Source organism: Pseudomonas frederiksbergensis (assembly GCF_003732665.1).
In the GTDB taxonomy this organism is placed as follows: domain Bacteria; phylum Pseudomonadota; class Gammaproteobacteria; order Pseudomonadales; family Pseudomonadaceae; genus Aquipseudomonas; species Aquipseudomonas frederiksbergensis_G.
Window position 1 is genome coordinate 1 of the sequence record NZ_MOBP01000008.1, and the last position, 56955, is coordinate 56955.

At 60.2% G+C, this 56955-nt stretch carries 55 protein-coding genes (1 of these 55 only partly in view); 30 read left to right on the forward strand and 25 right to left on the reverse strand.

The window, feature by feature from the left end:
* Nucleotides 1-413 precede the first annotated feature (413 nt).
* From BK665_RS14180 to BK665_RS14205, 5 genes are all read left to right on the forward strand, one after another.
* Nucleotides 414-809 (forward strand): Imm50 family immunity protein, encoded by a 396-nt coding sequence (locus BK665_RS14180; protein WP_123406456.1) that lies wholly within the window; start codon nt 414-416, stop codon nt 807-809.
* Between the two features lie 114 nt (nt 810-923).
* Nucleotides 924-1268: a hypothetical protein gene (locus BK665_RS34290; protein ID WP_148053226.1), complete on the forward strand. Its 345-nt coding sequence runs from the start codon at nt 924-926 to the stop codon at nt 1266-1268.
* An 807-nt stretch (nt 1269-2075) separates the two neighbouring features.
* On the forward strand, nt 2076-2501 hold the full coding sequence (locus BK665_RS14195; RefSeq protein ID WP_123406460.1) for a hypothetical protein: 426 nt from the start codon (nt 2076-2078) through the stop codon (nt 2499-2501).
* Between the two features lie 237 nt (nt 2502-2738).
* Nucleotides 2739-3074, forward strand: coding sequence for a hypothetical protein (locus BK665_RS14200; protein WP_123406462.1), 336 nt, complete (start codon nt 2739-2741; stop codon nt 3072-3074).
* Between the two features lie 40 nt (nt 3075-3114).
* Nucleotides 3115-3378 (forward strand): hypothetical protein, encoded by a 264-nt coding sequence (locus tag BK665_RS14205; protein WP_123406464.1) that lies wholly within the window; start codon nt 3115-3117, stop codon nt 3376-3378.
* Nucleotides 3379-3845: 467 nt separating this feature from the next.
* Here the strand turns inward: BK665_RS14205 and BK665_RS14215 are convergent, their stop codons facing one another.
* The 6 genes from BK665_RS14215 to BK665_RS14235 form a co-directional block, all read right to left on the reverse strand.
* The gene (locus BK665_RS14215; protein WP_123406466.1) at nt 3846-4430 is read right to left on the reverse strand and encodes a hypothetical protein; all 585 of its coding nucleotides are present in this window, start codon (nt 4428-4430) and stop codon (nt 3846-3848) included.
* A gap of 86 nt (nt 4431-4516) precedes the next feature.
* On the reverse strand, nt 4517-4684 hold the full coding sequence (locus BK665_RS34445) for a hypothetical protein (RefSeq protein ID WP_185066919.1): 168 nt from the start codon (nt 4682-4684) through the stop codon (nt 4517-4519).
* Nucleotides 4685-4694: 10 nt separating this feature from the next.
* On the reverse strand, nt 4695-4937 hold the full coding sequence (locus BK665_RS14220) for a hypothetical protein (protein WP_123406468.1): 243 nt from the start codon (nt 4935-4937) through the stop codon (nt 4695-4697).
* A gap of 62 nt (nt 4938-4999) precedes the next feature.
* Nucleotides 5000-6052: a lipocalin-like domain-containing protein gene (locus BK665_RS14225; protein WP_123406470.1), complete on the reverse strand. Its 1053-nt coding sequence runs from the start codon at nt 6050-6052 to the stop codon at nt 5000-5002.
* Entirely contained in the window at nt 6042-8513 is a 2472-nt protein-coding gene (locus BK665_RS14230) for an FtsX-like permease family protein (protein ID WP_123406471.1), read from the reverse strand. The genes BK665_RS14225 and BK665_RS14230 overlap by 11 nt, the downstream gene beginning before the upstream one ends.
* Nucleotide 8514: 1 nt before the next feature.
* Complete coding sequence (locus BK665_RS14235; protein ID WP_123406473.1) at nt 8515-9183, reverse strand: ABC transporter ATP-binding protein; 669 nt, start codon at nt 9181-9183, stop codon at nt 8515-8517.
* A gap of 185 nt (nt 9184-9368) precedes the next feature.
* Between BK665_RS14235 and BK665_RS34450 the strand changes: the two genes are divergently transcribed.
* Nucleotides 9369-10319, forward strand: coding sequence for a YncE family protein (locus tag BK665_RS34450; RefSeq protein ID WP_185076515.1), 951 nt, complete (start codon nt 9369-9371; stop codon nt 10317-10319).
* Nucleotides 10320-10424: 105 nt separating this feature from the next.
* Here BK665_RS34450 and BK665_RS14245 read toward each other — a convergent pair whose 3' ends face one another.
* Nucleotides 10425-12122 (reverse strand): sulfatase-like hydrolase/transferase, encoded by a 1698-nt coding sequence (locus BK665_RS14245; RefSeq protein ID WP_123406477.1) that lies wholly within the window; start codon nt 12120-12122, stop codon nt 10425-10427.
* Nucleotides 12123-12195: 73 nt separating this feature from the next.
* Nucleotides 12196-12411: a hypothetical protein gene (locus BK665_RS34295; RefSeq protein ID WP_148053227.1), complete on the reverse strand. Its 216-nt coding sequence runs from the start codon at nt 12409-12411 to the stop codon at nt 12196-12198.
* Between the two features lie 101 nt (nt 12412-12512).
* Here BK665_RS34295 and BK665_RS14250 point away from each other — a divergent pair, with 101 nt between their 5' ends.
* The 19 genes from BK665_RS14250 to BK665_RS14345 all read left to right on the forward strand — a co-directional run bounded on the left by BK665_RS14250 (nt 12513) and on the right by BK665_RS14345 (nt 32288).
* Nucleotides 12513-13865: a UDP-glucose dehydrogenase family protein gene (locus BK665_RS14250; protein WP_123406479.1), complete on the forward strand. Its 1353-nt coding sequence runs from the start codon at nt 12513-12515 to the stop codon at nt 13863-13865.
* The gene (locus BK665_RS14255) at nt 13862-14908 is read left to right on the forward strand and encodes an NAD-dependent epimerase (RefSeq protein ID WP_123406481.1); all 1047 of its coding nucleotides are present in this window, start codon (nt 13862-13864) and stop codon (nt 14906-14908) included. Before BK665_RS14250 ends, BK665_RS14255 begins: the two co-directional genes overlap by 4 nt.
* A 21-nt stretch (nt 14909-14929) precedes the next feature.
* Complete coding sequence (locus BK665_RS14260; protein ID WP_123406483.1) at nt 14930-15676, forward strand: sugar transferase; 747 nt, start codon at nt 14930-14932, stop codon at nt 15674-15676.
* Nucleotides 15677-16324, forward strand: a complete 648-nt coding sequence (locus tag BK665_RS14265) for a CpsD/CapB family tyrosine-protein kinase (RefSeq protein ID WP_123406485.1) — start codon at nt 15677-15679, stop codon at nt 16322-16324.
* Between the two features lie 22 nt (nt 16325-16346).
* A complete protein-coding gene (locus BK665_RS14270; RefSeq protein ID WP_123406488.1) occupies nt 16347-17369 on the forward strand; it encodes a polysaccharide biosynthesis/export family protein in 1023 nt (340 codons plus the stop codon).
* A gap of 17 nt (nt 17370-17386) precedes the next feature.
* Nucleotides 17387-18982, forward strand: a complete 1596-nt coding sequence (locus BK665_RS14275; protein ID WP_123406489.1) for a GumC family protein — start codon at nt 17387-17389, stop codon at nt 18980-18982.
* Nucleotides 18979-20073: a glycosyltransferase family 4 protein gene (locus tag BK665_RS14280; protein ID WP_123406673.1), complete on the forward strand. Its 1095-nt coding sequence runs from the start codon at nt 18979-18981 to the stop codon at nt 20071-20073. Before BK665_RS14275 ends, BK665_RS14280 begins: the two co-directional genes overlap by 4 nt.
* Nucleotides 20070-21437, forward strand: coding sequence for an O-antigen ligase family protein (locus BK665_RS14285; protein WP_123406491.1), 1368 nt, complete (start codon nt 20070-20072; stop codon nt 21435-21437). The genes BK665_RS14280 and BK665_RS14285 overlap by 4 nt, the downstream gene beginning before the upstream one ends.
* Nucleotides 21434-22402 (forward strand): glycosyltransferase family 2 protein, encoded by a 969-nt coding sequence (locus tag BK665_RS14290; protein ID WP_123406493.1) that lies wholly within the window; start codon nt 21434-21436, stop codon nt 22400-22402. Before BK665_RS14285 ends, BK665_RS14290 begins: the two co-directional genes overlap by 4 nt.
* Nucleotides 22395-23531, forward strand: a complete 1137-nt coding sequence (locus tag BK665_RS14295) for a glycosyltransferase (RefSeq protein WP_123406496.1) — start codon at nt 22395-22397, stop codon at nt 23529-23531. The genes BK665_RS14290 and BK665_RS14295 overlap by 8 nt, the downstream gene beginning before the upstream one ends.
* Before the next feature lie 12 nt (nt 23532-23543).
* Complete coding sequence (locus BK665_RS14300; RefSeq protein ID WP_123406498.1) at nt 23544-24545, forward strand: polysaccharide deacetylase family protein; 1002 nt, start codon at nt 23544-23546, stop codon at nt 24543-24545.
* Entirely contained in the window at nt 24542-25846 is a 1305-nt protein-coding gene (locus BK665_RS14305; protein ID WP_123406500.1) for a lipopolysaccharide biosynthesis protein, read from the forward strand. The genes BK665_RS14300 and BK665_RS14305 overlap by 4 nt, the downstream gene beginning before the upstream one ends.
* Nucleotides 25843-27762, forward strand: coding sequence for a hypothetical protein (locus tag BK665_RS14310; protein WP_123406502.1), 1920 nt, complete (start codon nt 25843-25845; stop codon nt 27760-27762). Before BK665_RS14305 ends, BK665_RS14310 begins: the two co-directional genes overlap by 4 nt.
* Nucleotides 27763-27979: 217 nt before the next feature.
* The gene (locus BK665_RS14320) at nt 27980-28669 is read left to right on the forward strand and encodes a GNAT family N-acetyltransferase (RefSeq protein WP_123406504.1); all 690 of its coding nucleotides are present in this window, start codon (nt 27980-27982) and stop codon (nt 28667-28669) included.
* Between the two features lie 4 nt (nt 28670-28673).
* Nucleotides 28674-29876: a GNAT family N-acetyltransferase gene (locus BK665_RS14325; RefSeq protein WP_123406506.1), complete on the forward strand. Its 1203-nt coding sequence runs from the start codon at nt 28674-28676 to the stop codon at nt 29874-29876.
* Nucleotides 29848-30639 (forward strand): ChbG/HpnK family deacetylase, encoded by a 792-nt coding sequence (locus BK665_RS14330; protein WP_123406508.1) that lies wholly within the window; start codon nt 29848-29850, stop codon nt 30637-30639. Before BK665_RS14325 ends, BK665_RS14330 begins: the two co-directional genes overlap by 29 nt.
* 114 nt (nt 30640-30753) lie before the next feature.
* A complete protein-coding gene (locus tag BK665_RS14335) occupies nt 30754-31452 on the forward strand; it encodes a GNAT family N-acetyltransferase (protein WP_123406509.1) in 699 nt (232 codons plus the stop codon).
* A 231-nt stretch (nt 31453-31683) separates the two neighbouring features.
* Nucleotides 31684-31977 carry a type II toxin-antitoxin system RelE/ParE family toxin gene (locus BK665_RS14340; protein WP_123406511.1) on the forward strand — a complete coding sequence of 98 codons (294 nt, stop codon included), beginning with the start codon at nt 31684-31686 and terminating at the stop codon, nt 31975-31977.
* 2 nt (nt 31978-31979) lie between these two features.
* Nucleotides 31980-32288, forward strand: a complete 309-nt coding sequence (locus tag BK665_RS14345) for an addiction module antidote protein (protein WP_123406513.1) — start codon at nt 31980-31982, stop codon at nt 32286-32288.
* Between the two features lie 203 nt (nt 32289-32491).
* Here BK665_RS14345 and BK665_RS14350 read toward each other — a convergent pair whose 3' ends face one another.
* Complete coding sequence (locus BK665_RS14350; protein ID WP_123406515.1) at nt 32492-33298, reverse strand: class I SAM-dependent methyltransferase; 807 nt, start codon at nt 33296-33298, stop codon at nt 32492-32494.
* Nucleotides 33299-33465: 167 nt separating this feature from the next.
* Between BK665_RS14350 and BK665_RS14355 the strand changes: the two genes are divergently transcribed.
* A complete protein-coding gene (locus BK665_RS14355) occupies nt 33466-33819 on the forward strand; it encodes a hypothetical protein (RefSeq protein ID WP_123406675.1) in 354 nt (117 codons plus the stop codon).
* Nucleotides 33820-33822: 3 nt separating this feature from the next.
* On the opposite strand, the gene BK665_RS14360 is transcribed toward BK665_RS14355, so the two are convergent.
* The 7 genes from BK665_RS14360 to BK665_RS14390 form a co-directional block, all read right to left on the reverse strand.
* Nucleotides 33823-34365 carry a hypothetical protein gene (locus tag BK665_RS14360; RefSeq protein WP_123406517.1) on the reverse strand — a complete coding sequence of 181 codons (543 nt, stop codon included), beginning with the start codon at nt 34363-34365 and terminating at the stop codon, nt 33823-33825.
* Between the two features lie 120 nt (nt 34366-34485).
* Nucleotides 34486-35910 (reverse strand): sigma-54-dependent transcriptional regulator, encoded by a 1425-nt coding sequence (locus BK665_RS14365; protein WP_123406519.1) that lies wholly within the window; start codon nt 35908-35910, stop codon nt 34486-34488.
* Nucleotides 35879-37372: a sensor histidine kinase gene (locus tag BK665_RS14370; protein WP_123406521.1), complete on the reverse strand. Its 1494-nt coding sequence runs from the start codon at nt 37370-37372 to the stop codon at nt 35879-35881. Before BK665_RS14370 ends, BK665_RS14365 begins: the two co-directional genes overlap by 32 nt.
* 102 nt (nt 37373-37474) lie before the next feature.
* Entirely contained in the window at nt 37475-38515 is a 1041-nt protein-coding gene (locus BK665_RS14375) for an SCO family protein (RefSeq protein ID WP_123406523.1), read from the reverse strand.
* Nucleotides 38512-41322 (reverse strand): multicopper oxidase domain-containing protein, encoded by a 2811-nt coding sequence (locus BK665_RS14380; protein WP_123406526.1) that lies wholly within the window; start codon nt 41320-41322, stop codon nt 38512-38514. Before BK665_RS14380 ends, BK665_RS14375 begins: the two co-directional genes overlap by 4 nt.
* A gap of 184 nt (nt 41323-41506) precedes the next feature.
* Complete coding sequence (locus BK665_RS14385) at nt 41507-42955, reverse strand: sensor histidine kinase (RefSeq protein WP_123406528.1); 1449 nt, start codon at nt 42953-42955, stop codon at nt 41507-41509.
* Nucleotides 42956-43209: 254 nt separating this feature from the next.
* On the reverse strand, nt 43210-43500 hold the full coding sequence (locus BK665_RS14390) for a DUF6124 family protein (RefSeq protein WP_311198552.1): 291 nt from the start codon (nt 43498-43500) through the stop codon (nt 43210-43212).
* Between the two features lie 734 nt (nt 43501-44234).
* On the opposite strand from BK665_RS14390, the gene BK665_RS14395 reads away from it, so the two are divergent.
* The 4 genes from BK665_RS14395 to BK665_RS14410 are packed head-to-tail and all read left to right on the forward strand — an operon-like array spanning nt 44235 to nt 49847.
* A complete protein-coding gene (locus BK665_RS14395) occupies nt 44235-45581 on the forward strand; it encodes a hypothetical protein (RefSeq protein WP_123406529.1) in 1347 nt (448 codons plus the stop codon).
* Between the two features lie 35 nt (nt 45582-45616).
* A complete protein-coding gene (locus BK665_RS14400) occupies nt 45617-47851 on the forward strand; it encodes an Ig-like domain-containing protein (RefSeq protein ID WP_123406531.1) in 2235 nt (744 codons plus the stop codon).
* A gap of 60 nt (nt 47852-47911) precedes the next feature.
* A complete protein-coding gene (locus tag BK665_RS14405; RefSeq protein WP_123406533.1) occupies nt 47912-48370 on the forward strand; it encodes a curlin in 459 nt (152 codons plus the stop codon).
* Between the two features lie 28 nt (nt 48371-48398).
* The gene (locus tag BK665_RS14410) at nt 48399-49847 is read left to right on the forward strand and encodes a curlin (protein ID WP_123406535.1); all 1449 of its coding nucleotides are present in this window, start codon (nt 48399-48401) and stop codon (nt 49845-49847) included.
* 1079 nt (nt 49848-50926) lie between these two features.
* Here the strand turns inward: BK665_RS14410 and BK665_RS14415 are convergent.
* From BK665_RS14415 to BK665_RS14455, 9 genes are all read right to left on the reverse strand, one after another.
* A complete protein-coding gene (locus tag BK665_RS14415) occupies nt 50927-51787 on the reverse strand; it encodes a CsgG/HfaB family protein (RefSeq protein ID WP_123406537.1) in 861 nt (286 codons plus the stop codon).
* A gap of 31 nt (nt 51788-51818) precedes the next feature.
* Nucleotides 51819-52238 carry a curli assembly protein CsgF gene (locus BK665_RS14420; protein WP_123406539.1) on the reverse strand — a complete coding sequence of 140 codons (420 nt, stop codon included), beginning with the start codon at nt 52236-52238 and terminating at the stop codon, nt 51819-51821.
* Entirely contained in the window at nt 52235-52624 is a 390-nt protein-coding gene (gene csgE / locus BK665_RS14425; RefSeq protein WP_123406541.1) for a curli production assembly/transport protein CsgE, read from the reverse strand. The genes BK665_RS14420 and csgE overlap by 4 nt, the downstream gene beginning before the upstream one ends.
* Complete coding sequence (locus BK665_RS14430; protein ID WP_259699604.1) at nt 52621-53076, reverse strand: type II secretion system protein; 456 nt, start codon at nt 53074-53076, stop codon at nt 52621-52623. Before BK665_RS14430 ends, csgE begins: the two co-directional genes overlap by 4 nt.
* A gap of 244 nt (nt 53077-53320) precedes the next feature.
* Entirely contained in the window at nt 53321-53695 is a 375-nt protein-coding gene (locus tag BK665_RS14435) for a type II secretion system protein (protein WP_123406545.1), read from the reverse strand.
* A gap of 4 nt (nt 53696-53699) precedes the next feature.
* Nucleotides 53700-54173, reverse strand: a complete 474-nt coding sequence (locus BK665_RS14440) for a type II secretion system protein (protein WP_123406547.1) — start codon at nt 54171-54173, stop codon at nt 53700-53702.
* Between the two features lie 2 nt (nt 54174-54175).
* A complete protein-coding gene (locus BK665_RS14445) occupies nt 54176-56008 on the reverse strand; it encodes a secretin GspD/PilQ domain-containing protein (protein ID WP_123406549.1) in 1833 nt (610 codons plus the stop codon).
* The gene (locus tag BK665_RS14450; RefSeq protein ID WP_123406551.1) at nt 56005-56511 is read right to left on the reverse strand and encodes a hypothetical protein; all 507 of its coding nucleotides are present in this window, start codon (nt 56509-56511) and stop codon (nt 56005-56007) included. The genes BK665_RS14445 and BK665_RS14450 overlap by 4 nt, the downstream gene beginning before the upstream one ends.
* A protein-coding gene (locus BK665_RS14455; protein WP_123406553.1) for a GspMb/PilO family protein crosses the window boundary here: on the reverse strand, nt 56511-56955 show its 3' portion. 104 nt of this gene lie beyond the right edge of the window; the window shows 445 of its 549 coding nt (coding positions 105-549); its start codon lies beyond the right edge, outside the window — the gene reads right to left on this strand; the stop codon is at nt 56511-56513. The genes BK665_RS14450 and BK665_RS14455 overlap by 1 nt, the downstream gene beginning before the upstream one ends.

The window sequence follows — 56955 nt, forward strand, 5'->3', positions numbered from 1 at the left end:
TTCGCACCTTGAATTTTGCGCCACCTCTGTGAGGTGGGGAGGCCGGCCAGATGATTCTCAGATTCTGAGAGATCCCCACAAATCTACTCCAGCGTCTGGGGCTTTTTGATGCACCTCGTTTCTTAACGCGTGCTCAAGTCTCTCCAAGGTTCTTCGAGACTTTTAACCGCGTCCGCTACGCCAATACTCCAACCCCGGCCGCCATAGCGATAACACCCGTCGATGTTTAAGGCCACTGCTTTAAAAGCATTGTTCATGACCTGTTTCATGTGCTTGTAACCCGGTCAAACAGATGATGTAGTCAGCCAAAGCAGCAGAAAAGAGAGACAAAAAGAGGCAAAGAAAAGAGGGACAGATTTATTTTTCTGGAAAAATCCCTGGTGCAAAGATCACTTCTACTTTAAGGAGTAACTATGAAATTCTGGAACGACTTTGACGGCAGCACCTTTTTCAACCAGATTTTCACTACTTCCATATCGATTGGCACCATTGAACTTTTCAATATAACTATCGACAACAATAGGCCAACTATAATACTGGAATTTGACATAGAACAACTTCCAGACTCACCCCCTGCCAAATGGAAAAAAACTCAATTCAACACATGTCGCATCGGTTTAAATTGCGGAGACATCAGCAATTTATTGATTAAAAACATACCCACAAAAGGCAAGTTAAATATATCAATTACAAAGAACGAAAATCTTTTCACTATAAACGCATCAAACAAGAATTCACTAATTGAATTCAAAACAAAATTTCCACTACTGTGCGGCCCATCAGTATACCTGAACAGCAAGGACCACTAAGTAGATTAAAAGAAAAAAGAGAGCAAAAATAAATTCGTCCCATCTTTGCAGTAACTCACAGCTTCCCAGCATCTCCGGAACAGGTACAAAAATATATGAGCGAGACCAAATAATATGAGTTCGAATCTAAAATATAAAATTCAGCCGATTCGTGTACCAAGTGGCTGGACAATCACGATAAACAATTTGTTCGAAGTAGAGCTAACTCAAGCAACTACAGCATGGTTCAGTAGTTCCGTACTTCTAGGCGGGGTAAGAAGAAGCACTGGGCATTGCTTTGATTCGAGAGTCGAGACGGAAGGAGATCCCGACGGAGAGTTTATTATTGAGTTTTTAACAATTCAATATGACAACAAGGGTAAAGCTGTAAAAAACTCTGAAGTTTTTTTAGGCGAGTTCAAGACAAAAAATAAAGCCGAATTTATTGAAAAAATCGAATCTTATATGCTTGAAATCTAAAAGAAATGGAACAGATATATTCTTCTTGAAATAGGTTTACACCTATTTCAGGACTGAAAAAAAGGGGACAGATTTATTTTCTACACTCGAAAATAAATCTGTCCCCTTTTTTTTAAAAGGCCTAAATGAGTGGGCTGGACGGCGATTGGAAGGCGGTGCCGACGCTCTACCTTCAGGACTAAAAAATTGAGGAAACAAAAAATGGGCTCGAAAAAAATCGTTTCTATTTGGACGGCAAACACCGATTGGGAACCGTCTACGCTTCGAGATGTGATGAGCCCAGAGTATTCTGACGACGGAGACTTTCTTGGCTCTGAGTTCAGTAAGGCTTTCTCACTTGGTTTTGTTGACGATGACACTGTCGAAGTAGACAAAATCGAGCCACCAATTCTCTAATTAATGCAGTTGACGGATGCTCATATGACCTTGATATCGCGTCTGACATGAAAAATAAAAACACTCCTCTGACCGATTCGCCTATAGATACCATAGTTGCAATCTACGACTACTCCTTCTCGGGCACGCCCCAAAACACTAAAATCAGAAATAATCTATTTACATACCGAGGAAGCTTTGAATACCAAGAATAAACTCTCAGAGAATAGAGAATGAGGGATAGATATATTTCTGCACTCGAAAATAAATCCGCCCCCCTTTTTTTCATACAGAAAAAGAAAGTGGACAAATTTATTTTTCAACGCTCGAAAATAAATCTGTCCCATTTTTTGAGAGCCTTATTGCCCCCTTTTTTTGCTTTTTTCACTTTTTTGCACAATATTGGAAAGACCGAGCAGAAGAGACCATGAAATGATCCCAAATGAGCTGATTCAACTTATTGAAAAGCAACCTGGTGATATTCACCGGACAGATAAACGCTCCGTTACCGAAGCACTAACGGCACTGAATATAAGTTTAGATAGTGAACTGTCAGAGTTTTTTTTAAATTACACGATAACTTTTTTCAGAAGTAACTCATCGGATGAAGAGCTATGTGACATCGCCGCCCCAAGCAATGAGATAGAAGTTTGCACCAACTTTATTCATGAGGTATGGGAGCTTCCAGAAATTTTCATTTGCCTCACAAGTGTTCAAAGTGAAGGGTGCTATCTATATGACAAAAATAGCGGGGAGGTTTTAGATTTTAGCCTTGCTAACCGAGATGATTTTTTAGCTGGAAAACAGCAACTACAATGGAGCGGCTTTTTTGAGTTTCTTACTTGGTACTTATCTTAAAAATAAAACCAGCCGGAACAATTTTATACAGGGCAATAAGTCTGCCCCTTTATTTGTTAGCGTCAAAGTCTGCCTTCCTTTGCAGCGGCCAGACCAGGCAACTATTACGTGGCCGAATGACAACTGAAAGATGGATACTGCTCGGCGCCTTAAACAAACTAAAAACTATAAAATTCGACGAAAAGCATTAGACATAGTAAAAGCACAGTTAATTTTCGTAGGAAATCAGGGTGACTAATGGACAATAACCCAATCAGGGCCTATACAACCCAAGCAGACGGCAATTACATCCGCGTAAAAGTCCTCGATACTTCCTTGCAAAACGCGCTTCTTGACCTTGGCTTTTCCCCTGAAACAAATGCCAGCGAATACACCATCCCAACCCCAAACAACGCCACCAAAGCAACCATCTTCACTCACCTGCAAACCTTAAAAATATGCTTTTCCAGCGGCCGAGAATGGTGCCCTGCCGAAGTATTCCAACACCTTCGAGACCTCGGACTCCTGAGCGGCGGCTTCAGAAAAATCAGTTGGACCCGCCCCAACCACTTCACCGTGACAGACGAAAAATAACCTCCTACCCTACCCGGCATCTAAAAACCCCGGCATCCAAATGAAATTCCAAGACATCGCCATCAACCGCACGGAATATTTCAGCATCGGCCAGGAAACAGACTCCGGAAAATTTTACCTGTCCATCCCGGTCAGTAACCGCCTGGTCGACTACGAGGAATACTATGAAATCGACAAGCTGTCCTTCGATCAATATCTGGAGGATTCATCCAAAGCGCTGAAATTTGTCGAGCAATGTCGCAACCGGCAAATGGACCATTTGCTGATGATTAAGCCGGGGAGCAACCGAGGATCTGCTTGTTGAACGTCGGTACATTCTTGATATGACAACTGCTATTTAATCCACTGCCCGGCACTACGCCGCCAACAGTAATCATCGCCAGTTTCAGGTTGATGTCGTTGTAGTGTTGCAGTGCGACGCGGGAATTACCGAGTTTGCGGATCAGTCTGGAGGGGTGTTGAGGTAACGAAATGGTAGTCGTGTTGTGCCCAGGGACAATGCCTATTGCAGTTAAAGAAGGTGTTCGCCCAGTGTAATGGCCTGGCAATCCATGCACCGGTAAAGAGCCCTGACACTGGGCGAACGAGGGGCATTTTAATATAAGTCGATGAATATGTCCGTATACATAAACATGAAATTTATGCACGCGACTGTAATGGATATTTATCGATATCCAACTTACAAACACTGAACTCACCAACTGGAACATTAAAGCGATTATTCTTATACAAAAACCATACAAGAATAATCACTCTATATAGAGCCAATACTCAGCTTTCGTGTTGACTGGTCACTTTCAGGATGTCGGTGTAGGTCACGACGACACTTTGCCCGACTTTCAAATCCTTCAGTTTTTGCTGAACTTCAGGTTTCAAGACGTCGACGATTTTCGATTGGCCGGCCGGGTTTTCGAAGGTGACCTGGTTTTTCTTCGTATCGATGTGGGTGATTTTCAGCTGCACTTGCACTTGGCGGAAGGCTTCGCCGCCGGGATTCGGGTTGTCTTTGGTGGTGCGAATGTCGCCGGTGCGTTCGGTGGAGCCTGGCAGTCCTTTGTCGATGTCGGTGTCGAGGTAGGCGGCCACGGAGTGGGTAACTTCGACGTTGACCTGATCGCCGACTTTGAGGTTGCCGAGGTCTTTGGCCTTCTCGCTAAGTTGTACATGAACTTGACGGCCCTCGGCACCTTCCAGGACAACCTGGTGTTTGGCGGCGTCGACGGACAGGACTTTTGTGGTGACTTGATCGGCTTCTACGGCAGCAGACAGTGGAATGTCGGCAGCGATAGCGCTGAGGCTGGCGGCGGACAGGAGTGCGGCGAGGGTGATGGCTTGGGCCAGTGTGTTGAGTTTCATAAACAGTACATTCCCTGTGGTTGATGGCAGCGCACGGCTCTGGATCAAGGGTCCGCTCCGTGCGTGCCGATGAGCATAGATGCTGATCAGGGAGTGTTGGCAGTTTCTTGCGCGGTGGATTCGCCGCTGTCGGTGCCCTGGCTGTTTTCCTTGCGTTTGTTCGGGTCGGTGGGGCGCAGGGCGTCGTTGTCGCGCTCGGTTTCGCCGGGTGGCCGGGGTTCGTCGGGGTGTTCGGCTTCGGTGATCGGTTTCATTGGGTTCTCCTCAGGCTTCGGGGTCGTCCACTTCCCGGGCGACGTTGACGGCGGGCGAGTCCTTGTGGGATTGCTCGGCCCTGGCTTTCAGGGTTTGCCACTGTTCGAGGTCGATGGCGCCCTGCCCCAGCAAATCATCGGCGATCCGCAGCAGTTCGCTGTAGTGGGCGTCGGGGGATTGTTGCCAGTAGGCCTTGTCGTCGAACAGGCGTTGCCAGGTGGCGATGTCTGGGGGTTTGAGGTCGTCGCTCATGACGGGCTCCAGTGAACGGGCTTCATAGCGTAGGAGGACGTCGCTGCGCCGAGAGTTCCGACTCAATAACCGGTCATTTCCAGATAGCCCTGCCCGGCGTGGCTGCCGCTCAAGTGCACCGGCCCTTCCCAATACGGGATGCGCAAATCCATCCAGGCGTTGGGGTTCAACGCGGTGGTGGTGAGGTCGAGGTGTTTGCCGGGGATTTTGATCGACCAGCGCACCGGCATGGATCGCCCGGCGACTTTGGCGGTGTCCTCGGGCGTGAGGCTGATGTCGTCGCCGTGCAACAGCTCAGTCCGCCCTTGGGCATCGATCCAGGTGCCGGTGAGATAAGGCGCGCCGTCCTTCTGCCGCATGCGGTACAGCATCACTTGCTCGCCGCTGTCCAGGTGCAGGGAGAACCAGTCCCAGCCGGTTTGATTGGCGGTCAGGGGTTGGCTGCTCCATTCGCGATCCAGCCATGCCGGGCCGCTGACGGTGTAGGTTTTGCCGTCGATTTCCAGCGAGCCGTTGGCCTGGAAAAACGGCTGGCTATAGTAGTACGACGCCTGGCCTTGTTCGGACTTTTGACTGAAGCCGTGATCCCCTTGCAGCACCAATGGACGGGTTGAACGGAGCCTAAGTTGATAGCTGAAGTCCTTGTCCCGGGCGCTGAGTTGCACGTCATTCAAAGGACCGCTGAAGCGCCAATCGTCGATCCACGCATTGAACGGCGCCCCGCTCACCCCGGCCTGGCCCACGCCGCCCCGAGCATAGCGTTCGGCGGCGTGATGCACCGTGGCGGAGGTCACTGCCGCGTGCCCCAGCCAGAGGGTCTGATTGCCCCAGCCCGCCACTTCGGGCGTGGCTTTCAAGGCGCTGCGAAACAGCGTCCATTGCACGCCGAACTCGTTGCCTTGGGCGTCCTTGAGATTGGCGGTGACGTACCACCACTCGATGCGAAAACCATCATGGGGCCCGTGATCCGCCGGGAAGCTGAACACCCGACCCGGCACCACCGGAGTGAATGCGGCCGCCGCGCCGCCCAGCCCGGCGAACCCCTTCTCGACCGGCGCAGAGTCATCGCAGCCGCTCAAAAGCGCCAGAATCAAAAAAATGACCTTAATCCTCATGAGCAAAGGTCCTCAGCAGGTCCGCCGGCCGGGTGCGGTACAAGGTGTACAGCGGCCACGCCGACGCCAGCAATGTGGCGAGCAGCGCCAGCCCCATCAATTGCAGCAGTTGCAGCGGAAACACCCGCAACGGCAGGCGCCAGCCAAAGGCTTGAACGTTGATTACCGTGTCCAGGCACCACGCCAGTGCAATGCCCAGGGGCAGCGCCAGTATCAGGGTCAGCACCGCCAGCAACCAGGTTTGCCCAAGGTTGAGCAGCATCAGTTGCCGTCGCGTCACGCCCAGCGCCCACAGCGGCGCGAGTTGGCCGAGGCGGCTCTGGCTCTGGGTCAGCAGGCTGATGAACAGCGCCACGCCGGCAACGCCCAGGGTCAGGCTGTTGAGGGCGGCGGTGGCGGCGAAGGTGCGTTCGAACACTTGGGTGGACCAGCGCTTGAGCCGGGCCTGATCGACGATACGGCTGTCATCCAGCGCGAAACGGTTTTGCAGGGCGGTGAGCAATGGCGCGATGGCGGCCGGGTCGATGCGCAGGTTGAAACGGTTGGGCGTCAGTTGCGGCCAGCCCCGCAGCAGGTGGTGGACGTTGACCAGCACATGGCCCTTGGGATTGCCGTAGTCGGCGTAGATCCCGACGATACGCGGTGACCACGAGCCGTTGGGCGTCGGGATCGCCAGATGATCGCCCAGTCGCGCTTTCAGGCGCCGCGCCAGTTGTTCGCTGAGCATCACCGTGTCGTCCTTGGCCAGGCGCTCCCACGGGTTGTCGCCCAAGGCTTCGAGCAATGGCCAGTGCTGGCGGTAGTTCGGATGGTCAATCACGCCGTAGACGTCCGCTGGCCAACCTTGCAGCTGGATCGACACCTGCCAATTGGGCAGCACGGCCGTGACCTGGGGTTGTTGTTTGAGCCACACCTGCAACTCGCGAGCCTGGGCCGGGTTTTGCGGGTTGAGGTAGAGCTCGGCGGTCAGGCGTTGTTCGAGCCAGTCACTGAAGGTCTGGCGGAAACCGGCGGTCATGCTGCCGGCACCGATGTTGGCCGCCAGCGCCAACAGCAACGCCATCAGCGCCAGGCTCAGGGCCGGCAGTTGTTGCCGGCAATCGGCGAGAAACCACTGACCGAGCACCGTGCGACTGCGATGCAGCACCAGGTTGAGCACGGTGTTGAGCAGCACCGGCAACGCCAGCGCCGCGCCGAGCAACAGCGCGGCCATCAGCACAAAACCGCTGGCCAGGCTGTCGCCCCAGATCAGCGCCAGCAGCGCGATCAATGCGGCAACGGCGGCGACCCAGCCTTGCCGGCGCAACCACCGCGCATGGGCCTGATGCCAGGCTTGCGGGTTGGCCAGGGCCAGCAACGGCAAACGCGCCGCCCGCAACAGGCTGTTGGCCCCGGCCAGCAGCGCGCCCAGCAGGCTGAGGCCGACGCCGCTGAGCCACCACAGCGGGCTCAAACTCAACTTCCCCGCCACTTCGGCGCCGTACAAGCCGCGCAGACTGGCGGCGACGTCCGGCAACAACACGCTCGCCAGCAGATAACCGCTGACGACACCGGCGATGCCGCCGATCAGGGCCAGGGCGCCCAGTTCCACCGTCAGACAAGTGATCAACATCCGCGCACTGACCCCGCAGGCGCGCAGGGTTCGAAGTAAGCCTCGACGTTGCTCCAGCGCCAGGCCTATCGCTGCGTGCACGATAAACAGGCCGACCACGAACGACAGGAAACCCAAGGCATCGAGGTTCAAGTGGAAGCTTTCGGTGAGGCGCGCGAGGTTGTTTTCTTCGCCGCTGCTCTTGAGTTGCAGTTGGCCTTTGAACGGCTCCGGCAACGTCGCGGAGAAATCCTTGGGCAGCAGCAGCCGCGACAATTGATCCGGCAGACCAAGGATCTGCTGGGCGAAGCCAATGTCCACCAGCAACATCCCCGGCGCCATGTCGGGTTGGGCATGCAGCGGCGGCAAAGTCTGCCCGTTTTCGGCAACCGGTGTGTCGCCTTCACGCAACCCCAGGGCCTGCAAGGTCTGCGGCGCGATCCAGGTACTGCCCGGCGGACTGAAGAATTCGACGATCCGTTCCATCGCCAGCGCCTGCCCCGCCACCGCCGCCCCGGGAGGCAACGACACCGGTTCAATGCCCATCAGTTGCAAGCGCTGATCGTCGTGGCCCTTGAGCGTCACCCGACCTTGCAGCACCGGCGACACCGGCCAGCCTGCCCGGCGCAAATCGATAAACAATTGCTGAGAGAACACGCCACCACCGGGCGCACTCAGGCTGGCCTGGGGTTCACCACCGATCAATTGACTGGCCCGGGCATAGCTTTCCCGCGCCTGACTGTTCAAGGCCTGCACGCCGGTCAGCAGACTGGTGGCCAGCCACAAACCGGTCAGCACACTGAAAAACTGCACCGGGTGCTGGCGCCAATGGCTGAGCAGTGCTCGCAGGGTTTGGCGAAAAACCCGCACCTCAGCGCACCTCCGCGTCGGCCAGACGGCCATGGTGCAATACCACTTTTTCCGCCAGCCGCGCCGCCACCCGGGGGCTGTGGGTGACCATCAACAGCGTCGTGGGTGTGTCGTCGAGCAGCTCCAGCAACAACTGCAACACCTCGTCGCTGGTGGCTTCGTCGAGGCTGCCGGTGGGCTCGTCCGCCAGCAGCAGTTTCGGTTGCGAAGCCAGGGCCCGACCCAGTGCAACCCGCTGCTGTTGGCCACCGGACAACTGCTCCGGGTAACGCCGCAGCAAATCCCCCAGGCCCAGACGCCGTACCAGATGCGCCTGCCAACGGGCATCATGGCGCCCGGCCAAACGAGCCTGGAATGCCAGGTTGTCCTCCACCCGCAAACTGCCGATCAGGTTGAACTGCTGGAACACCAGGCCGATTTCCGTGCGGCGCCAGTTCGCCAGTTGGCCTTCGCTCATCTGTTCCAATTGATGCTCGCCGCTGCGAATGCTGCCGCTGTCGACCTTGTCCAGCCCGGCGATCAGGTGCAGCAAGGTGCTTTTGCCACTGCCCGACTCGCCCATCAGCGCCAGGCTGCTGCCGGGTTTCAAGGTGAGGTCGACGCCTTGCAGCACCGGCAATGGACCCTGCGGGGTGGCGTAGCTTTTGAAGACGCCCTGGACCTGAAGCATGAGAGAACCTGATTGATGAGCGTGAGCCAAGGATAGCGGACGAGGGCGTACCCCATCGACTACCTGTTAGTTCTTACAGTAGCGGTCCAACGGGGGCGGGTATCTAATAACGTCACACAAGGAGTGTTTGATAGCGATGACGGAACCCATTGCCTCGCGGCGTTGCGCAGGATAGGCACGGGATCATGAAAACTACGGTACAGAGTTCTCGAAGCCCCGACGCGGGAACCGTCGGCAAGGGACTGCGCACGCCTGTTGTCATTGCTGTCATTAAAGTCGGCCGTGAACCCACCTGCCTGGCACTGGCCGGCCAGGGATCAGTGGCCTGCGTCTGCAACACCGAGGACAGCACGCTGACGCTGATCGACACCACGGCCTATCGCGTGAGCACCGTGATATCCCTGCCGATCCGCCCGCTGGCCGTGGTCATCGACCCCACAGGCACCCGCGCCTACGTGGCCGGGCTGGGCAAACCGCTGGTGGTAGTGATTGATGTGCCGGCCGGCAAGGTCATCGGCACTATCGCGAGCAGCGAAGCGCATGCCATGGCGGCCAGTGCCGACGGTGAGCGTATCTACATCAACGCCAACAGCCCCACAAACGGCCAGATAGGTGTCATCGATACCCTGTCTGCCAGGTTGCTCGAAACGATCGACGCCGGTCCGTTTACCAGTGCGGCCGTCCTCAGCGAGGATGGCCGTCTGTTTCATTGCGACTACTTGCATCATGAACTGAAGGTGATGAATACGGCCACCGGCGAGGTCTCCACCGTGCTGGCGCTGCCCGAGCCTTTCGAGGAAGTGGCCCTCAGTCCTGAGGGGAATTTCGGGTATGTGCCCTATCGCACCGCGGCGGGGATTGTGGTGAAGATTGATCTGACGAGCTACGACGTGCTGGATTGGCTACCCGTCCCTGCGTTGCCCCACGGCTTCACCCTCAGCCCGGACGGTACGCTGGCGTGCTGTTGCAGTGCGGCTGAGCGCAATATCTCGATAATCGACACCGGGACGTGGCAGGTCGTCAGCCGTTTTCAGGCGGGTGAATATCCGCAGGCGCCGGTGTTCAGTGCCGATGGCAAGCGTTTGTATAGTTGCGATTCTTCAGGGGATGCGGTTTGGGTCGTTGCATTGGACTGATACCGCGTTATCGTTCTTCGCGAGCAAGCCCGCTCCCACAGGGAATCGCATTCCAATGTGGGAGCGGGCTTGCTCGCGAAGAGTCCAGCCCAGTCCATCAAAGGCTCACTGCCCCACCGCCACACTGCTCGCCGCCTGCCCCGGCGTGACGATGGTCTTCAGATCAATATGCTTCCACTGCGGCTTGGCCCCCAGCCGCGCATTGAACCGATAGTTGAAGGTGAACTCATCCGCCGTCGCCACGCTCAGCGGTTTGCCATACACCGCCTCAACCCCCGCCAGGTCGTACCCCATCAACTGCAACAGGGTCGGGAAGATGTTGTAGTGACTCGACCGATCCTTGTTCCCGGCCAGTTGCGCCGACCAATCCAAGGTCTTCAATCCGCTGCCCTGGATCACCACCAACGGCACCAGCCCTTCCTCTTCCACCGGGTCGCCACCGCAGTGGGTATTGAGCCCGGGGTTGCCGCGTTCATGCAGGTCCTGCCCATGGTCCGAGGTGTAGATCAACGTTGCCTTGCTTAAATCCGCCTGGGCAAACACCCGTGAGAAAAACTCCCCGACATTCCACAGCAGCGTGTTCTTGTAGGCGTTGCGGTACAGCACCCAGTCATCCGGCTGACCATCGAAGCCGTCACGTTTGCCGGTGTCCGCCACTTCGACAAACTGCCCACGGGGCAAGGTCGGGCGGTAGGCCATGAAGGCGTCCGGGTATTTGTCGTGCACCGGGAAATGCGCGCCCACCTTGTTGATCACCACCAGGTCCGGCTTGTCGTCATTCAGCAGCTCGATCAGTTTGGTCGCCGCCGCCATGTCGCGGTCGCGCACGCTGGTCTGGTCGAATTGCACGAATTCGTCGATGTCCTTTTTCTCGGCATCGTTCATCAGGTTCTGCAGGTTGCCACCGGTGCGCTGGGCGTCGATGTAGACGGTGCGCAGCCCAGCCTTTTTCGCGTACTGCCAGATCGACGGCAGGGTGGTGTTGATGCGCATGTAGTCGGCGCGGGTGCCGCCGTAGCGCAGGGTGACGTTGGTGTCGGCGCTGCAATTGGCAATGGAGGCGGCGTAGCCATAATTGAAAATGTCGACGCCGGGACGGGGTTCCTTGAGGTTGCTGTGCACACCGAACGGCGTGTTGATGTCCAGGTAGTTGCCGGAAATGCTCTCGTCGATGATCAACACGATGTCGTGGCCCACCGGTTGATCGTTGCGCGCCAGTGTCACCGGTTCCCGTGGGCCGACGGTGTTGTGCAGGGCTTCATAGGTGAACAGGTTCAGGTAGGCCAGCGGCGTGTACATGATCGGCAAGCCCCGGGCGCCTTCGCCGGCCCGCACGAACAGCACCGCACTGAGCAACAACACGCCCAACAGCGGTGCCGCCACCAGCAAAGCCCCCGGCAACGGCATCCGCCGACGGGGCTTGAGCCCGATGCCGAACAGCAGCAGCAAGCCACTGACCAGGCCACTGATCAACGGATCACGGTACTGGTACGCCGCTTCCTGGATGAAACCGCCGGAATACACCAACGACACAAAACTGCTGTAAGTCAGGTAATCGGCGGTCACCTTCGTATAAACGTCAAAGAACACGGCCGATACAAACAGCGTTATAGCGAATAGATGTCTGATGAGTGTCTGACGAATGTACGCGGTCATGAACAACGCCGCCGTCAACACGATAAACATCGCGCCAAACAGCAGCACTGGAAAGCTGAAACCTATGGCCGTCAGGCGTTCCAGGTAATAGTCGTAATTCTTGAATAAATAGAGAACTAACAGCAGTTCTTTGAGGTATCGAATCATAGTATTTAAGCAACTCATCGAAGGCATCTGGCCAATGTTTTGTCGGCTATTTTTTGACACTAGCACCGAGCCATCAAACCGCAAGAAATGCCGGGTTTTTCCGCAAAGCGTCAAAAAATTGTTGACTCAAATCTGACACACTCAAGGCGCTACAGCCCTTGTAATTAAAGGCTATCGACCGTTTATCGTTTTCTTCGACATGTGAAAAACCCGTCAAAACCGCGGCAAATCCAGCAGCAGCAAGCACTTGATGGCCAATCGCCCCCAAAAATGGGGGGTGTTCTAGCATTGCAACATGTCATTTTGCTGACACGGTTTGCCACGGCTGGGCTATACCCCTTTTGACAGTCTAATTCCTGATCTTTCCACCGTCTTACGAGGCACGCCGATATGGACGTGAGCGTATTTGGTACGGGCTACGTTGGCCTTATTCAAGCAGCCGCACTCGCCGATGTCGGACATCGCGTACTGTGCGTTGATATCGATCCGAACAAGATCAAACAGTTGCAACAGGCAGTTCCACCAATCAGTGAACCGGGACTTTCCGGCGCACTGGAAGAGAACATCAAGGCCGGCCGTTTATTGTTCACTACCCAGGCCAGCGATGCGGTCGAACACGCCGAGTTGATCTTCATCGCGGTCGGTACGCCCGCCGACGAAGACGGTTCCGCCGACCTCAGCCATGTGCTGAACGTGGCCCGGCAGATCGCGAGTTTCATGGAGGCCGATCGCACCCTGATCATCAAGTCCACAGTGCCGGTGGGCACCGCGGACAAAGTCGCCGAAGCCGCCAATGATGAACTGCACCGCCGGGGCAAAGACGCGCTGGCAGTTCGGGTGGTGTCCAACCCCGAGTTCCTCAAGGAAGGCAGCGCCCTGGCCGACTGCATGCGCCCGGACCGGATCATCGTCGGCACCAACGATGACGAAGCGCGCAACCAGTTGAGCGAACTCTACGCGCCCTTCTGCCGCAACCACGAAAAAATCATGTTCATGGACAACCGCAGTGCCGAGCTGACCAAGTACGCGGCCAACGCGATGCTCGCCACCCGCATCAGTTTCATGAACGAACTGGCCAACCTCACCGAACTGCTGGGCGCCGACATTGAAGCGGTGCGCAAAGGCATCGGCTCGGACCCGCGCATCGGTTATCACTTCATCTACCCCGGCTGCGGTTTCGGCGGCTCGTGCTTCCCCAAAGACCTGCGTGCCCTGCTGCACACTGCCGAACACAACGGCATGCCATTGCGCTTGCTGCGCAGTGTCACCGAGGTCAACGACACCCAGCGCCACATCCTGTTCAGCAAACTCAAAGCGCAATTTCCCCAGGGCCTGGCCGGCAAATCCATCGCCATCTGGGGCCTGGCCTTCAAGCCCAACACCGATGACATGCGCGAAGCTCCCAGCCGTTATCTGATGGATGCGCTGTGGGCCGAAGGCGCGAGCGTGCAGGCCTACGACCCGGAAGCCATGTCCGAATGCCGGCGCCTCTACGGCTACCGCAACGACCTGCACCTGTGCGCCACCCGTGACGACACCCTGGAAGACGCCGATGCGTTGGTGATCTGCACCGAGTGGAAGAATTTCCGGGTGGTGGATTTCGACCTGCTGGCGAGCAAGTTGCGCTCCAAGGTGATCATCGACGGACGCAACCTCTACAACCCGGAACAGGTCGCTGCCGCCGGTTTGCACTACAGCGGCATTGGCCTTCGGCACATCGTCCCGCAGGTACTGCGCCCATGAATATTCTGGTGACGGGAGCGGCGGGATTCATTGGTGCCCATTGTGTGTTGCGGCTGTTGCGCGACGGGCACCGGGTCTGCGGGCTGGATAACTTCAACGACTATTACGACCCGCAGCTCAAGCACGATCGCGTGCGCTGGGTGCAGGATCAAGTCGGCAGTTTCCCCCTCGCCAGGATTGACCTGGCCGACGCTTCGGCCATCGACGCCTTGTTCGCCCGTGAGCAACCGGACGCGGTGATTCACCTCGCCGCCCAGGCCGGGGTGCGCTACTCGCTGGATAACCCCAAGGCGTACCTGGACAGCAACCTCGGCGGGTTCCTGAACATTCTCGAAAGCTGCCGCCACCATCCGGTGAAGCACCTGATCTACGCCTCGTCGAGTTCGGTGTATGGCGCCAATCAGCAAACGCCCTACTCGACCCACGATGGCGTCAATCACCCGCTGTCGCTGTACGCGGCCACCAAGAAAGCCAATGAGCTGATGGCCCACAGCTACAGCCACCTGTTCGGCATTCCCAGCACCGGGTTGCGCTTCTTCACGGTCTACGGGCCTTGGGGTCGGCCGGACATGTCGCCGATCCGTTTCGCCCAAGCCATCGTCGAAGGCAGTCCGTTGAAGCTGTTCAACTACGGCCAGCACCAGCGGGACTTCACCTACATCGACGACATCGTCGAAAGCATCGCCCGCCTCGTCGAACGGCCACCGAGCACCACGCCGGAGTGGGACCGCGAGCAACCGGACGCCGCCAGCAGCATGGCGCCGTGGCGCATCTACAACATCGGCGGCGAGCACCCGGTGGAACTCAAGCAATACCTGGCCCTGATGGAAAAACACCTGGGCCGCAAAGCCAATGTCGAGCTGCTGCCGCTGCAACCGGGCGACGTGCTCAACACCTGTGCCGATGTCCACGAACTGGAACGGGACACCGGTTTCCACCCGCGCATCGAACTCGACGAGGGCCTTCGCCGGTTCGTCGCCTGGTTCCGCGATTACTATCCACTGCAAGCCCATGCGCCCCTTGCGGCTGAGCGACAGGGCTGAGAACTCCTAGCGGAGGCGTCTATGACTGGACATGAAAAAGGTGTGCCACTCCAAAATATGCGCCGTGACAAGCGCCTGGACCCCGAGCACCGAATGCGCCTCGACACTGCGATCCATATGCAAGGTCGCGGTTGGATTACCGGTCGCGACGGTGGCCGGCCCTGGACCTTGTCGCGCACCAATCGGGTAGTGGCGTGCTTCGGTGCCCTGGTGATCCTGATCCTGATTTCGCCTCTGTTGCTGGGCCTGGCCCTGGCGATCAAGTTCAGCAGCCCGGGCCCGATCATGTTCGTGCAAAAACGCACCGGCTATCGCGGCCGTGTGTTCGGCATGTACAAGTTTCGCACCATGGTGGCCAACGCCGAGGAGCTTAAAGAGTCCCTGCGCCACCTCAACAAACACGGTGCCGACGCCATCGATTTCAAGATCGACAAGGACCCGCGCATCACCCGCATCGGTGGGTTCCTGCGGCGCAGCAGCCTCGACGAGCTGCCCAACCTGATCAACGTCTTTACCGGCGACATGCGCCTGGTGGGCCCGCGGCCAACCTCGTTCAACGCCTACCGCTACAAGGATAACCACCTTGCACGCCTGAGCATCTACCCCGGCATGACTGGCCTGTGGCAGATCTCCGGACGCAGCAATATCGACTTCGACCAGCGCGTTGAGTTGGACCTCAGCTATATCGCCGAGCAGAGCCTGTTGCTTGATCTGAAGATCCTGTTGAAAACCCCCTTCAAAGTATTCAGCGGCCACGGAGCGAGTTAAATGGACGGTTCATCGAATAAAGCCCTAAGCATCGCCAACCCGAGCGAGTCCAACCTGACTTCGACCGTGCTCGATCAAGATCTGCGGATCCTCTTCCTGACCGCCGCCAACCCCGGCGCCGGCACCACCACCAGCGCCTTGGTGCTGGCCAGCCAATTGGCCCAAATGAGCAGTGGCCGCGTGCTGCTGGTCGATGCCAGCCAGTCGGCGACCAACCTCACGGCCCAGCTCAGCTTGCACAAGGAGCGCGGTTTTCGCGACCTGCTGTTCAGCGGCAACACGCCGCCACTGCTGCAGGATTGCGTGGTGCAGGTCTCCAGCCTGCCGTTCGATGTGCTGCCCAACGGCCGGCACGTCCGCGGCACCGAGCACCTGACACCTGAGCGCCTGAGCCCGTTGCTCGACCAGCTCGGCAGTCGTTATCGCTTCGTGGTGATCGACGGCGACGCGGTGTATTCGGCCGCCGACACCCTGGTGATCAGCACCCAGGTGGACGGCGTGATCATGGTCGTGCGCTCCGAGGACACCCGTTGGGAAGTGGCCCAGGCCGCGGTCCAGCGCCTGACCCAGGCCGGGGCGAAACTGGTCGGCAGCGTGTTCAACCGCCGCAAGTACTACATGCCCAAATGGCTGTACAAAAACCTGTAAGCAACCAGAAAAGGATGACGCCATGAACGCCAAAATGCTTGTCCTGCTGTTGCTACCGCTTGCAGGTTGCTCCAGCCAACCGGAAACCAATATTCCGGTGCAGATCCTCACGGCCACGCCGGCCAACGCCCAGGCCACCGACATGCCCAAGGTCGAACAGACCTTGCGGCCCCAGGATGTGCTGGACGTGATCTTCCACATCAGCACCAGCGGCTCGGACGCTTATCGCGTGCAGTCCGGTGACACCATCGGCCTGAACTTCACCGCCGCCAGCCAGCTCAACGGCAATCAACTGGTGCTGCCTGACGGCACCATCGAACTGCCGGGGGCCAACCAGTCGGTGAAAATCGAAGGGCTGACGGCCGAAGAAGCCAAGACCGAAATCCAGCGTGCCTACCAGCGCAAACAACTGTTCCAGCCCAACCGTAATCAGTTGACGGTGCAAATCATCAGCCCCCTGAGCAACGAGTCCAACCTCAAAAGCTCGCTGAACCACCCTGGCACCGGCATGAGCCGGGAGATCACTGTGGGCACCGACGGCTATGCGAGTTTCCCGGAAATCGGTTCCGTGCCGCTGCAAGGCATGACGGTCAACCAACTGGAAACGTTCCTCAACAAACGCTACGCCAGCCTGCCCGGGCGGATGACGGTGGATGTGCTGCTCAAATCCACGGCGGGCAACGAGATCTACGTGCTGGGTGAAGTCGGCCAACCGGGTTCCTACCCGATCCGTCGGCCGGTCTCGGTGCTTGAAGCCCTGACCCTTGCCCGTGGCGCCAACGTCAAGGCACGGCTCGATTCGGTGGTGATCATGCGGCGCAACGGCAACCAGGTTAAGGCCGTGCGGTATGACGTGGAAAAAGCCTTGTCCGGGGATGCGTCGCAGATCGCTTACCTGCAACCGGACGACATGCTTTATGTGCCGAAGACCAAACTGGCCAGCGCCGGTGAGCTCGCACGGCAATTGGCGGACGTTGTGTTGTTCCAGGGTGTGGGCCTGAGTTTCGGCTATCGCCTCGACAACAAAGACGACAACAGCAACTAACTCTCAGGTGATCTGACATGAATCCAAAGGAAAACTACCTGCACGAGTTCTTCAGGATCTTCTTCGCCAATAAGCAACTGGTGAAGCGAGTGTTCCTGGTCTTTGCAGTCATCGCCCTGCTCTTGCCGCTGGTGCTCAAACAGAGCTTCGACATCACCGCGCAAGTCATCGTCCAGTCGAAAAAACTGTCCCAAGGCGACGCTACAACGTCCCTGAATCAGGAAAACGCCAGCTTCATTCCGCCGTCACTGGCGGACATGGAAACCGAGAGCAATATCCTGCGTTCGCCGGCGCTGATCCGTCAGACCATCAGCGAACTGCGGGACAAGGGCCAGTACAACCCCGCCCCCGGCATGCTCAGCAAACTGGTGTCCGAGCCGTTCAAACGCTATGTCACCTCGCCGCTGCGTGAGTACGTGATCAATCCGGCGAAAGCCGCGCTGGGGATGGAGACCGATCCGGTGCGCGACACGGTGCTGGACGGGCTGACCCAAGAGGCCATCGACAAACTCAAGGTCGAAACCCTGCCCGGTTCCAACGTGATCTCCATCGTCTACAGCTTTGGCGATCCGCACCAGGGCACCCAGTTTGTCGCCGCGCTGCTGCAAAACTACCTGGTCAGCCGTCAGGAACTGCAATCCATCGACCTGCCGCAAAGCTTCTATGAAACCAAGAAGCAGCAATACGAGGTGCGTCTCGATGGCCTGGAAGGCAATCGGCTGGCGTTGCTGGAGGCTGTCGGTTCGTCCGATCCCAAGGAAGAAATCACCTTCCGCCTCAATGCCATCAACACCGAGGAGCAAGCGCTCAACCTGTACCAGGATCGCCTGCTGCAAAGCCAACGCTGGCTCGACTACCTGAAAACCGCCCTGGCCGCCGCCAGCAGCAACTCCAGACTCAACGACTACACCTTCCCCTTCACCTTTACGACCACGGTGGACAACGTCGCCTTTGAGGATCGCGAGATCAAGCAGATGGGCGAGGCACTGACCACGCAAGTCAGCCGCTACATGAACGACCTGGCGGTGTTCCAGCCGGGCAGTGAACCGATGCTGCTGACCCGCGAACAAATTTCCCGCACCCGCCAGCAGTTCTTGAAAGTGGTGAGCAACCGGATTCAGGAACGCACCACCGACCTGGCCGTTGTCAGCTCGGTGATCGCCCAGAAAACCGCGCGCATCGCCGACTTCAAGAACCGCATCCACCAGTTGCAGGAAACCCAAAGCAAGCTGCGGCAGATGGACACCGAGATCAACGCCTTGCACGCGGCGTTCGGTACCTACGCCCAACGCTTTGCTGAAAGCAGCTCAGTGCGCTCGCTGGACAACGACCTGTCGAACGCCCGGGTGCTCAGCCCACCGTTCGAGCCGACCGCCCCGGCGTTTCCCAAACCGTTCCTGATCATTCCGTTCGGTTTGTTCACCGGCCTGTTGCTGGCGATTGCCCTGGTCTACGTGCGTGAGTTCTTCGATCACCGCTTCAAGCATCCGGCGCAAATCACCCATGAACTGGGCCTGCCCGTGCTGTTGGTGATCAACGAGCAGGACATCGAACCGGCCAACCCGCACAAGAACTGGACCGTACCGAGATTCGTGCATTGGGTGCGCAATTGAACGCGCCGCTCTCCCCTTCCCGCGAACTGCCGATCATTCATTTGCTCAGCAGCGGTGGCTTCTACGGGGCTGAGCGGATGCTGCTGGACCATTGCCTGGCGACGCCGGGGCAGCACCAGGTGCTGTTTCTCGATGCGCCGCCAGAACTGATCGCACGGTTTCGCGAGGCCGGGGTGGACTGCCAGGGCTGCACGGGACTGGGGGCGCTGCTCGCGCATTTGCGTCAGCGCCGGGCGCAGCAGCCGCTGATCAATACGCACAATTTCAAAGGCCTGTTGTTTGGCTGGGTCGGCGCGACGCTGTTGCGTTTGCCGCTGGTGATTACCCAGCACGGTTTCACGCCGCGCAGTCGCAAGCAGAAGTTCTACACCTGGCTGAGCCTGCAACTGTGCCGCACCGCCTCGGTGAATCGCGTGGTGTGTGTCGCTGAAAGCATCGCCACGTTGTGCCGCCAGGCCAGCGTCCGCTCGGAAAAACTGCAAGTGATTCCCAACGGTCTGCCGGCGGCAAAAAAATCGTTGCCGCACCGGGTGGGCGGTACGCGCTGGCTGGCCGGTTACGTCGGACGGCTGAGCAGTGAAAAAGGCCCGGACCTGTTTCTCGATGCGCTGATTCCGTTGTGTCAGCAACACCCCGAACTGGACGCCGTGATGCTCGGCGACGGCCCGGAACGGGAGTCGCTGCTGGCGCGGATCAGTGAGGCGGGTCTGCAATCGCGCATCACCCTGCCGGGGTATCAGACCGACATGACGGTGTGGTGGCGCCGCCTCAATGCGCTGGTGATCAGCTCGCGCACTGAAGGCACGCCGATGATTTTGCTCGAAGCGATGCAGTCCGGGGTGCCGGTGGTGGCGTTCGGTGTCGGCGGGATTCCCGATGTGCTGCAAGAGCGGCACAACGGCTTGCTCGCTACGCCGACCGACAGCGTCGCCCTCGCCCGGCAGCTTGGCACCTTGCTCAGTCAACCGGCCCTGGCTCGAGAGTTGAGCGACAACGCAAGACGTACACAACAGGATCGCTACGACCTCAAGGCCCTGGCCGAACGCTGGTCGCAGCTTTATATCCGTACTGCACGGGAGGCACGCGCGTGATCTTTCCGCTCTCGATCATCAGTCTGCTCGGCCTGGTCTGCCTCGGTTTGCTGGCCAGCCCTTATCCGTTCCTGGCGCCGGGTGCCGTACTGGGCCTGGTGGGTGTGGCGGTGCTCTATCGCAAACCGGGTTGGGGTTTGCTGGGGATCGTCGCGCTGGTGCCGTTCGAGGGTTTCTTCAAGGACAGCGCGCTGTCGGGGACCAAGTTCGTCGGCGCTTCCCTGGCGCTGATCCTGATGCTGCAACTGGCCCTGCACCAGATTCCGTCTGAACGCCTGCGCAGCAACATCTGGCGCTTCCTGCTCTGGTTCATGGTGTTGTACCTGCTGAGCCTGCTCAATTCCGATGACCTGGGAATCTCCTTGGGGCATCTGCGGGAACTGAGTGTCGGCTTGATTCTGTTTGTGATCACCCTGCTGGTCGGGCGCGAGTTGAACCTGGACCTGTTCGCCAAACTGGTGACCCTCAGCGTTGCGACCACCTGCGCATTGACGATGTTTTCCGCCAAGTATCAGGACCAGGGCCGCGCCGCCGGTCTGCTGGAAGACGCCAACGCCTTTGCCATGCTGATTGCCTTCGCCGTGCCCATGGGCCTGTTGCTGGTGATGCGCAGCCCGAACCTGTTGCACCGCTTGTTTTGGGGCGGTTGCTGCCTGTTGCTGTTGGGCGGCATGACCAAGACCGAATCCCGTTCCGGGCTGGTGGTGTTGTTTCTCAGCCTGGTCATCGGCGCGTGGCACTACCGTGCGCAGTTGCCACGCATTCGCCCACGGCACCTGGGGTTTGCCATGCTCGGCCTGGCGATCGTGATTCCGCTGGGCATCTATGCGATGCCTGCCGGGTACATTGCGCGCATCCAGTCCTTGAGCATTTTGAGCGCCGGGGCCAAGAGCCAGGACGAATCCCTGGGCCGCCGCGCCTCGTACATCGTGGTCGGCAGCCAGATGATCCGCGAGAATCCGCTGCTGGGCAGCGGCCCCGGGACCTTCCCGCTGCACTACGCCACCACGGGGTATGCCAAGGCGTTTTCCGCCAATCGCAAGGCCGGCGACTTGTACCGCCGGGCGCACAACACGTATCTGGAGATCTTCAGCGAACTGGGGATTCCCGCCGGGCTGCTGTTCGTCGGCATGCTCGCCCTGGGCGTGTACAACCTGATCCGCGCCCGCCACGCCTGGCTTTTGCGGCACAACGGGCAACAGGCGGACCTGATGACCCACCTGGCCATCAGCTTTCTGTCGCTCAACCTGTTTTTGATGTTCCTCAGTACGCCGAACCAGAAGTACGTGTGGGTCATGCTTGCCCTGTCCAGCGTACTGCGCCTGAAAGCTGAAGAAGCCCCATTGCAGGAGGCCACGGCATGAGCCGCATCAGCATTGTGATCCCGATGTTCAACGAAGCCCGGCACATCGGCCGGACCTTGCTCGCCGCGCAAAAGGCTGCCGATGCGGCGGACGTCGACTGTGAGTTGATCGTGGTCGACAACGGCTCCGACGATCACGGCCCGCAGATTGCCCGGCAGTTCGGGGCGCAGGTTCTGGTCCTTCCCGGTTTGCTGATCGGAGCCCTGCGTAATCGCGGTGCGGCGGTGGCCACCGGGAAATGGCTGGCCTTCATCGATGCCGACATCGAGATGCCCGAAAACTGGCTGAGCCTGTTGTTCGAACTCGAAACCGGCGCCCAGGCCGATGTGTTCGGCCTGGACCTGCACACCCCGGCCGAAGCCCCGTGGTATGCCGACGCCTGGCAACGCCGGACCCTGCGTCCGACCAGCCACACCCTGCACCCGGTGACATGGTTGCCCACCGCAAACCTGTTACTGCTGCACACCTGGTTCGATCAGGTCGGCGGCTTCGACGAAACCCTGCGCACCGGCGAAGACAAGGATTTCACCCTGCGTCTGCACCAGGCCGGCGCCCGCTTGCTGGCGGTCAATGAAAGCGTCGCCCTGCATTGGGGCTACGAGGGCAGTTGGCGCGAGTGGATGGGCAAGGAAATGTGGCGCCAGGGCAGTCATCTGCAATTGCTGCGCACCCACGGGTTCAGCCTGCGCCTGCTGCGCTTTCCGCTGCTGTCGCTGGTGGTGTGGCTGCTGGACTTCATGGCGATCTCCGCCCTGTTCAATGGCTTCCCGCACCATGCGGCGATCATGGTGCTAATCACGTCGGTGCCGGCGCTGATCCTCAGCCTGCGCCAGAGTTTCAAGCACCGCGACATGCGTCTCACGCTGCAACTCTGGGGCCTGCATTGGGTGCGCCTGCACCTGGCCGGCGCCGCGTTCATCCTCAGCCTGTGTCATTGGAATGCCAGGAGGCCCGCCCGTGGCTGAATTTATTTTCTGGTTGTGCCTGTTGTTGCCGGTCTACGCCTACCTTGGCTATCCGCTGCTGCTGACGCTGCTGGCGCCGATGTTCGCGCCACGGCGCCACGAACCTGCACCGCCGCTGAAGGTGAGTGTCGTGATCGCGGCGCACAACGAGGCGCGCCACATCGAACACAAGCTGCGCACGCTGCTGGCCCAGGATTATCAACCGGCGATGCTGCAAATCATCCTGGTCAGCGACGGCTCCACCGATGACACCGTGGCCTGCGCGCACAAGGTCATCGACCCGCGCATCAGCGTGCTCGACCTGCCCCGCCAGGGCAAGGCCGCGACCCTGAATGCCGGCGTGGCGTTGAGCAGCGGCGACATCCTGGTGTTCACCGATGCCGACAACCAATGGTCCCGGGACACCCTCGGCCACTTGCTGGCGCCGCTGTCCGATCCGCAGGTCGGTGGCTGCGCCGGGCACATGGTGATCCCCGTCACCGGTGGTGGCCTGAGCGTCGGCGACAGCCTCTATCGCCACTACGAAGGCTGGCTGCGCTGGGCGGAGAACCGCACCGGTTGCATGGTCTCCGCCGACGGCGCCTTGCTCGCCCTGCGCCGAGAGTTGTTCGAGAACGTGCCGGCGGAGGTCAACGACGATTTCTTCATCAGCACCTGCGCGCCGGTGGCGTTCAAGCGCATCGTCTACGTGCCCGAGGCCCAGGTGATCGACCACGGCGTCGATGAAGCGGACAAGCAATTTCGTCGCCGCCAACGGGTCACCGTCGGAGGCTTGCAGAGCCTGGCCCATCGCCGGGAACTGCTCAACCCGCTGCGTTACGGTCTGTATTCGATTGCACTGATCAGCCACAAGCTGATCCGGCGTCTGGCACCGGTGCTGTTGTTGCCGTTGCTGCTGAGCAATTTATGGCTGTGGAATGACCACGGGTTCTATCAATTTTGCCTGGTGGCGCAACTGCTCGGTTACGCCGTGGCGATTGCCGGTCTGCTGGACTCGCAACACCGTTTGCCCAAACCCTTTCGCCTCGCCGCGTTCCTCCTGGTGACCCTGGTCGGGATGAGTATCGGTCTGTGGCAGTTCCTGCGTGGCCAGCGTTACAGCCAGTGGAACCCCGAGCAAAATCGATGAAAGGAACATGCCATGGCGATCAAACAATTATTAAAACGCACCAGTGGCTGGCTGTACCTCAACTCCCCGGTGGGGCGCAATCAACTGCATGGCGCCGGGGTGATCCTGATGTTGCATCGGGTGCTGGCCAACGACCACGCCGCCGACCTGCCCCATCGCAATGAACTGTGCGTCGGGCCGAAGGCTTTCGAGCACTTGCTGGTCTGGCTGAAAAAGCACTTCGACTGCGTGCCGCTGATGGACATCCTGCACCCCGGCACCCAGCGCTCGGAACGGCCGAAAGTGACCCTGACCTTCGATGACGGCTGGCGCGACAACGCGGTGAATGCGTACCCGTTGCTGAAGAAGTATCAGGTGCCGGCGAGCATTTTCCTCTCCACGGATTTCATCGGCAGTCGCCAGCGCTTCTGGTGGGAAAGCCTGGGCGAAACCCTGTGGGGCAGCCATGGCGAAAAACCGCGGATGCATTTGATCGAGTGCCTGCAACAAGTCGGCCGGCCCCTGCCGGTGCTGATGGATGATGTGGACGTGGACCGCCGCAGCCTGACCTTGCTGCACTACCTGCAAAGCCTGAAAACCCTGCCCCCGGACGATTTGAGCCGCCTCACCGATGAATGCCCCGAAGAGTCGTTGCCCCAGGCTTTGGACTGGCAGCAAGTGCGCGCCCTGGAAGCCTCCGGTCTGGTGCGCTTCGGCCCCCACGGCGCCAGTCACGCGATCCTCACCGGCCTCGACGATCAACGCCTGAACGAAGAACTGAGCCGCAGCCGCGATGCCTTGTCGAACGGCTGCAACCGGCCATTGCCGGTTTACTGCTACCCCAACGGCGACCACGATGCGCGGGTACGGCAACAGGTGGCCGAGCACGACTTCCCGTTCGCCCTCGGCACCGGCACCGGCATCTATCGCGGCGGTGGCGAGCCCCTGGCCTTGCCTCGCTTCGGTGTCAGCCAGCGCACGGCGCGCAATCCGGAGTTGCTGTCCTGGCGCATCTACCGTGGGGCACGGCCATGAGCCGCAGCCATTACCTCAAGCACCTGGCCCTGAGCATGGGCACCAAACTGGCGATGATCGGCCTGCGTTTGCTGCGCAACGTGTTGCTGGCGCGGATTCTCGGGCCGAGCGAACGTGGCTTGTTTGCCCTGCTCAGCACCCTGCCCGACCTGATCAGCGCCGCCACCAGCGGCGGCTTGAATTCGGCGGTGGGCTATCAAGCGGCCAAGCAACGGCCGATGGGTTTGCTGCTCAGCCAAGTGCTGGTGTTCGGCTGCCTGCTGGCGCTGTTGCTGACCTTGGTGGTGGTAGCGTTGACCCGGGAATTCGGCAGCGAACTGGACATCACCACGCAACTGGGCCTGCTCGCCTGGCTGTTGCTGCTGGCGGTGCCGCTGACGGTGCTGAAAAGTGGCTTGCTGACGTTGCACAACGCCTCTGGCGGCGTGGTGGCGTTCAATGCCTTGCGCCTGGTGGAATCCCTGGCGCCGCTGCTGCTGTTTCTGGCGCTGTTCTGGATGTGGAAAACCGCCGCCCTGGAAGCGGCGCTGATCAGTTGGCTGGCGGGCATCAGCCTGGTGGTATTGGCCGGTTGGGTCTGGCTCAAGCGCAATCAACCGCTGACCCTGCAATGGGACCGCGCCAGTCAAAACGAACTGCTGCGCTACAGCGCCCGCAGCCATCCCGATTTGCTGTTCCAACAAGTGATCCTGCGTTCCGACTATCTGTTTATCGGTGCCCTGCTCGGCAGCACGGCGCTGGGCCATTACGCCATGGCCAGTGCCGCCGCCGAACTGCTGCTGATCGTCCCGGAAGCAGTGACCACGCCGCTGATGAAACGCCTGCTGCAACAGGAAGAAGGCATCGACAAAGTAACCCCGCTGGCCCTGCGCCTGACAGCCACGGTGATGCTCGGTGCGTGCCTGACCATGGCGGTGATCGGCGAATGGCTGATCGTCACACTGTTCGGCGCGGCCTATCAACCGGCCTATCCCGCTCTGCTCGCCCTGCTGCCGGGGCTGTTCGGTCTGTGCTATGCGAGCATCCTGCGCCTGGACCTGTTGGGCAAGAATCGTCCCGGCACCATTTCGCTGATGATGGGCCTGAGCGCCGTGCTCAACCTGGCGCTGAACGTGCTGTTGATCCCGACCTACGGCATCGTCGGCGCGGCGGCGGCCTCGTCCATCGCCTACCTGGCGGTGACCCTTGCCTTGCTGGTGTTGTACTGCCGGTTGAGTGGCGTACCGGTGTGGCAAACCCTGATCATCCTGCCCAGCGACATCGCCCCGATGCTGCTGATGCTGCAACGGAAATCGGCATGAAACGCCTGGCGCTGCTGTTCGGGTTGGGCTTTGCGCTCGACGTGCAAGCGGCGTCGATGCGTTGGTCCGACATTCGCGACGGCAGCCTGTACCTGCAAACGGATCGCCCGGACACCGTGACCGTGCGCTGGGTCCCGGCGTGGCAGGCGGATGCCAATGAAGAACACATTTACCTGGTCGACGGCCAAGGCAAGCTGTCGGGCGAACGGCTGATCGCCGCCAGTGAATCCCGGGGCACCCAGAGCTGGCCGTTGGCGCCGGGGGCCGCGAGTTATCGGCTGGAGATTCCGGGCTACAGCTTTCGCCGCTACAAGGTCGAGCACGACGAACACACCGTGGCCCTGTTCGCCCCGGCCAAGGTGCATTTCAGCGCCGAGTCCCGTGATGGCGACGAGTTGTTTTTCAAGGTCGCGCCCGGGGAGCACGCGGTGCTGGCCGGCAAGTTCCACGGCGGTGTCGGCGCCCTGCAAGCCCAGCGGGTGAGTGACGGCCAACCCGTGGTGCTGGCCCTCAAACCCTATCGCGCTTATTGGCAGTTCGATCAAGTCGCGTTGCCTGTGAGCAACAGTGAACAAACCTGGCGCCTGCGCTTGCGGGGCAGCGGCAAGGTGGCGTTCTGGCTCGACGGCACCGCCAACCTGTTCGCACAGAATCCGCAGCAACTCAAACCGCTGCGAGAGGACGATGGCCAGACGCGCCTGACGCTGCACAAAGAAGTGCTCGGTCCGACCCCGAACCTCGGTATCGCCCTGCCCTATGTGCTGCCGCCGCCGTCCAGTTATGCCGTGCTCGATGCGTTGAATCCGCGGGCCGCCAGTTACTACAGCCTCGTTGACATCATGGCGAGAAAGCCGCACTACGAAGACGCGTTTCGCCAGGTGTATCAGGACCGCTTCGGCATCACCCAGGACATCACCTTGCTGGCCGGCAGCCAACGCCAGGCCGACCTGCGTGCCGACACCACGAGCAACGGCGGCCTCGACGCCTGGCTCGCGTCCACCCGCGCCCTCGGCGGCAAAGGCATCCATTACATCGGTTTTGCCGACGAGCCCAACCTCAACTACCCGGACTACGCCAACTACCAAAGCATCTTCAACAGCATGGCCCGGCAAGTGCGCAGCGATCCGGCCAATGCCAAGGCCGGCGTGCGCATCGCCATGCCCGCCACTTCGCGGCTGGTCAACGGCCCGTTCGCCGACAATGCGGCGGACAAACGCGGCATCGATTGGGCCAGGCGTTTGCTCGCGGAATCCGGTGATCAGATCGACGCTTTGGCGTGGCACGAATGGATGATCCGCGACTTGCTCGCGACCCGTGTCTACCGCGACAGCGTACGCCGCGCCGCCGACCTCGTGGGCCTGGACGCCAATGGGCGGCCGCGCAAGGCATTGCTGCTGGACCAGACCAACATGTCCAGCGGCTCAAGCCTGAGCCCCTACGATCAGGAAACCCATTTCGCCTCGCTGTGGTGGGCCTCGGTGGCGATTAATTCGGCCCAGGACGGCTTGCTGGAGATGCTCAACTGGTTCCAGGCAAACGATGAGCCGAACTACCCCAAGGGCATGTTCAAGGTTCTGGATGACGATCATTTCGAGCTCAAACCAGTGGGCATGGCCCAGCAATTTATCCAGCAGCATTGGCTACGCAACGTCATCCGCGTGGAGAACGACGCCTTCGAGGTCGACGTACTGGCCATGGCCAGCGACGCGCAACGCGGTCTGCTGGGGGTCAACAAAGGCACGCGTTTGCAACGGGTGGATCTGAACGGAGCGAACTGCCCGCTAAGCAAAGGCTCCTTGCGCTACTTCGGCGCCGACAACCGCAGCCGCGACGCGCCCTTTCACTGTCAGGACGGTCGCGTCAGCTTCGATCTGCCAGGGGAAACCCTGTTCGCCCTGAGCTGGATCGCGTCATGAACCCTTATTTCGACCCGTTAAGAGATAGCTACAGCGAACACCGAATTTGTGGCGAGGGGGCTTGCCCCCGTTGGGTTGCGAAGCAGCCCCAAAACCTGCAACCGCGATGTATCAGGTACATCGAATGAACCGGTTTACGACTGCTGCGCAGCCGAACGGGGGCAAGCCCCCTCGCCACAAAATGTGTTCTCCCAGCTGAAGCTCAGGAGTCAAGAACATGAGTATTTTTCAGAAACTCAGCGAACACATTAAGCAAAAAGGCCTGCGCGCCACCCTCGGCAAGGTGTGGAAGCACTACGTGTTTTCCCACGAAGAACTGATCTGGATGGAGCGTGACCTGGTCACCCCGATCCCACCCCATAAACTGCGGCCGTACACCCCGCTGCGTCTGGAAACCATCACCGCACAGAACGCCGTGGCCTTTGGCAAACACTTCGGCGATCGCGTCGGCACCATGGCCGAACTGGCGAACGAAGGGCATACCGGGCACATGTACCTCAATGACGACGGCGATGCCGTGGCCTTCATCTGGGGCAGCAAGGGCAATTACCACGACCGTCACTATTACGGCTGCTGGTTCCCGGTCAAACCCGGCGAGTTCTTCGAATTCGGCGGTGAGCAGATTCGCGCTTACTGGGGCACCACGCTGTCGGTGGATTTCCAGTTGAACCTGTGGAAAGCCATGGCCGATCAGGGCTGCAACAAAGTGGTGGATGTTTGCGAATCCCACAACATCCCGGCGCTCAAGTTGCACATACGCATGGGCTACAAGGAGCAAGGACGAATCATGAACGTCTACCATTTGTTCGGCCACTGGCGCCTCTACCGTGAAACCCGTTACAGCGGCTCGCGTCTGGACGCCTTGCGCAAACCGACGCCGGCCCCCATTGCTGCAGAGGCGACCTGACCCGATGGTGGCGCGATACGAATGGCGCACGTCGCTGTGCGCCCCGGACTTTCCGGCCGTGGCTTATGAAGCATTGCGCGTGCGAGTGACGGACCACACGCCCTTCAACACCCTGGCCTGGCTGGCGGCTGCGGAACAGGCACTCAGGGACGGCGAGCGCCTGCATGTGCTGCTCGGCTGGCTGGGCGATGAACTGGCGCTGTGCCTGCCGCTGGTGGCGTCACGCGAACGTTTTGGCGGGATGCCGTTTCGGGTGTTGCATCACCTCGGCTACCCGCTGACCGATCGCCTGGCGCTGTTGTCCAGCCTCGATGCCGAGTGCATCCGCAAGGCGCTTATCGTGATCCGCCGCCGCTTGCCCCACGCGTTGCTGCAACTCAACGAGCTGTGCGAACCCGTGGGCGAAGAAAGTGCCCTGACGGTATGGATGGCCCACAGTTCCACCGGTGAACGGCGCCTCAGTTGCAAGGTGCCGGTGCACCTGATCAGCGATGCGGATCGCCAGGAAGTCTCGGGGGATCCGCGCTACAAACTGCGCCGCGCGCGCAAACGCATCGCCGCATGTGGCGCCCAAGTGCGGCGCATCACCCCGGATGCCACGACCATGGGCCCGCTGCTGCAAGCCATCAGCGAAGTCGAAGCAGTGAGCTGGAAAGGCGATGAAGGCGTCGGCATCTTCGCCGACGAACGCCACCGACAATGGATGGACCGAGCCTTCACGGCCCTCGCCGCCCGCGGCCTGGTACGGGTGGTGGTGCTGGAACTGGACGGCCGTTGCATCAGCTATCGCCTCGGCTTGCTGGAGCAGGGTCGGCTGTACGACTACAACCTGGCGTTCCTGCCGCAATTCGCCGACCTGGGCAGTGGCCGGGTGCTGCTGGAAGAGTGGATTCGCTGGGGCCTGGACGACAACTGGCGCTGGATCGATGCCTCGCGGGTCAGCCTGGAAAACTCCAGTCATCAACTTCACGAACGCATGACCGGGCAACTGGAGCACTGGCGCTGGAGTTTCTATTCCTGGCGTCCCGGCGGCCTGGTGTTGGGGCTGGCGTTGCGGGTCTGGCAACGGCTCAAACCAGCCTTGCAGCAATGGCGGGCGAAACGGGCGGCAGCCGCCGTGGTCACCGTACCGGTGGCCAAGGCGCCTGCGCCAACCGATAAAACCATGGAGGGCGAACATGCCTCACCAAGTCATAGTCAACGCTGACGATTTCGGCCTCAGCCCGTGCGAAAACGCGGTGATCCTCGGCGCCTTCCAGGCCGGTGTCATCAGTTCCGCCACGGCCATGGCCAACATGCCGGCGTTCGAAGCCGCGTGCCTGATGGCCCAGCATCCGTTGCTCAAGGGGCGCATCGGCCTGCACTTCAACCTCACCTATGGCCAGCCGTTGAGCCAAGGCATTCTCGAACGCCGCACGTTCTGCGACAGCCAGGGCGAGTTTGACCTCAACCTGCCGCGCCACAGTCTCTGGCTCAATCGCCTGGACCGGGAAGCGGTGATGGATGAACTCGAGGCGCAATGGCAACGCTGCGTGGATCACGACGTGCGGCCCAGCCACATCGATTCCCACCAACACGTGCACAACATCTGGCCCATCGGCGAGATCGTCGCGCGCTTCGCCGCCCGCCAAGGGGTAGCCGTGCGCCTGGCGCGCAACCTGGGGCAAAACCTGAGCCTGCCCAAGCGCGTGTTCAAAGGTTTGCTCAATCGGCGTTTGCAAACATTGGCCGGGGCCACGGCGGATTATGTGTGCACGCCGGTGGACCTGCGCAACCTGCCTGTACCGACCGACGGTCTGCTGGAAATCGTCGCCCATCCCAACCAGCTCGGCGCCGATTTCGGCGATGCCTACCTCAACCCCGGCGAGTCGCTAACCCAAGTGCTAGAGCGGCGCCTGGCCGGTATCGAGCGGGTGTCCTATGCCGTGGTCAGCAGGCGTTTGCAGGCCGGTACGGCGGCGCTCGAATGAGTTACATAAATTGCAACACATTCAAAGCTGGCGCTTTGACATGAACTTGCAACCTTGATCTATACCCATCAAAAGCATCTCCCACAACACCTGGCTTTGGCCACGGAGGGCTCCATGAACGTCATCGGCAAGCTGCGCGAACGCATCAGGCAAAAAGGCCTGGGCAACCTCTTCAAGGCATTCTGGAAGCGCTACGTGTACTTCCACTGGGAACTGTTGTGGATGGAGCGCGACCTGGTCAGCCCGGTGCCGCCACACGCGTTGCGCCCCTATTCCGGTTTGCGTCAGGTGACCATCACCGCAGACAACGCCATCGCCTTTACCAAGCATTTCGGTGACCGCGTCGGGACCATGGCCGAACTCGCCGCCGAGGGTCACACCGGGCACATGTACCTGGACGACGAAGGCCACGCCGTGGCGTTTATCTGGGGCAGTACCCGGAACTACCATGACCGGCACTATTACGGTTGCTGGTTCCCGGTGAAGCCGGGGGAGTTCTTCGAGTTCGGCGGCGAAATGACCCGCGCCTACTTCGGCACCAGCCTGTCGGTGGATGTTCAAGTCGCCCTCTGGGAAGCCATGGCCGCCCAAGGCTGCAACAAAGTGGTGGATGTCTGCGAAACCCATAACATTCCAGCCCTGAAACTGCACATCCGCATGGGCTATCACGAACAGGGCCGCGTGACCCACGTCCATGGCCTGTTCGGCGGCCGCTGGCGCTTCTTCCGCGACACCCACTACACCGGCTCACGCCTTGACCCGCTGCGTAAACCAAAACGGCCGGTGGTGGCGCCAGCCACGGCAGAGGCCTGACACAACACCGAACCCGTGGCGAGGGAGCTTGCTCCCTCGCCACATTTGGTTTAGTGGCGGTCACAAAATCTGTGCCTGGACCGAATCCCTTGTAGGAGCAAGGCTCGCCCGCGAAGGCGTCCTCGATATGCTCACGACGGTCGTTTTTCCTACACCCTTGAGGGAAAAAGACACCCGAGACCCAAGAAGAGCCTGACTGATAATTCGTATCCACACGGATACAGTCGAGCAATGAACTATCTTATTCAACAAACCCATATTTTCTCGACATGGCACGCCTCAGTTCGCGACTTGCGGGCAAAGTTCGCCATCGCTCGTCGCATTGATCGTGCCTCTGCGGGTAATCTAGGCGATATCAAGTCAGTGGGTGAAGGTGTTTCCGAAATGCGCGTGGACGTTGGTGCAGGCTATCGAATCTACTTCACCATGCGAAACGGTATGGTCATCGTATTATTGGCCGGCGGTGATAAATCCTCGCAAAGCACTGACATCCGGCGTGCAAAAAAAATGGCAAAGGAGGTTTAACCATGAGCCAAACTTTGACTAGTTTCGACATGGCAGCACTGCTCGACAGTGACGAGGCCATTAGCGAATACCTCTCGCAGGTACTGGCGGAGGGCGATAACGAAGAGTTTCTACGCGCTATCGGCTATGTAGTAAAAGCCCGTGGTATGACACAAATAGCCAAAGACTCCGGGATGGGGCGCGAAAGCCTGTACAAAGCTTTCGCGCCGGGTGCAAAACCACGTTTTGACACGGTGCTAAAGGTTATTCATGCCCTCGGTATTGATCTCTATGCGCAGCCAGGCCATGCAGTCAATCACTCGAATCTCTGAAAGAGTCTCCTGTGCTCTGCCTGAAAAACCCGAAGGTACAAATCACCGTAGGTCGGATGGAGTACATCCGCTTCATAGTCGTTTACTGTCAGGCCGCCTTCGCGAGCAAGCCCGCTCCCACAGGGGATTTTCGTAACTAGGAGATCCCCTGTGGGAGCGGGCTTGCTCTCGAAGGCGTCAGTCGAAGCAACACATTCTTCAGCTCAAACCCTCACCGCCACCCACGTAAAACACAACGGCAACTGCGCCACCTGTTTTTCATACCGGTCATACAGTTCTTCGCGATTGGAATGCGGGTATTCCTTGAAGTGGCTGATCTGTAATCCCGCTTCGATGGCGCCGGTGAAGATGGCGCTCAGGGTGTGGACGAACCAGTAGGACGCGGCCGCCGGTTGTTCGATTTTGCCTTCGTAGACGATCGGCTGGTGCTGCACGAACGGTTCGCTGCGAAAGTAGGAGCTGTCCAGGCGATACGGATCGGCGGCTTCGGGGTCGAGCATTTCCAGGAACGGGTGGGTTTCGTAGATCACCACCGCGCCGCCGGGTTTGAGGGTTTGCGCGACGTGCCGGAAGAACTCGGCAATGTCCGGCATCCAGTTCAAGACACCGATGGTGATCAGCGCTACATCGAAACGGTGGTGCAACTCCGTTGGCAGGTGATGGATATCCGCCTCGATGAACTCAGCCCCATGAGGCGAGCGCGCCGTCAGTTCCCGGGCCTGTTCGAGAAACGCTGCGGACTGATCGACCCCCACCACCCGCCGCGCCCCCAGGGCATACAGCGACAGACTTTCCCGGCCGTTATTGCAGCCCAGTTGCACCACGTCCTTGCCCTCGACGCCCACCTGTTCCAGCACACCGCGCAGGGTGTCATCGAGGCAGCAAAAATTAGCCTGGCTCACGGCGCTGAGCACGCCCTGCCATTCGGGGCTGTCCTTGTGATGGCGGGCGGAATCATTCCAGGCCTCGCGATTGCTGGCGACGGCTTGTTGTTTGGTCGGCATGTCCATTGCGCACTCCAGATCTCGTTTTTATTGACGGGCACGAGTCTAGATCAGCCCCTGAAAAAACCACATCGAGGCTTTGTTGCGATCTTGTAATCCGGGCCGCCGAACGCCTGGCCGTGCGAGAGCTATAGTTAATGACCTTGGGGAAAAACGATTTCGCAGGTGTCGCCATGAAACAAACCAATCTGACGCTGTTGTTCATCGCCCTGATCGCCGCCACCGGTGCTGTGCACGCGGACGACAGTTCCAGCACCGAGATGATCTACTACGGCCCCGACCAACCTTTTGCTCACCCTGCCCCGCCGACACTCAGCACCGTGCCGCCACGCGCCTACATCCCGACCGCGCCTCAGGACTTCATCCCGATTGCCAGCGAGCATGTGTTCTACGATTCCCGATTGCCTACCGTGGCGGATGCCAGCGTGCGGGTGTTTATCCGCTCCTACGACCCGGAGCGCGGGATCTACGTCAACGACGAGGTGCTTGACCCGACCTGTCTGTTGGCCTGCCTGACCCGCCAGTGAATATCAGTCCGCCGGCCAGCAATGGCGCAGTGCCGCCCGGCGGTCGATGGCATCGCGCAGTCGGCGCTTCTGGCTTTCCCAAACGTCGCTGTCGACCTTCTCGGCGCGCATCGTCGCCAGCACCGCTTGCTTGGCCTTGAGGTATTCGTCCCAGGCGTCCTGGCGCTTGAGCCGCAGGGCCTCGTCGTCGGACATTTCCATATGGCGCAAGGCCAATTCGCAGGGGTCGTCCAGCACTACCCCGACGGTCAGTTGAATGCGATGAGGGGCGCGAAACTCGGTGACGCTGGTCAGGATCGCCTGGGCCCGTGCGTTGCCCCAGGCCAACGCTTTCGCCAAGGTGGGACGTTCCTCACGGTCATAAAATTCTTCCGCCAGCGCCGCGCCATCGCGGGTGTACACGCCGACAAATACCTGGGTCACGTATTCACGGCTGAAGCGTGCCTGGATGTCGATCTGCGTACCGTCGGGCAGTATTTCATCGTGGCTGCGCCCGCGTAATTGGCTGTTGGTCCAGAGCCAGTACTGCGCGCCTCTATGCCGCATCGTTGGTTACTCCAGAAAAGGGCAAAACCAGTAAGGCACAGGGGCCGGGGGTTTTCCACCGGGCCCGCCTGCCTCTCGTCGTCATCTGATGAACGACCGTCCCTGATCAAATTGCCGTACTCACCACTGCCGTTTGTCCGGTCTTGCGAGGCCGAGTTTTTCAATCCGGTAACGCAGCATGTCGCGGCTCAAACCCAGCAAACGCGCAGACTTGGTGACGTTCCAGTCGGTCTTGTCGAGCATCTTGCGCACCATGTCGCGCTCCACTTCCGGCAGGTTCATCGATTCGACGGGGTTGCTCGGCCGGGGTTCGAAGTATTGGGTTTGCGGCATGACCAACGGTTCGTCCACCAGGCTCTGGCACACGTTCAATTGATGCGCGGCAATGGTGTCGCTCTGGGCCAGCAGCACGGTTTGCTCCAGCATGTTGCGCAACTCGCGCACGTTGCCCGGCCAGGTGTAGCTGAGCAGCAACTCCTCGGCCTGGTCACTGAAATACAAGTGCGGTTTTCCGTAGCGTTTGCCGTGGATCGCCAGGAAGTGCCGAGCCAGCAGCAGCACGTCATTGCCCCGGGCATGCAGGCGCGGCACCTTGATCGAGATGATCCGCAGGCGGAAGAACAAATCACGCCGGAACTTGCCCTGCTGGACCATTTGTTCGAGGTTGCAATTGGTGGCGCTGATCACCCGCAGATCGACTTTGCGTTCCTTCACCGAACCGACCCGGCGAATGGTCCGGTCTTCCAGCAGCTTCAGCAGTTTGGCTTGCAGCAACAGGTCCATCTCACCCACTTCATCGAGAAACAGCGTCCCGCCATCTGCCGCCTCCACCAGCCCGACCCGGCGATCCTTGGCGTCGGTGAAGGCGCCTTTCTCGTGGCCGAACAGTTCCGATTCCACCAGGTTGGACGGGATCGATGCGCAGTTGAATTCAATAAATGGCCCCTTGGCTCGCGGACCGTCAAAGTGCAGGGCCCTGGCCACCAGTTCCTTGCCGGTGCCGGTTTCGCCCTCCACCAACACCGGAGGCAAATCGGTGTTGGCCATCCGGCGCTCGGCGTCGAGCAATTGGCCGATCGTATTTTTCAGGTAGTGCATCGGTGCCGACTCGCCAATCAGCGCCTGCACCCCGGACTTCTGCGCCTCGCGTTCCTGATAGAACGACAGCGTGCGTTCCATGCGGTCGGTGGCCAGGGCCTTGTCCAACAGCAGCTTGAGTTCGGGCAGCGCCACCGGTTTGGTGACGTAATGGAATGCGCCCTCTTTCATCGCCACCACGGCGTCTTCGACGTTGCCGTAACCAGTCATCATGATCACTTTCAGATCCGGCGCGCTGATGCGCAGCTTCTGGATCAAGTCGTGACCGCTCATGCCCGGCAGCGAGTTGTCGGTGAGCACCACGTCCGGAACGAACGTGATCAATTGCTCCAGTGCGTCTTCGGCCGAGTGGCAGACTGTCACCTCGAAGTCCTTGCGCTCCAGGTATGTCTGAATATTCTCGGCGAGGAGTTCATCATCCTCGACCAGCAGTATGCTGTGCTCCATATTCCCCTCCCGTTGCCACTTTAAAGTTGAGACAAACGCGGGTTCCTTCCTGCTCCTGACTGGTCAGTTCGACCGAGCCCTGGAAGCGTTCCATTATTCGTTTGACCAAGGCCAGGCCGACGCCCAACCCACCCTGTTTGGTGGTGAAAAACGGCTTGAAGACCATCTGCTGCTGCTGTTTGGTCATGCCCTTGCCGGTATCGGTCAGGATCATGCTCAACTGCCCAGGCTTGGGCGTCTCGATATCGACGCTCAGCACGCCGCCCTTGGGCATGGCTTCCAGGGCATTGGCGAACAGGCTGTTGAGAATCTGTGTGAGCAGCACTTGCTGACTGACCACCGGCGGAAAACTTTGCGGGGTAAAGCGCACCTCGACGTTCGAACGTCTGATCAGCGGGTCAAAGGCGCTCAGGGCGTCGTCGATGGCCAGCACCAGGTCTACGGATTCAGAGTCGTCGTTCATCGGCCTTAGCGATACCAATAGCTCGCGGACCCAACGGGACATGCGATCGACCTGATTGATGATGTCGCCAATGTTCTTTTGCGCGCCCTGGCTCGCCACTTCCTGGGCCAGTTCGGCGCTGGAGCGGATGGTGGCCAGCGGGTTGCGCAAGCTGTGGGCGACCGCCGAGGACATTTCCCCCAGGGCAACGAAGGTTTCGTTGCTGATCAGTTGCTTTTGCTGGCTCTGCAACAGGGTCGAGGCCCGGCGCACGATCCAGAACAGCGCCAGGTAAATCGCCGCGCCACCGAGCAGGGTCGCGATCCAGATCGACTTGAAGCCGCGCTCAATGCGCTCCACCAGATCAGCGGGCTCTTTGTAGATCTCCACCATGGCGATCACTTTGCTCTTGTCGGCGTTGAACATCGGGATGTAGTTCTCGATAAACAACAGCTGCGGCTCGCGCAACAGCATCTGCTCGGGGCGTTCTTCGTCGATCTTGTGGTAGCTGGAGGACACCGGCACCTTCATTTCGAAGGACTCGTCCAACTCCTCGTCGTCTTCGAAACGCATGCCAATCATCGCCGGGTTGGTCGACCAGATTACCGTGCGGTCGAGGGCAAACACCGTGGCCAGCAAAATATCCGGCAGGTGCTCCACATGGTCGAGGAATTCGATACGCGCCGCGGCCCGCGACCCCGGGTCCACGTCGGGGTAGGCGTGGTCAATCCGCGGATCGAGCATTTCGCCCATGGTTCTGTTCGGATTAATCGAGGCATGGCGAATTTCGGCATCGCCGATGGCCTGAATAAACTGCGCCGTCAGCAAGGCGTCACGCTCAATACTTTCGGTGACCACAAACCGCGTAGAGACATAACCCAGGCCCAGCGCCACGGCGCCGATGATGAAAAAGCTGGCCAGGGAGAACCAGCGCAGCAGATTGAACTGGCCGCCCCAGCTCTTGCGCTCTGCTGCCGGCAGGGTCGGCGCAGGTACTTTTTGTTGTTCTGATAGCTGCATGGGTTTGTCCTGGTTGCTTGCCTGAAGCCTTTTTTAGCCGTTGTCACGAAGAGTGTAGGTGGCATTGATCGTGGTCGACGGGCCAATGATGTTATTTAGCCGCTAGTTCACCTGCGACACTTCTGGCACCTGCTCTGCCAGGGGTTGTTGGCGGTCGGTTTCTTCCTGCAAGAAGTCAATGATTGCTTGGGCGGAATGCTCGTCCAGGCGCAGATTCGGCATCGAAATCTTGTCGAAACGCTGGTACAGCTCCACTGCAATCGGGTCTTTCTCGGCGAGCATGCGGTCCGGCTCGCGAATCCAGCGGTTGAGCCAGGCCGGCTCACGCTGGCGGGTCACACCGATCAGGTCCGGGCCGATGCTGCGCATGCCGATGCCCTGCCCGTCTTGCGGCCCCAGGCTATGGCACGAGGCGCAACGGGTGCGGAACAGTTCTTCGCCGTTGCTCGGCGGGCGAATTTCCGGGGCGTTGGCGTAGCTTTCCTCGATGCTCGGTTGTTTCCAGTTCTGCAGGGTGTTGGCCAGTTGATCGGCCAGGATCCACGGGTTTTCGAACGGTGAGGCCTTCATCCAGCGGCCCGTTTGCTGATTGCCCACAATCAGGCTCAGGTTGTGGTCCTTGCTGCGGCCATTGTCGACGCCTTCGATAAACAGCCCGAGTTTTTTGCGCAGATCGGTGACGTCGGCAAATTCGCCGGTGAGGAACTTCCAGCCCGGCCCGACCTTGAAGCGTTGCGCATAGGCCTTCAGCACCTGGGGCGTGTCGCTCAGCGGATCGATGCTGATGGAGTAGAAGAAAATGTCCTGACCGACCCGGTCGCCCAGCAGTTTCTGTACTTGGCGCAGACGCGCGGTTTCCAACGGACATGAATCACTGCACGACGTGAAGATGAAGTTGATCACCACCACTTTGCCTTTGATCAGGTCATCGAAAAAATGCACCTGCTGACCGTCCTGATCGGTCAGCAACGTGTTGGGGAAGTAGTCGCCACCCCACGGGGTGGCGGATTCCTGCGGTGACAGTTCATGGGCGAGCAGCACCTGACTGGCCAGCAAACATGTGACCAGAACCAGTATCAGGTGCATGCCCAGGGCGCGGGAGCGCGGCGTATGCAGTGTCATGTCGGCTCCCCGGCGGTTCATTTTTTCACCGCCACTTGTGGACCAAAGCCATCGCCGGTGCGGAAGGTTGGCAGCGCGGCGGAGTTGACGTAGCGCACCCCGTCCCAGCTCGGCAGCGGGGTCGGCATCAACTGGAATTGCCCGGGTTTCTCAATGTCCCAGCGCAGCAGCATCGAGTTGTCCTCATGCTGAGTGTTGTGACAGTGCTCCATGTAGGTCCCGGCGAATTCGCGGAAGTTGATCGCCATCTCGACGCTGTCCAGGCCATCGTTTTCCGAACCGATGCGGTACACGTCCTTGCGCGCCCATTTTTCCCATTCCGGTGGCGCCTTGCCGCCACGACTGAGGATGATCCCTTCCTCGAAGTGCACATGCACCGGATGGCTCCAGCCCTTGCCGCCGGCCTTGATGTTCCACACTTCCAGGGTGCCGAAACCGGTAACGCCAGCGTCGGTCGGGCCGGTTTTCAACTGGGTGGCTGTGTTCAAGCGCCGAGGGTCCATGTGGAAGCCGAAGCCTCCATCGGTCTTGACCGTCCACGGGGCTTCATCGGTGCCGTCGGAACGGCCGAAGGTGAAGGTGCGGTGACGGGCCTGTGACAGCAGCACTTTGTCGGCAGCGTTGTCACGATGGATTTTCAGCGGGATCATCACCATGCCTTCGGCTTTGCCCGGTTTGGCCGGTTCGTAGGCTGCGGGGTCCATGGCCAGGTCCTGACCGGTGTAGGCCTTGACGTTGAGCTGCAAGACTTTGCCCACTGCCGGGTCGCCCTTGTCCCACTGCGGTCCTTTGCTGGTTTGCTTGATCACCGCCAGGTACTTCTCGGACAGTACGTCAGCCAGGGCGATGGGTTCTTTCGGGCCTTTGCCGTCGTCGTGGGCCAGCAGGTTGACGAAGAAGATCTTGTCCCCCGGCTTGATGCCGTTTTTCGCAAAGTTGACGATGATGTCGAAGCGCTCGGCGATGCCCTGGGTGGGCAGGATCGCGTTGTGATTCTGTTTATCGCCATCTGCGTCCAGGTCCATGGTGCCGTCGAAGGGCACGCTGTGTTCCATGATGTTGCCGTCGTTGGCAATCATGTGGAACGGCACGCGGGCATAGGAGACACCTGAACCTTTGGGCCCCTGGAACTCGCCACTGGTGCCCTTGATTTCACGCACCAGCGCCAGTTTGTAGTAACGCGATACCGAACCGTTGAGCATGCGGAACCGATAGCTGCGTGCACGTACATCCAGGGTCGGTTTCCACTGCCAGTTGACCAGCACCTGGTCACCGAGGAAGCCGTCGGTGTTGAACGGGTTGAACCACAACTGACCGTTCTGATCCCAGGCCTTGTCGGCAAACACCAGGTTGACGTCGTAGTCGCGGTTACCCCATGGCAAGGCGCTGCCGCTGGGGAAACGCAGGTTGACGCCATCGTTGACCGACTCGTTGCCACGGTCCAGGGCGCTGTAGTAGTTCATCATCGCCGCGTTGCCCTTGTAGACGTTCTGCGCGGTGAAATCGAGCATGTGGTCGTGGAACCAGTGGGTGCTCATGGTTTCGCGCCAGTCGCCACGGATCTTGATCGTGCCGTGGTCGCAGGTCTTGCGGCTGGGGCTCAGGTCGTTGGTCCACAGGGTTTCGCCGGGCGCGCAGGGGAATGCGGCGCGGGGGTCATGGGCGTCGGTGTTGATGCTGTCGTAACCGGCCAACTGGATCGGCCAGCGATAGTCGTAATACTGCCCCGGAAAGAAAAACGCATTGGCATAGCCGTCGCTTTCCGCCGGCGCGTGGCCGTTGTGTTCGTGGGTGCTGATGGTGTGCAGGCCGAATCCCATGTTGGCCGACGGGTCGATCGGCAAACCGTTGTAGTGCCGCATTAGCACCGGTTGGCCGTAACGCACCATCAACAGCTTGGGCGGCAAGGTGCCGTCGAAGGTCCACACCGAGTTGTGGTTCTGTACCGGCATGTTCGGGTGGAAACGCGGATCGACGCCTTTGGAAGTGCCATCGGTGGCCGGCACGCCGGCGACGTTGTGATACAGGCCACCAGGGCCGAATTCGCCCATGGCATAGCCGTGCATCTGATGGCTGTCGCGCCAGCCGCTGTTGAGCCGCGCCCCGGTTTGCACGGTTTTGTAGGCCACTTGCGGGTAGAACTCGTTCCAGCGCTGGTGTGACCAGCCTTTTCCTGGTGGCCGACCTTCCGCCGACGAGCCGATATGGCGATTGAGGAACACCTCGATCTGCGACTGCCAGGGGTTGCGGTCCACCACGTTGGAGTACTGGCTGGGAAATGGGGACAGTCCCGGTTGGCGCAAGAATGCGTCGAGCGCCGCGCTCGGTGGCGCACTGCGGGCGGCGTTGGTGGGGTCTTGTTGGGGCAACGGGCCCACCGCGGCCGGTGGAAAGCCCAACGGTGCCGCCGGTGTGGTGGGGTCGAGTTTTTCCGGGCCGAACTCTTCGAACAGCACCAGTTGCTGGGTGAACGGTTGGGCGCCGAATAACGGGCTCGGCTTGCCGTTGGTGGGGTAGTTGAAACTGGTCTGTACCGACGGCGGCAGGACGTTTTCCTTGCGCGTGTCGTCCCGGGTGCCTTCGACGCCATCGGGTAAATCGAAGGAATCCTTGTTGGCCTCCGGCATGGTCAGAATAGCGTTCAGGGCGGCGGGTTCATCCGCCGGTTCGTCGTAGTAAGCCGAAGGGTCGGACGGCTCAGGCTGGCGCTCATCGTCGATCGGGCTGGCGCGCAACAAGGGCGTGACGCCCAGGGTCATCGTCAGGAGGATACTCAGTGGGGTCAACAGGCCGATCCACTTGCAGGGGTGCCGCGCTTTTCTGTCCATCACCAGCCGCCTCGAAGTCGTGAAGGGGTGATGGGGGTTTTGCAATTACCTCGCCACATTTTGAAACAATTTATACCAAAGCATTAATACCCGAGTTAACAATGGCTTATGAACATCATCAGGCCACTACCGGCGCGATGACTGGGCCATGACCCCCGCAAACGGGGAAAGTTCATCCCCGTTTTCAGGGGGCCAATCTGAACGACAGACGGACGCAAGTGCCCTGTCCCTCGCGACTGCCGAGGGTCACTGCCCCACCGAAACGCTCCATGATGCGCTTGACCAGTACCAGCCCGACGCCGAGCCCGCCCTGCTTGGTGGTAAAGAACGGGCGGAAGGCCATGTTGCGCTGTTCTTCGTTCATGCCTTTGCCCGTATCGCTCAGCACCACGCACACGCCCCGGGCATCGGTCGGTTCCAGGGTGATGGTCAGGGTGCCGCCCTTGTCCATGGCTTCCAGGGCGTTGGCCATCAGGCTGTTGAGGATCTGCGTCAGTTGCACCTGTTGGCTCAGCACCATCGGTGTCTGTCGCGGATTGAACACCACCTCAACCCGCGCCCTGGCGATTTGCTGCTCGAAGGCCGTGAGGCTGTCGTGAATCGCCGCCACCAGGTTCACCGGTTCGACATCGTCGTTGAGCGGGCGCAAGGACTGCAGCAATTCCCGCACCCACTTCGACATGCGATCGACCTGGCCAATGATGTCGTTGATGTTCTTGTGCGCCGGGCCGTTGTCGAACTCCAGGGCCAGCTCGGCGCTGGAACGGATGGTCGCCAACGGGTTGCGCAGGCTGTGGGCCACCGCCGAGGACATCTCGCCCAGGGCGACAAAGGTTTCGTTGGTGATCAGTTGTTTTTGCTGTTGCGCCAGCAGGATCGCGGCGCGGCGCACGATCCAGTACAAACCGATGTAAATCAGCCCGCCACCCAGGGCGGTGACCAGCCAGATCAGCGCCAGGCCGCGCTCGATGCGGCTGATCAGGTCCTTGGGCTCCTTGTAGATCTCGACCATGGCCGTGACGTTCTTGCCGTCGGCATCGAACAGCGGAATGTAGTTTTCAATAAAGATGAAGTCCGGCGGCACGACGAATTTCTGCTCCATCCGCGCCTCGTCAACATCGTGATAACTGGCCGAGACCGGGATCTTGAATTCGAAGGCGTGATCCAGGTCTTCGTCGGCGTGAATCGTGGTGTCCATGAGTGCCGGGTTGGTGGACCAGATCACCCTGCGATCAGGGGCATAGACGTTGGCCAGGATCACGTCCGGCAGGTTGGCGATATGGTCGAGGAATTCATCACGGGCATTGGCCCGGGCCGCCGGGTCGACGTCGGGGAAATCCTTGTCCTTGCGTGGGTCGACCAATTCGCCCATGGTCCGCACATTGGGAATCGACACATGGCGCACCTCCGCAGAGGCAATCGCCTGGATGAACTGCGCAGTCAGCAGGGCATCGCGCTGCACGCTTTCGGTAATCACAAACTGCGTGGACACCGCCCCCAGCGCCACCGCCACGGTGGCAATCACCGCCATGCTGATCAGCGAAAACCAGCGCAGCAGATTGAACGGCTGCTTGCGCGTGCTCAAACGAATGTCGCCCTCCTCGGGCCGAAGCGTTTTGGCGTGCATATTCATCGGTGACGATCCAGGCGAATTCCCCTATAGAGGGGTATAGCCCACTGTTTGGGGTTTGCCCCAATGCAAGCAAGCTAAGCAAATCGCCCCGTAGGAGCAAAGCTTGCCCGCGAAGAACGATAACGCGGTGCACCAGACCCGACGCCATCCCCTGTAGGAGCGAGGCTTGCCCGCGAAGGGGCCGTGTCAGTCGACACGTGTATTGACTGACACACCGCCTTCGCGAGCAAGCTTCGCTCCTACAGGGCCGGTGATTACCCGGGCTTGTGGTTATCCAGCATCCGATTGGCCGCCATCTCACCCATCAGGAGCGACCGATGCAACACCAGCATCGTATGGCGTCGCGGGCCGTCCGTCAGCTCGACGAGATCGTTGACCATCTTGCGGGCCGTTGATAACGATTCGTAGACCTCGACCAGCAACGTTTCGTCATCCACCGCTGCGTCGATGGTGAAGAAGGTGCCGGAACTGCGGGGCGGTATCTGCGTTTTCGTCGCCCCGGGGTTGAGGTAGTAGTCGAGTGCTCGATCGGCCGCCACTTTCATTTTTGTGGGGTCAAGATCGAAAGAGGCGTCGTAGGGTACTGGACCGATATTCGGGGGGTTGGGCGTTACTTTGAATATGGATGGAACCTTCACTTAGAGTATTGAAGGAGCCATCACCCTCGCTACCAAACGAAGAGTGGCGGCCATACGTGGGTTGGTAGACCGGTCTAAGTGAGAAACCCGGCGCTCACAAAGGAGCCCCACGCATGACCACCATTAAAGGTGACACCATGCGGCTCACATAGAGGCGGGCTACCAAACCCGATCACTGTTTTGCAGTGACCCGGAAACGATATAGCCCACCCCCATAGCCGCACAAGCCGGCGGATTCTGGCGTACGCGTAGGCAACGGCGCAAGGCGTTGTAGCCGTTTATGACGTAACACCGGGTGTCTTTAAACACACCTGCAGAAACCTGTTTAAACGCCCCAATGCCAGCCATTTAAGGAAAGCGTGCGCCACGCACCGACTTTGTGGCGAGGGAGCTTGCTCCCTCGCCACAGAGGTTGGTGATCCTGGCATCGGGTTTGCCCCTTCCCCCACCTGCCCCATCCACCCCCAAACCTGGGGACACTCGCCCGCCTCAACCTCCCTTCCTCAATCCCCCTCCAACACCCCGCAACGCCCAACCCCGGCCCTCTCCCGTCAATCCGCGCCGATTGGTATGCAATTTGCGCTAGCCCTCTCAACTGGCCCGTCTCCATGGGACAGGCACTCCGCTAGAGGGATTAACTCATGCACCCTTTACTGTCCAAAACCGCGGCCGTTCTGGTCGTTAGCGCTCTGGCTCAAGGCGTTGCCCAGGCGGCGCTGTTTGCGGTCGACCCGGGCCCTTACGTGCCAGCCAACGGCTCGTTCGCCGCCTGGTATCAAGACACTCATGGCCGAACCCTCGACTTGTGTCTGTCCAAGGCTGTCAGCTCACGGGTGCCCAGTGCGCCGGGTGCGCCGACCTACATGTGCTCGCTGATTCCGGCTCCAGGTATTTTCGACGACACCAAACCGTTGGTCTTCCCGACCAACTTCCCCGACGAAGCGTTCTGGTTCACTGCCGACGGCACGATTGTCGATGCGGCGCGGGGCATCAACCTGAACTACGTCAGCGGCCTCGAAGCCGCCTTCAGCGGCGGCGACCCGGTCGAAGGCGATCAGATCAGCTTCGCCCGCATCCGCATTCGCGTGGATGTGCCCACCGCCGGCACTTACATCATCACCCACCCTTACGGCGTCGAAGCTTTCACCGTGGACACTCCCGGTCGCAAAGCGATCAACATGACCCGGGACATCGGCATCGGCACGCCGAAAACCTACGACGGCGCGCTGAAGGGTGATATCGGACCGTTCCTGCGCAGCGTCAACGGGCCTTACACCGAAACCAATCCGGTAACCGGCGCCGCCGACACTTTCATCGGCGACCCGAACCTTTCGGAAGCCGTCACCGGCAGCCCGTTCAATACCAACTTCATTCGCATCGAAGGGCCCAACGGTATCGACCTGCGGACCACGGTGTTCGCGGTGTCCGGCAAGTTGTCGACGGTGGTCCGGCCGACGCCGCTGATCACCCAGCGCGGCACCTATTCGCGGCATGCCGGCGCCAGCGCACCGGAGGCCCAACAGGATGTGTTCGTGATGGCGCCACCGCCACCGGCCACGGTGACGCTGGACAGCAACAACCCGGCGCTGCACCTGACCGAGGCCGACACCACCGGCAACTGGTACGCCCAGTCATCGACCAACCCGAGCTTGCCCGGCACCTTGCAAGTGACCGCCGACAACCACCTTGCCATCCCCACCAGCACGCCGACCACGTTGACGATGCCGCTGACCGACCTGGTGGTGATTTCGCGTGCCGAATACAGCCTGAGCACCGGGCAACTGACCCTGGTGGCCTCGACCAGCGACGAAACCTCACCGCCGGTACTCACCGCCACCTCCGGCACGGGTGCCGCCATCGGCGCCCTGAGTGGCGACGGCGCGGTGAAAACCCTGGCCACCGGCATCTCGCCGATTCCGCCGGCCAAGGTTCGGGTGACGTCATCCAATGGCGGCAGCGATACCGAAGAAGTGGTCATCGTGCAATGAACGCTCTCATGCCCAGATCCGTATCAGGAGGCATCATGAACAAGTGGCCACGCCTGGCGCTCAACGCCCTGGGACTGACTCTATCGCTATCGGGAAGTGCTTTCGCCCAACTGGCGGCAGTCGATCCCGGCCCCTACACCTTCGCCACCGGGAAATTCCCGATGTGGTATCAGGACAGCAATTTGCTGTCGATGGAACTGTGCCAGTCCAAGGCCACGAGTTCGCGGGTGCCGGCCGCAACACCACCGGCCTACATGTGCACCCTGCTGCCGGCGCCGGGCATTTTCGATGACACCCTGCCCACGGTGTTCCCGGATAACTGGCCGGACGAGTCCTTCTGGTTCCTGGCCGAAACCACCATCGCCAACAACGCGGCCGGCTATGGCATGGACGCCTACGTGGCAGGGATTGAGGCCGCATTCGCCTCGGGTAATCCTGTCGATGGCGATCAGCAAAGTTTTGCGCGGATTCGTATCCGGGTGAACGTGCCCACCGCCGGGACCTACACCATCACCCACCCGTACGGCGTGGAAACGGTCAACGTCACCGCCCCCGGCCGGCGGGCGATCAACATCACTAAGGACGTCGGCATTGGCGTCGCCGGCGATTTCAGCGGCGCGTTGAATGGTCAGATCGGGCCGTTCCTGCGCAGCCTCAACGGTCCCTACACCGAGGTGAACCCGGAAACCGGTTCCGTTGAAACCTACGTCGGCGACCCGAACCTCACCGAAGCGGTGACCGGCAGCCCGTTCAACACCAACTTCGTACGCATCCAGGGCCCGGCCGGAACCATTCAGACCAACCTGTTTACCGTCGCCGGCAAGGTGCTCGACAACCGTGCGCAAACCGCCGTGGACATCAGCCGCGCCACCTATCGCCGCACGTCGGCGGGCAGCCGGGTGGAAGTGTTTGCCAAGGCGAACAACGGCTCGACCCTGTGCTTCCGGGAAACCCTGGCCCTGGTGGTCGGCCCACCCGCTTCGCCGTGCCAGACCAGCCTGATCGGCGACAACAACGGCTTGTTCTTCGGTCAACATCTGGCCACCAGCACATTGCCGAAAACCGTGGTGGTCACCGCGACCAACCCGGCCGGCACCACACGCCCGACGGCGGTCTCAAGCAAACTCACGGACCTGGTGAAAATCCAGACCGCACGTTATAGCTGGAGCAATCACAGCCTGTTGATCGAAGCGACTTCGACCGATGAAGTGGCCGTGCCCGACATGGTTGCCCAAGGCTACGGACGCCTGTCGAAATCCGGCACCCTGCAAAAACTCACCGTGGCCGACCTGACCCAGCCACCGGCCACCGTCACAGTCAAATCCGCCGCAGGCGGCAGCGATACCGAGGCCGTCGTGGTCGTCGGCACCGCACCGGACACCGGCGAGAACCAGGCGCCGATCTCGGTCGCCGACACCGGCGCCACCAGTTTCGGCGTGCCGATCACCCTCAACCTGCTGACCAACGACAGCGACCCGGACGGCAACGTACCGCTGAGCATCAGCGCCCTGACCCAACCGGCCGCCGGCCAAGGCACCGTGGCGTTGAGCGGCACCACGGCGGTGGTCTACACCCCGCCCGCCGTCGTCACCACACCGCTGACCACGACCTTCACCTACAAGGCGCAGGACGTCAAAGGCCTGGCTTCGACCACCGCCGCGACTGTGACCATTACTGTGGCGCCTAACCGGCCACCGGTGGCGGTCAACGACAGTGTCGCGACCCTGGGCGTGGCAATCCCGATCAGCGTGTTGGCCAACGACACCGATCCGGAAGGCAACGTGCCGCTCGGCGTCGCCAGCCTGACTCAACCGGCAGCCGGTCGCGGCACCGTCAGTACTGACGGCACTGTGATCACTTACACGCCACCGGCCACGGTCACTACGGCGTTCACCACGACCTTCACCTACTTTGCCAAGGACAGCTTCGGCGCAGTGTCGACGGCACCGGCGACGGTCACCGTGCAAGTCTCGCCAAGGCCCGCGGCGGAAACCTTCACCGTGACCACCGCCACGGTCCAGGCCCGCTCCAACAACCGCTTCAACTGGGACTTCGCCGGCACTTCATCGGTGACAACCGGCAACACCATCACCATCCAGGTGTCCACCCCGACCGGGCTGGTAACCCTGGGCACCACCACGGTGCCGGTGACCGGACGCTGGCGGCTGACGATCAACAACAGCACCACGGTGATTCCGTCGGCGAACCCGACAGCGACCATCCGCTCGTCCCAAGGCACCGTGCGCTCGGTGTCGGTGACCACGCTCTGAGCCTTCGCCCCGCCGACCGTTACTGGCGGCGGGGCAGGCCCATTCCCACAGGACAACGCCATGAAAACGCCGACCGCCGCCCTGCTCTGCCTGCTTCTGCTCTGCAGCGGCGCAGGCGTGCGCGCCGACGATTTGATGGACAACGACGACCTGGCCCCCACCGCTGATCTCGGTGAACTGCCGCCGATTGGCCAGCAAGCGCTGATCAACCAGCTCGGCCAGGCCAACGTCGCGTTGTTGCAACAGAACGGTCAGGGGTTGCTCGGACGGATCGTCCAGTCGGGCAGTAATCAGGAAGCCTACATCCTGCAACAGGGCAGCGACCTGATGGCGCAGATCACCCAGCAAGGTTCTGGCAACGACGCCTCGATCACGCAAACCGGCAGCCACAACCGCGCGCAGATTTCCCAGAACGGCAATAACAACGACGCCAGCATCGACCAGGCCGGCACGGGGCTTTCCAGCGCCGTGACCCAGTCCGGGAACGGCATGAGCGTTTCGGTCAAACAATATCGCTAAGCACTGCAATAACCTTGGAGGTTTCATCATGTTCAAATTGACGCCCCTCACCGCTGCCATCCTGGTCATTGTCAGTGCCCAGGCTTTGGCTGACGACAGCGTTTCCACGCAAAACCAGGTCGGTACGGCCAACATCGCCGACGTGAAACAGAACGCGGCGCCGTTCAGCACCGCCACCCAACAACAACTCGGCCAGGGCAACGACGCGGCCGCCGTGCAAGACACCGCCACCAGCAGCATCGACCAGAATCAGGTCGGTGATTACAACGCCGGTTACGCCGAGCAGTTGTTCGAAGACAACAGCACCATCACCCAGCAACAGGCCGGCAGCTTCAACACCAGCCACGCCAGCCAGTCCATCGGCACCGGCGAGAATCAGGTGTTGCAACAGCAGCAAGGCAGCGGCAACTTCTCGTTCGTCTATCAGGACTCCCAGGAAGGCACCTCGGGCACGACCTACCAGTTCGGTGACAACAACGAGGCCAACATCGAGCAGATTCAACTGGGTGCCGGCAACAACGCGATGATCATCCAGTACGGCAACACCAACTACGCCACCGCCGAACAAATCAACCACATGGGCGGCCAGATCGGCATCAACCAGGCCGGCGAAGGCAACTACGCCTACGGCGACCAGCGCAACGGCCTGGGCGGCAACCTGAACATCAACCAGTACGGCGACCTCAACGCCACTGAAGTCTGGCAAGACACCCAAACCGCCAGCCAGGCCACGGTCAACCAATACGGGCAGACCAACGAAACCGTGGTGGACCAGAGCTTCGGCGAAAACAACGTCGCGCAGGTGCTGCAAGTCGGCGACCTCAACGCGATCTATGCCGACCAGTTCGAGTCCATGGGCTCGACGCTCGCGCTGTATCAGCAAGGCAGCGGCAACGTGCACTTCACCTACCAGAGCGGCGACAGCCACGTGCTCAACGCCACCTCGCTGGGTAACGGCAACAAGGTCTACGCCAGCAATTGGAAAGGCCCGCAACTGGGCGGCCAGTTCGGCAGCAACCAACGCGCGACCATCACCCAGAACGGCACCAACAACGTGGCGAGCTTCACCCAGGACGGCGTCGGCCACATCATGACCACGAACCAGACCGGCAGCGGCAACAAAACTACCGTCAGCCAGGCCGACTCTTACAACGAGCTGTACTTCGACCAAAACGGCAGCGACAACATCCTCATCGCCGACCAGCGCGGCACCACCAACCTGGCCCAGGGCTCTTCCAACGGCTCGGGGAACAGCACCGAGTTCGACCAGTCCGGCACCGGGAACCAGGCGTACACCGCGCAGTTGTATGGCAGTGACAACCAAATCACCGTCAAACAGGCAGACAGCATGAACGTCGCGTACGTGACCCAGGGCGGGACCGGGAACATTGCCAATGTGGATCAGAGTGGCGTGACGCAAATGGCGACCGTGCAGCAGTTTGGTTCAGCCAACCAGGCGACCGTGCTCCAGCAATAATCCCAAGGCCCAAAAAACCGCGGCCCTTGGTGGGGTCGCGGTTTTTTTATGGGTTGAGAGAGGGGTTGGTTGTCAGGCCGCCTTCGCGAGCAGGCTCGCTCCCACAGGGGGTTTGTGGTGGTCACAGAATGTGTGTCACATGAAGATCAAATGTGGGAGCGGGCTTGCTCGCGAAGAACGATAACGCTGTCCATCTGCCTGGCCCAACTGACAGGTCGGCTGTCAGGCCGCCTTCGCGGGCAAGCCCGCTCCCACAGGGGATTTGTGGTGGTCACAGAATGTGTGTCACATGAAGATCAAATGTGGGAGCGAGCTTGCTCGCGAAGAACGATAACGCGGTCTATCTGCCTGGCCCAACTGACAGGTCGGCTGTCAGGCCGCCTTCGCGGGCAAGCCTCGCTCCTACAAAGATCGGTGGTGAACGCAGATTTTATGTACAACGCCCCACCCTGTAGGAGCAAAGCTTGCTCGCGAAGAACGATGACGCGGTCCATCTGCCTGAACGCTTATTGTGGCGAGGGAGCTTGCTCCCGCTGGGCTGCGCAGCAGACCCCAACCCGGCAACCGCATTTCCACTGATGCACCGCATTCTGATCGTTCCCATGCTCAGGCCGCCTTCGCGAGCAGGCTCACTCCCACAATGGGGCTGGGTACATTCGTTGGAGATGGGTTGCTTGACACTCAGCCTTCGCGAGCAAGCCCGCTCCCACAGGGGATTTGTGGTGGCCACAGAATGTGTGTCACATGAAGATCAAATGTGGGAGCGGGCTTGCTCGCGAAGAACGATGACGCGGTGCATCTGCCTGGCCCAACTGACAGGTCGGCTGTCAGGCCGCCTTCGCGGGCAAGCCTCGCTCCTACAAAATCAAAAGCAAAGCGGCGTACACCACCCGCTCTTCACCACTCATTAGGCCGAGCGTTAGCTCGCCTGCTCTTGATCTTGATCTTGCTCTACCCGCCCCTTCGGGAGGCTGAGTGGAGGGACTCGCTGTAAGAGCGAAACCATATGCCGCCGTTACCGCAGCAACGGATATGTACTAAATCAGCAAGAACCAGGTCGGCCCGCAGGCCGCCTAGGCTTACTCACTCTCCGGATCAACCTTGTTCTGGCTCAAATACCGCCCCAGCGTCTCGTCCTGCACGGGCGTGGAGTTGTCCCCCGCCACTTGCCACAAATGCCGCTCGATGCCTTGGGCCAACAGATGCCCAACGGCTGATTCAATCGCCGACAGCACACACAACTGCGCCGGTTCGTTGGTGGTGTAGCCCACTTCCGCCTCAAGCAATTTCTTGAACTCGATAAACTTGAACACCCCGGCACTGCGGCCGACGGAGTAGATGGTCTTGCTGGTCATCACATTGGCCAGCACCTGCCCGCTGCGCACGTCCACCGCCCGCAGGTTGACCGAGACCTGGTCCACGCGATATTCCCGGGAGAGGTCGATCCCCAGATACCGCGCCCCTTCCCCGCCACTGCGCACGTTGGTGTCGTAAGCGATGATCCCGCCTTCGAGCATCAGGTTCGCCGCTTGCAACGGTGGCAGTTCACCCTGGATATTCACCGGCGTGTTCGGCTTCTTCTGCGAGGCGCGGATGATTTTGCGTTCGGTCAGCAGGTTTTGCAGCCCTTCACGCTCCAGTACCACAAACCAGCCACTGGCCTGCAGCGCATCCATCAACATGCTCGCCGCACCTTGGGTCACGCTGGTGGAGAATGAGCTGGCCGGGGTCGGTTTGTATTGCCCGGTCTGGTCGCGAAAACCATACACCACGGCCATCAACCGACCTTTGGGCCGCGGCATTTTCAGCAAGTCGTAGTAGGTCGACGCCCGTGGTGTGAGGGTCGGTGATTCGGTGTCCTGCTCGGCCGGCATGGTGTCGCGCAAGCTGCAACCCTGTAATGCCGCCAACATCAGCCCTAGCACTATTATTTTTTTCATGTCCTTCACTCCCCGGCAGCCTGAATACCCGTCAAGGGTTGAGGCCGTTCACCTGGATTTCCGAAACTTCACCGGTCGCTCGGTCGGTCACTTCAATGCTCAGTGCGCCGGAGTCGTCGATGACGTTGACGATAAAACTGTCGGTGGACAGGCTCCCGGTGTTGCCCGTGGAGATGTTGTCCAGCAACTGGCCCAGCAACCGCGACTGCAATTGACTGGTGAAGCGTTCAAGGGCCGATGTGCCTGCCACCGCCGTGCGGTTTTTCAGGTCGGGGTCGTCGTAGTCGTTTTGCGCCTGGGCGTTGTTGAGCAGCCAGGTGCCGTTCAATGGGTTGCCGCCGAACGACGGGTTGACCGGCGTGTAGACCAGCTCGGTGGCGTGGACCAGGCCACAACTGCCCAACCCGAGAAGCCAGATGCCGGTGCGCTGTGAGAACGTTTTCTTGTTCATAATTCGTCCTTCTCCAGGTCGGTGGTGTCCTGCAATAACGTTTCCAGCTTGCGCTGGACGATTTGCCGGCGAACCCAGTCGGCGGCGTCGTACGCCTCGTCCTTGAGCTCCACGGTGTTCGGCGGCAGGAAGCGCCGGTAAACCAGGCGTTGCTGATATTCCACGGTCACCAGGCTGCCCCAGCGGGCCGAGGGTCGTTCGCGCACCACCAGGTTGAAATCCATCGGGCTGGTGGCGCGCAGGCGTTCACTGAACGAGTAGTAAAAGTCGTGGCCGATGTGGGAGATCGTGTCGTCGACGATGAAGCCCATCATTTCGTCCTCTTCGCCGGCCGAGGCGCAGGACGCCAGCAGCATCAGCAGCAGGCCCAGGCAATAGCGGTTCATGGCGCCAGCGCCTGGGGGGTCAATGACTGGGGTTTGGGCCCAGATGCACCATCGAGGAAGGCTTTTTCGGCGACAAACTGCCAATCCTTGTAACTGGCCATGCCGACGAAATCCGACCATTGGCTGGGGAAATCCGTCTGTTTGATCGGGGTATCCGTCGAGGGGCTGTAGAGGCCGGTGATGCGGCCGTCGAAGCCGCGCATCAGGGTCCACTCGCCACCGCCAATCGGGTCTGGGTACAACTGCCGCAGATGATGTTTGGGCGATGGGAAACGCTCATCCTGCAACAGGTCTTCCAGGTCTTTGGGGTACTGCGCCAGCCCCGGCGAGCTGCGGTAGTAACTGCGCAGCGCCTGGGCGTACTGGGTGCCGACCCACAGCAACTGACGTTCGCGATCGCGCCGCGAGGCGGTGGACCACAACTCCCCGGCGCTGGCCAGGCCCATGCCCATCAGCACAATCAGAAACAGCACGCCCAGGTAGGTGAATCCGCCCTCTTTGCCGCAACGCCGCTTCCCTGTGGCGAGGGGGCTTGCTGTGGCGAGGGAGCTTGCTCCCGCTGGACTGCGCAGCAGTCCCAAGCTTTTCAGGCCAAGAACGGGGGCCGCTTCGCAGCCCAGCGGGAGCAAGCTCCCTCGCCACAAAAAGCTCCCTCGCCACAGCAAGCCCCCTCGCCACAGGTTTTCACCCGCAGGCCTACCACTCGGAATAAAGGCTGCCATCACGCGCCCTCCCGGTAGCACCGCTCTTGATATCAGCCACCGCGCCCGGCACACCGTCCGGCGGCGCGACCAGGACCCAGAGGTCTTTGCGTTCGGCAATCGGGTCCATCGGCGGGTTGCGCAAGTAACGCTGTTCCACCAATTGTTCGATGGAATCGGGGTAGCGCCCGGTGTCGCCGTAGTAGTGATCCAGCGCCTCGCGCATCGCCGACAGGCTCTGGCGCAGCGTGGTCTCCTTCGAGACTTCCAGGCTGGTGAAATAGCGTGGCAAGGCGATGGTCATCAGGGTCGCGATGATTGCCATGACCACCATCAGTTCCAGCAGGGTAAAACCTTTTTCCCGGCGCATAGGTTCACCACTCGCGGTAGGCAATGCCGTTGAGGCCCTTGCCCCGGGCTTTGGAGTAGACGTCAAACACGTCTTCGCCTTCCCGTGGGTTTTGAGCCGTGCTGTCGTAGGAGCGCAAGCCCCAGCCGCCTTCATCGTTACGCTTGACTGGCAGCAGCGGGTCGTGAGGCACCCGGCGCAGGAAGTAGAACTTGGCGCCCTTGGCGCTGCGCACATCGCGCACGCCGTCCACCAGCACTTGCAGGTTCGGCGGGTAGCCGCTGCTGTTCAGCGACTTCTCGATATAGCCTGCGTCGAAGGCACGTTTGTAGGCGTCGATGGCGTCGCGGATCTGGTACAGCGCCGCGCGCATGTCCTGCTCCTTGCCCCGGCGCACCACGGTTTCGGTCAGGGGCGCGGCCATGCCGGCCAACAGGCCGATCAGGGCCAGCGTCACCACGACTTCAATCAGGGTAAAACCGCGCTGGGAGGCGTTCATGATCAAGGCTTCTCGACGACAACGTGGGCGGACGAGGCAACCGGTGTGGTCATGACGTCGGTACGAATCGCCGATTCCATGCCACGGTCAGGCGCCTGGATGTGCATGCTGGTTTCGGTGCCTGTCTGGAATTCCATGTCCGAGGGGCTCTGGTACGGCAGGTTGCGCACGATCCGTGGGGTGATCGACAGCACCAGTTCCGATTTGCCGACGGTGTCCTTGTTGCTACCGAACAAGCGGCCCAGTCCGGGGATGTCACCCAGGCCCGGGATCTTGTTGCCCGTGGCGCCATGGTCGTTACGCACCAGCCCCGCCAGGATCTGGGTTTCGCCGTCGTGCAGGCGCAGAGTGGTCTGGGCGTTGCGGGTATCCACCTGCACCGGGATCGTGCCCTGGCGGGTCGGTTCCAGCGGCGTGGCGTTACTCACTTCCAGGGCAATCTTGATCGCCACTTCGTTGTTCAAGTGCACGATCGGCTGCACTTCAAGCTTCAGACCGACGTCGAGGTAAGTGACGCTTTCAGTAATCACCGGACCTTGGGTGGACGGCACCGATGTGGCGCTGATGATCGGCACACGCTGCCCGATGTGGATCCGCGCCTGTTCGCGGTTGCTGACGCGAATCACCGGGCTGGCCAGGGTGTTGATGTCGTTGTCCTGGGCGTTGATCTTGGCCTGGGGCGACGGTGAGATGGAGATGCGGCCGGAGTTGATGCCCTTCAGTTGATCGAGAATCGTCACCCCCGAACCGTCGGCGTTGACCACACCAAAGGTGCTCGGCCATTGCAGGCCCAGGTCGAGAATCCGTTGGGTGGCGACTTCCATCACCTCCACTTCCAGTACCACTTCGGGGTCGGACTGGTCTTGCGATTGCAGCAACTTCTCGGCCATGCGCACCGCGTCTTCGGTGTCGCGCATGGTCAAGGTGTTGAGGCGCTCATCGACGAACACATCGCGGGTCTTGAGCATGGTCTTGATCATGTTCAGCGCGGTGTTGGCATCGACGCTGGTCAGGTAGAAGGTGCGCATCACCAATTCCTGGTAATCCTTGAGCTTCTGCGGCGAGTCCGGGTAGATCAGCAAGGTGTTTTCGTTGACGATTTTCTGGTGCAACTGGTTCTGTTGCAGCAGCAACTCCACGGCGTCTTCGATGCGCACGTCACGCACGAAGATCGTGGCTTTCATATCCGGGCGCAGGTCCTTGTCGAAGATGAAATTCAGCCCGGCGACCTGGGACAGCACCTCGAAAATGGTCTTCAGGTTGGCGTCGCGAAACTCCAGGGTTACCGGCCGATCCAGCCGTGTGCGCAGTTGCGGATACGGCACCACGTTACGGCTCTGGACCAGGCGGATATTGCCTTGCAGTTCCAGGGCGCCTTCATTTTTCGAGTCGAGATCGAGCATCTGCTTGACCTGGCGGTCGGCGCCGTAGATATCGCCCCGGCGCAAGTCGCCCCGGGCCAGTTCGAGCTTGTCGTCCTGGCTGCGCAGGTAATCGAGTTGCTTCAGGGAATCCTGGGCGCGACGGTTGCTCGGTTCGATGGTCAGCACCCGCCCGTAGGCCAGGCGTGCCGAAGGGAAGTCCCGGCGTGCGCGGTCGGTATCGCCTGCGGTCAACAGTGAGGTCACCGCTGTGGCACGACCGGTGTTGAGCAGCAGGTGCAATTCGGTATCCCGGGGGTTTTCCCGCAGGCCTTCCTGGATGCGTGCCAACCCGGCTTCGTACTGACCTTGTTCAATCAGGTCGGACGCTTCTTTGTTAGCCACTTGCGCCGAACTGCACGCGGCCAGCGCTGTGCTCAAACACAGGCTCATCAGCAAACGGGATCTGTTCATTGCGTGCTCCCCACAGACAAGGTCTGGGCCAAATGCAGAGGCAGGTAGACCAGGCTCAATTCCACATCGGAAATGCCCTCGATCCGCCAGGTGTCGTCGATCACATCCCCTTTGCGCACGACGTATATTTTTTCGCCGCTCTGCAAAAACACTTGCAGGTCGGTACGGTCGGCGAGCTTGCCGACGAACTGGAACGGCATCGGTGGTGCGCTGGGGATCTGCACCACCGGGGTCAGGTTGACGGGTTGTTCGGTGACGCTGGCCAGTTGCGGCGCGACCTTCCAACTGCGGGTGGCGAACAGGTCGCCGGACGGGCTCAGGTCCTTGATCGGTGCGGCCTTGACGCTATCTGGCGCCGCCGATGGTTTGCTTTTGGCAGGCTTGGCCACGGTCGCCATGGCGGTCTCGCCCTCCTCCGGCTGCCGCAGATAATCCGGCAACCAGGCCAGCGCCGCCGCCACGCCGAAGAACGCCACCCAACCCATTACGCGTTTGCTGTTCATCATGACCTCAACAGGTAAAGGGTCATGCGGATCCGCCCGGTGAGGTCGGTGTCGGCGATCTTCTTGCGCTGGAACTCCACGTCCTCCACCACCACCGCCGGTAACTGGCCGAGCAAGGCATGGAGGAAGCGCCGCAGTTGCGGATAGGAGCCCCGCACCGGCAGCAGGATTTGGTAACGGGCCAAATGGGTCTTGGGGTCGATGCCCAGGGAATATTCACCCCGAGCCAGGGTGATGTGCTCTAAAGCGGCCAAGGCGTAGATCTTGTCGATGGCCACGGTGGCCTGGGGCTGGGACGGCAATTTGCTGCGGAAGTCATCGAGCTGGCGCTGCGGCACCACCGGTGGCGCGACGCTGCCGTCCTCGACCTTGGCCAGGTACTCGCCGGCCTCGCGGGTTTGCTGGCTGAGGGTTTGCAGCGATTGCCAGTCCGGCAGCAACCCG

Coding starts and splice junctions, on each gene's coding strand:
- BK665_RS14180 (WP_123406456.1), top strand. CDS start 414: ATGAAATTCTGGAACGACTTTGACGGCAGCACCTTTTTCAACCAGATT.
- BK665_RS34290 (WP_148053226.1), top strand. CDS start 924: ATGAGTTCGAATCTAAAATATAAAATTCAGCCGATTCGTGTACCAAGT.
- BK665_RS14195 (WP_123406460.1), top strand. CDS start 2,076: ATGATCCCAAATGAGCTGATTCAACTTATTGAAAAGCAACCTGGTGAT.
- BK665_RS14200 (WP_123406462.1), top strand. CDS start 2,739: ATGGACAATAACCCAATCAGGGCCTATACAACCCAAGCAGACGGCAAT.
- BK665_RS14205 (WP_123406464.1), top strand. CDS start 3,115: ATGAAATTCCAAGACATCGCCATCAACCGCACGGAATATTTCAGCATC.
- BK665_RS14215 (WP_123406466.1), bottom strand. CDS start 4,430: ATGAAACTCAACACACTGGCCCAAGCCATCACCCTCGCCGCACTCCTG.
- BK665_RS34445 (WP_185066919.1), bottom strand. CDS start 4,684: ATGAAACCGATCACCGAAGCCGAACACCCCGACGAACCCCGGCCACCC.
- BK665_RS14220 (WP_123406468.1), bottom strand. CDS start 4,937: ATGAGCGACGACCTCAAACCCCCAGACATCGCCACCTGGCAACGCCTG.
- BK665_RS14225 (WP_123406470.1), bottom strand. CDS start 6,052: ATGAGGATTAAGGTCATTTTTTTGATTCTGGCGCTTTTGAGCGGCTGC.
- BK665_RS14235 (WP_123406473.1), bottom strand. CDS start 9,183: ATGCTTCAGGTCCAGGGCGTCTTCAAAAGCTACGCCACCCCGCAGGGT.
- BK665_RS34450 (WP_185076515.1), top strand. CDS start 9,369: ATGAAAACTACGGTACAGAGTTCTCGAAGCCCCGACGCGGGAACCGTC.
- BK665_RS14245 (WP_123406477.1), bottom strand. CDS start 12,122: ATGATTCGATACCTCAAAGAACTGCTGTTAGTTCTCTATTTATTCAAG.
- BK665_RS34295 (WP_148053227.1), bottom strand. CDS start 12,411: ATGCTAGAACACCCCCCATTTTTGGGGGCGATTGGCCATCAAGTGCTT.
- BK665_RS14250 (WP_123406479.1), top strand. CDS start 12,513: ATGGACGTGAGCGTATTTGGTACGGGCTACGTTGGCCTTATTCAAGCA.
- BK665_RS14255 (WP_123406481.1), top strand. CDS start 13,862: ATGAATATTCTGGTGACGGGAGCGGCGGGATTCATTGGTGCCCATTGT.
- BK665_RS14260 (WP_123406483.1), top strand. CDS start 14,930: ATGACTGGACATGAAAAAGGTGTGCCACTCCAAAATATGCGCCGTGAC.
- BK665_RS14265 (WP_123406485.1), top strand. CDS start 15,677: ATGGACGGTTCATCGAATAAAGCCCTAAGCATCGCCAACCCGAGCGAG.
- BK665_RS14270 (WP_123406488.1), top strand. CDS start 16,347: ATGAACGCCAAAATGCTTGTCCTGCTGTTGCTACCGCTTGCAGGTTGC.
- BK665_RS14275 (WP_123406489.1), top strand. CDS start 17,387: ATGAATCCAAAGGAAAACTACCTGCACGAGTTCTTCAGGATCTTCTTC.
- BK665_RS14290 (WP_123406493.1), top strand. CDS start 21,434: ATGAGCCGCATCAGCATTGTGATCCCGATGTTCAACGAAGCCCGGCAC.
- BK665_RS14300 (WP_123406498.1), top strand. CDS start 23,544: ATGGCGATCAAACAATTATTAAAACGCACCAGTGGCTGGCTGTACCTC.
- BK665_RS14305 (WP_123406500.1), top strand. CDS start 24,542: ATGAGCCGCAGCCATTACCTCAAGCACCTGGCCCTGAGCATGGGCACC.
- BK665_RS14310 (WP_123406502.1), top strand. CDS start 25,843: ATGAAACGCCTGGCGCTGCTGTTCGGGTTGGGCTTTGCGCTCGACGTG.
- BK665_RS14320 (WP_123406504.1), top strand. CDS start 27,980: ATGAGTATTTTTCAGAAACTCAGCGAACACATTAAGCAAAAAGGCCTG.
- BK665_RS14325 (WP_123406506.1), top strand. CDS start 28,674: ATGGTGGCGCGATACGAATGGCGCACGTCGCTGTGCGCCCCGGACTTT.
- BK665_RS14330 (WP_123406508.1), top strand. CDS start 29,848: ATGCCTCACCAAGTCATAGTCAACGCTGACGATTTCGGCCTCAGCCCG.
- BK665_RS14335 (WP_123406509.1), top strand. CDS start 30,754: ATGAACGTCATCGGCAAGCTGCGCGAACGCATCAGGCAAAAAGGCCTG.
- BK665_RS14340 (WP_123406511.1), top strand. CDS start 31,684: ATGAACTATCTTATTCAACAAACCCATATTTTCTCGACATGGCACGCC.
- BK665_RS14345 (WP_123406513.1), top strand. CDS start 31,980: ATGAGCCAAACTTTGACTAGTTTCGACATGGCAGCACTGCTCGACAGT.
- BK665_RS14350 (WP_123406515.1), bottom strand. CDS start 33,298: ATGGACATGCCGACCAAACAACAAGCCGTCGCCAGCAATCGCGAGGCC.
- BK665_RS14355 (WP_123406675.1), top strand. CDS start 33,466: ATGAAACAAACCAATCTGACGCTGTTGTTCATCGCCCTGATCGCCGCC.
- BK665_RS14360 (WP_123406517.1), bottom strand. CDS start 34,365: ATGCGGCATAGAGGCGCGCAGTACTGGCTCTGGACCAACAGCCAATTA.
- BK665_RS14365 (WP_123406519.1), bottom strand. CDS start 35,910: ATGGAGCACAGCATACTGCTGGTCGAGGATGATGAACTCCTCGCCGAG.
- BK665_RS14370 (WP_123406521.1), bottom strand. CDS start 37,372: ATGCAGCTATCAGAACAACAAAAAGTACCTGCGCCGACCCTGCCGGCA.
- BK665_RS14375 (WP_123406523.1), bottom strand. CDS start 38,515: ATGAACCGCCGGGGAGCCGACATGACACTGCATACGCCGCGCTCCCGC.
- BK665_RS14380 (WP_123406526.1), bottom strand. CDS start 41,322: ATGGACAGAAAAGCGCGGCACCCCTGCAAGTGGATCGGCCTGTTGACC.
- BK665_RS14385 (WP_123406528.1), bottom strand. CDS start 42,955: ATGAATATGCACGCCAAAACGCTTCGGCCCGAGGAGGGCGACATTCGT.
- BK665_RS14390 (WP_311198552.1), bottom strand. CDS start 43,500: ATGAAAGTGGCGGCCGATCGAGCACTCGACTACTACCTCAACCCCGGG.
- BK665_RS14395 (WP_123406529.1), top strand. CDS start 44,235: ATGCACCCTTTACTGTCCAAAACCGCGGCCGTTCTGGTCGTTAGCGCT.
- BK665_RS14400 (WP_123406531.1), top strand. CDS start 45,617: ATGAACAAGTGGCCACGCCTGGCGCTCAACGCCCTGGGACTGACTCTA.
- BK665_RS14405 (WP_123406533.1), top strand. CDS start 47,912: ATGAAAACGCCGACCGCCGCCCTGCTCTGCCTGCTTCTGCTCTGCAGC.
- BK665_RS14410 (WP_123406535.1), top strand. CDS start 48,399: ATGTTCAAATTGACGCCCCTCACCGCTGCCATCCTGGTCATTGTCAGT.
- BK665_RS14415 (WP_123406537.1), bottom strand. CDS start 51,787: ATGAAAAAAATAATAGTGCTAGGGCTGATGTTGGCGGCATTACAGGGT.
- BK665_RS14420 (WP_123406539.1), bottom strand. CDS start 52,238: ATGAACAAGAAAACGTTCTCACAGCGCACCGGCATCTGGCTTCTCGGG.
- csgE (WP_123406541.1), bottom strand. CDS start 52,624: ATGAACCGCTATTGCCTGGGCCTGCTGCTGATGCTGCTGGCGTCCTGC.
- BK665_RS14430 (WP_259699604.1), bottom strand. CDS start 53,076: ATGGGCATGGGCCTGGCCAGCGCCGGGGAGTTGTGGTCCACCGCCTCG.
- BK665_RS14435 (WP_123406545.1), bottom strand. CDS start 53,695: ATGCGCCGGGAAAAAGGTTTTACCCTGCTGGAACTGATGGTGGTCATG.
- BK665_RS14440 (WP_123406547.1), bottom strand. CDS start 54,173: ATGAACGCCTCCCAGCGCGGTTTTACCCTGATTGAAGTCGTGGTGACG.
- BK665_RS14445 (WP_123406549.1), bottom strand. CDS start 56,008: ATGAACAGATCCCGTTTGCTGATGAGCCTGTGTTTGAGCACAGCGCTG.
- BK665_RS14450 (WP_123406551.1), bottom strand. CDS start 56,511: ATGAACAGCAAACGCGTAATGGGTTGGGTGGCGTTCTTCGGCGTGGCG.